Genomic DNA, 57,456 nt, shown 5'->3' with positions numbered 1-57,456 from the left:
AGTAGTAGTAGTAGTAGTAGTAGTAGTAGTAGTAGTAGTAGTAGTAGTAGTAGTAGTAGTAGTAGTAGTAGTAGTAGTAGTAGTAGTAGTAGTAGTAGTAGTATATTACAAGTGTTTTTTACACAATATTATTATAAAGTATGACCAAAATAATAATAAAAAGGTGTTTAAAATGCCATAGGAGAGCGCTGACAATAGTAAACTGTTCCAAAAGGGTAAATATTAAGTTTTTGTATGAACTATGCAATCCCGAAAACTTAAGAACATGGCTTTACGTTTTTTTGTTCTTAAAAATGCTAAACAATATAAAAACTCTTCTAACTTTTTTCGTGAATGCTTTTAGAACTTAAAGGAGAAATTTTTTAAATAGCATTCAAATACGATGAATTTCTAAATAAGATAAGCATATAAATATAGGCTATAAATATTTTTAAATAGCTTCTATCTTTTACTCATCGATAGACTATTCTAGTATTTATAAAGAAAATGATTCCTGAAACTTATATGAACTAGATTGTTTGTAAGTTCCTATCAATAGGTTATTTTCTAAAAAAACTTAAATACTCATAGAAAAAAGTAAAATAAGCGTAATCGGCTTTTTCATGTTGCTATATTTATTAGTAAGCCTTATTTAAGACTTTCTAAAATTATATTTTTTTGAAATTCTAAATCTTCTAATGAAAGTTTGTTTAGTTTTCTTTCTATATTTTCTACTGCACTAAGTTCAAAGAAATCTTCAATTACTCCAAACTCTGTATGTAAATCTCTAGAAGATGAATTTACCTCAAAATAAGGAATGTCTCCTCTTAACATTTGTGCTGTTTCGTGTTTAAGGATAAAACGCAAATTAGAGTCTATAGGAACGTTTTTGAAAGCAATTGAAAAATAGTCTTCTATTTTCTGTTTATGTAATTCTTTATCTTCTAAATTTTGTGGCAAGCTCATCAATCTTAAAATACGTCCATAGGAGTTGGTAGGTCGCCAGATATGTCTTACAGGAAGATTATGGAATTTTTGTATAGGAGAATCTTTAGATAATAAAAACGGCCTTTGCTTTAATAAAAGGGTATAACATTCCTCAAACCCCATAAGAAATTCTTGTAAATATTTCTCAACAAAAACTTTCTCCCCATTTAAAGTAGGAATATTTTTTTTAATATAATCCTCTTTCATTTCTTTATTTACCATCTTCCAATCTTTAGTGTATTGATTAATCCCAGCTTTTTTAAAATAAAAGCCATAGGTTTTTTTTGAATATCCTAAACCACACATCACACAAGAAGAAGAATTTTCATCATTGCTGGGTAACAAACCTGAGGTAAGCAACGAATCTCCAAATTGATCTAAATTATTATATTTATCTAAATCAGATTCACCAAAATTTTTTTTTACTCTATCATTAATCTTTGGTTGTATTATAGTTTCATGATCGATAAATACAACTGAATCACCGTTAGCAATAAGATTTTCCGCATGAAAATCAGTGGAGTTTAATAAATATAAAACACAGCATAAATATCCAGCTTTCTGATAATATTTTTTAATTTCTTCTTCTGTATTACAAGGTTTTTCTATTACAAATTCCTGCCAGTGGTATTGGTTTTTATTTAGTATGTGATACTTATAATGACCCAAAGAAAAAGAATCATTAAACCAATCTAATAGTTGAAAAAAAGGAAAAGAAATGGCTCCATTTGTAGGTTTATAAACTAAGTGATTTTTTCTAAAATCAACGATAGCTGTTGATGCACCATTATGAAAATCACCTTCCCCTATTTTAATGTCTTGGATTTCCCCCTCCTTTTGTTTAATCAAACCATTATTAAACAAATCAACGGAATCATTTTTATATGAACGGAGTATTTTTTCATACAATTGCTGAATATTGTTTTTTTGCAATGGTAAAACCTCGCCTAAAACAGGAAATAGTTGCCCCAGATTTTTCCAGTCATTATTTTTTAAATCCTCAAAAAAATCTTCAAAAATTAAATCTTTATTGTTTGCAATGCTAACAGATAATAACGCTATTATACTTTTTTCATATAAGGAGCAAATAGCATCATTAGTTTTTTCGTGAACCTGGAAAGACATATCTTTTAAATTCACATTTTCCATCTTATATTCCATCAAAATATTTATAGTTTATTATTAAATCACCTCTATATAAGGTTAACATAAAAGAGGCTGCATTGAATTTTCAAACAGCCTCTTTGTATTACCTGAAACAAGTTTTTATACTAACTCTTTATTTAGCAAGACAAAAATTGACAGCTTGAGGCAGCTAGCTCTTCTGCTTGTCCACCAGCTACTAAATTTAAATCTTCCTGACTTAATTCAATTGCATCTGAATCTCCGTCAAGCAAAACATATTGTACTGCAGATACATTCACATAAATTGTATCTTTATCTGTTTGATCAAAAACAACTATTTTTCTTGTTTCTCTTTGTATAAGATCAGGGTATAACTCAGCTATTGCAGCTCTAGGATTATTTACCAATCTTTCTTTAAAAGAAGCATCGTTAAGGGATTTAAGAATAACTTCTCTAACTTTTACTTTTGAGTCCTCTGTTAATTCAATTTTACTCATGATTTTAATTTTTTACGTTTATATTTATTTTTAATGTATATATTTGTGTATAGTCTTGGGATTATCAATTTTAAAAATTGCGTTCAGCACAATCTCTAAAAAATTGATTCTTTAAAACCAAATACAATTTTCAGTGTAGGAAATAAAGAGTCCGTCAGCCTCTTTGTATTACCTGAAACAAGTTTTTATACTAACTCTTTATTTAGCAAGACAAAAATTGACAACTTTTTGCAATAGCCTCTGCTTGTCCACCAGCTACTAAATTTAAATCTTCCTGACTTAATTCAATTGCATCTGAGTCTCCGTCAAGCAAAACATATTGTGTTGCAGATACATTAACATAAATTGTATCTTTATCAGTTTGATCAAAAACAACTATTTTTCTTGTTTCTCTTTGTATAAGATCAGGGTACAACTCAGCTATTGCAGCTCTAGGATTATTTACCAATCTTTCTTTAAAAGAAGCATCATTAAGGGATTTAAGAATAACTTCTCTAACTTTTACTTTTGAGTCCTCTGTTAATTCAATTTTACTCATGATTTTAAATTTTAAGGTTTATATTTAATTTTAATGTATATTTTTTTACATTGTTTTGGGTTATCCTAAGTCCTTATTTAACAAGATAAAAATGAACAACTTTTCGCAACAGCCTCTGCTAGTCCGCCAGCTACTAAATTTAAATCTTCCTGACTTAATTCAATTGCATCTGAATCTCCATCAAGCAAAACATATTGTGTTGCAGATACATTAACATAAATTGTATCTTTATCAGTTTGATCAAAAACAACTATTTTTCTTGTCTCTCTTTGTATAAGATCAGGGTATAACTCAGCTATTGCAGCTTTAGGATTATTTACCAATCTTTCTTTAAAAGAAGCATCATTAAGGGATTTAAGAATAACTTCTCTAACTTTTACTTTTGAGTCCTCTGTTAATTCAATTTTACTCATGATTTTAAATTTTAAGGTTTATATTTATACTTACTGTTGTATTCTTTTGGGTTTATCAATTTTAAAAAATTGCATTCAACACAATCTTTTAAAAAATTGATTCTTTACAACCTAATACAATTTTTGAGTGTAGAAAATAAAGAATCCGTTAAATTCTTCCACATCATTTGCTCACCTCCCGCAATTGCTTCTAGCTGGTCTTCTGTAAGTTCCAGAGTATCTATTTCTGGCTCTGCAGGCAGATTTACATATACTTTAGATTTATCGGTTTGGTCAACAACAACCAACTCTTTTCCTTCCGGCAAAACTATCTTAACACCTGTTAGTTTTTCTATTGCTTCTACAGGGTTCACTAATAGTTCTTTTCTAAATTTGATATCTTCCCACGCTTTAGAAATGACCTTTTGTATAACTTGTTGCTTTTTGTCTTCCATAACATTTCGTTTTCTATACTGTAAAAATAAGACTACTTTTTTCTATAAATTTGCCAAATTATACTTCAAAACTGACGAAGTTGTTTTAATCTCTTAAATATTTTTAGAAAAAACTTTTCTCTGATAAAAACCTGGTTCGACTATAGAGAGATTGGTTCGTAATCCAAGTATTATATAGGCTTTTGCTAGAGATTACTTTATCATTTAAAAAATTATTTATTTTTTCCGTAATCAATTCCTTATTTTCAAGATCTAGTTTAATTGTAAGTTTAGTGAAATCTATCAACAAAGATATTTTTAGAATATCATAACGTTTATTACAGGATTGCTGAAAAAAGGAAGTTAATGAATCAAAGTATTCCTCATAATTGCCATTTTTTAAGTGCTTATTTACAGAAATCCAATTGCTTATTATTTGTCTGTCAGGATTGTCTATTTCAAAATTCAAATCTATATTCCATTCATTTGGCAAAAAATCCAAATGATTATTCAAATTAGACTTAACGATATTTTCTACAATACTTATAAAGGCTTCATAAGTAAAATACTCTCTTACATCAGGATTTTTACTCCAATAGAAATTGTTTTTAAAAAAACTTCCAAACAAGCCTTCGTTGTATTCTCCGTTAAACAAGTAACACATTAAACTATTTGCAGTTTTATTTCCTAATTCCATTTGCTTACTTGTAAAATATACCTTTGCTATATTTTTATTTTGTTCAAAGCATCTTGTACTTAAAGTGTACACACCCTGTTTTATTAAATACTCAATTAGAGCAACAGCTTCTAATGTAAAAATAAATGATTTGTTAAAATTTTTAGTTTTATAATAATACAGTGCCTTAACAGACAATGTTCGCTGTTTTACATATATATATTGATTCCCTAAAAAGGAATTTTCAATTTCTTGCTCTATTGCTAAATATTTTTTAAAAGAAGCATCTAAATCCGTATTTTTAGTCAACATTTCCTTTACAATCTCAGTCAATTCTTTACGAAGATTCTCAATCCTTATACTATCTTCTTTATTCATTCCACATATTTCTTTTAATTCCTTTTCGTGGAGAGACTCAAACAATTTCATTTTTTCTTCTTCTTCAAAGAAAGATTTCTCTATAGATTTTGGGAAAGAAGGAATTAAAGACAAAAATTCCTCTATTTTTTCATACTCTAAAGTTGTTGTTCTCATATTTGAATGTTTTTTGTTAAATTGAAAAGTGTTTCTAAACTAGTTTTCTTAATCATAAAGATAAAGTTCAGTTTTTCTATAAATTTGCCAAATAGACTGACAAAAAGGAAATTAAAAATTGATATCCTTTTCTACAAAATACATTTTGAGTTCTCCCTTTCCCTTTGCTTGGATACTTCCTCGATATTCAAAACGAAAGCATTCTTCATTTTTTATGAGATTATAAAGCGATTCACTGATGTTAACTTTACCTACAATTCCGTTGCTTTCAATCCTGCTAGCGGTATTTACAGTATCACCCCATACATCATATTGAAATTTCTTTATTCCTACAATACCCGCTACAATGGGCCCTGCATGAATACCTAATCGCATCTCAAAAGCAGCAATATTATTAGCGTCGTTGTTAATTTTTCTTTTGGACATAAAATCCTGCATTTCTAATCCTGCCAATACAATATTTGTTAAAGATTGTTTATCTGGTTTTGGGATACCTCCAGCTGCCATATAAGAGTCTCCTATTGTTTTAATTTTTTCAATATTGTATTTCTCCGTTATCAAATCAAAAGCTTTGAAACAGGTGTTTATTTCTTCTACTAAATTTTGAGGAGACATTTTTTCAGCGGTTTGAGTAAAGGATTTAAAATCTGAAAAAAGTATAGAAACTAAAGTAAAATCTCGGGCATTAACAAAACCCTTTTGTTTTAGTTCTTGTGCTATTTCTTCTGGCAATATATTTAGTAATAGTTCATCGGAGAGGTCTTTTTCTATTTTTAAAGCTATTTTAGATTTTCGCGTGTAGTTTAATCTATTCCATAATCCTAAAGCAATAAGAACAATAAAACACAAAGAGATAATAATAATATTTCTTTGCGTTTCCTTTTTTTGAACTTCTTCTTTATGTTTGATTTCAACAGCGTGTTCTTTCTTTACATGAGATATGCTATCTAGTAATTGTTGACGTTGAAACTCCATATTCATCATTTTATTAGAAGTTTCTTCAGATTTTAAGCTGTCTCTGAAATTAATTGATTTTTCATAAAAATGAAGAGCCAATTTATCGTTTTTAGTAAACTTATATGCATTATAAAGACAATCACAAGCATCTTTTTTAACAGATATAGCGCCTATTTTTTCAGCAGTATTATATCCTTTAAGGCATTTTGTAATTGCTTGTTTGTTTTTATTTAATTTATTTAATATTTTTCCAAGAGCAACTTCTGTGATACTTATATATTGCAAACTATTAATTTCGGTAGAGTATTTTAGAGAAAGATTATAGTAATATAATGCTCGCTCAAAATTTGATTGTTTAAAAAACAATTCTCCTAAACTAGGTAATACTTCAATTTTTAATTGTTTATCATTTAGTTTATCTGCAATAACTAGTGCTTGGTAAAGATTCTTCTGAGCTTTTAGGTAATTAGCCAATTTTATATAGACTATCCCAGAAGCATTTAAGTTTTGAGAGATGGCTTTTACATCAGTACTATTTTTATAAATTAAATACGATTTATCATAGTATTTCAATGCATTTGGGTAATCTTCCACTTGCGAATATATTCCGCCAATGTTTTGTGAAGTTGCTGCAGTCATTTTAGTATCGTTTAGTTCTTCTTGAACAACAATAGCCTGTTTGTAATAATTTAAAGCATTTAGATAATTTCCTAAATAATAATAAACCCCTCCGATATTATTTAATATCGAAGAAATTCCTTTTTTATATTTTGTTTTTTTATATTCTTCGTTACTTTTCTTAAAAAAGAATAAAGCATTTGAATAATCTCCTTGATAATAATATGTTACTGCTTTATAACTATAACAATCACCTACTTTTCGACTTTTACCTAAAGAATTATAAATCCTTAAACTTTTATCGAAGTACAATAATGATTGTGAATAGTTCCCTGCATCTTGACTTTTCATACCTAAACTAAGAATGGAATCTGCCATCTTAATGTTTTTGTTTGTGACAATCACTTTTTGTCCAGTATTTGATTGTCCAAAAAAAGGCATTCCATTAAATAATAGAAAAATAGAGAAAATAATATTTATGACTCTTCTCATGAATATGTATGTTTTAATAAACATTAAAACGTACATATTCAAATATAGAATAGGTACGTTTTTAATTTTAAAAATTGCCAATAAGTAAATTTTTATTAAAAAATATTACCAGAAAAATTGTTCGGCTTAATAATTATAGGCGGGGTTGTATCTCCACCTGCAACTATATCAAGTTGTTCTTCATTCAATTCTACATCGTCCATATTGAGTTCAGCAGGAATATTGATAAAAATTGTTGAAGAATCTGTTTGATCAACAAATGCAATATTTTTACCTTCGGGTAGATGAATTGGGTGTCCTAAAAAACTTTCTATTGTTGCGACGGGTCGAGTTATTAAATTGCTTTTAAAAGCAGAGTCCTCCCATGCTTTTTTAACAATTGCATCTAGAATTTTTTGATCATTAGTTAATTCCATTTTTATTATATTTTAGTTAATTCCATTTTTACAATCGTGAAATTAGCTTCTTTTTTATGTATAGAATTGCCAAAAATGCTGACAAAAAACTTACTTAGCTACTTTATTATTAGTGCTTATACTATAATTTAGGACTTAATTTTTAGATAGTTTTATTAAGCTGATTCAAAGACATGGAATAGCCAAGTATGCAATAGGTAAGTTTAACAATATTGCTAAAAATGATATTGATATTATATTTAATACAAGAGACAATGAAAAAAGTTAACGTAATATTAAGAAAGAAAGTGGTGGCAAATAGGAAAATATCACTTTATCTGGATTTTTATCCACCAATATTAAATCCGAAAACAAATCAGCATTTATATTAATAACTCAATTAGTTAATCCTGATTAATAAAATATAGTTGTTGCGGATCATTTGCAATTGCCACTAATGCATTGTAAATATATTGAGATACCAAAGCACCTCCCTTGATATTTATTAAATCAATATCATCTTCAGGTGTATGATATTGCGGGTGGCCTCCTGTATGAAATCCCACTGCAGCTATAGAAGACTTATAAAATGAAACATGATCAGATCCACCAACTTCACCAGCGTGTATAACTGGATTAAGGGTACTGCTTTCGCTTAATTTCTTCATCAATTGCACTCCATTTGGAAAAGTTCCTGCGCCTCCCATATAAATTTGCTTCTCTTCATTTAGCCTTCCAACCATATCCATATTCAACATTACTTTTACAGCATTCTTTTCAATCGGCAAATGAGAAACGAAATATTTAGAGCCTAACAACCCTTCCTCTTCACCACTAAAAGAAATAAAAATGATGCTTCTTTTGGGTTTGACAGTAGCTTTTGATAATTGCTGCAGTATACACAGCAAGGCCGAAACTCCAGAAGCATTGTCATCTGCTCCGTTATGAATTGCCATTACTTCCTTTTTTTTACTATTCGAACCTTCTCCTCCCCATCCCCAATGATCATAATGGGCTCCTATTACTATAAATTCATTTTTAAGTTTTTCATCAGATCCTTCAATATATCCCACAACATTTTGAGTTGTAACGGTATCTGAGTTCACTTTATTGATGCCCTCTTTTACAAATAGCTTAAAAAATTGATAGTAACTTTTGTTGAATTCCTTCAGACCATATTTTTTAAAATGTTTTTTAATGTAAGATGCTGCCGCATTATTCCCTTTTGTACCAGGAAAACGGCCTTCCATCTTATCAGAAGAAAGATATTTATCGTGTTTGTAAAATGTTTTGGCATTAATACTATTTTGAGCACTACTGATGATAGTAAAAAATAGTGTGCTTATGAAAAAAAATTTAATTTTTGAAACTTGAAAACATTTCATGACTTATACTTTTTGTTTTGAATAACTTGTTTGCTAAAATAGAAATTATCCAAATTTATTTCTTCAATTCAAATACTACATGCTTAATATACTTTCTGTTATACGTATAAAGCACATGAATTTTATTGTCTGAAGTTTGAATAATTGCCGGATAACTGAATTCCCCTTCTGTCTGGTTTTCTAGATCAAACAACTTTTGCCATTTTACCCCATCTTTTGAATATTCTACATCTAGTACATTTCGACCATTGAACCAATCTTTTCCTTGTGGCAATGGGTTATTTACTAATAAAAATGAATTTTTAGCTAAAGTAACGGCATCAATTCCTGAATTAGAATTTACAACATGGATACTGTCTGTTCTTTCCCAAGTGTTTCCATTGTCCTCAGACCAGCTTGAAATTATTTTATTGTGTTTGCTTCTGGACAGCATCTGAATCTCCTTCGGAGAATGAACAAGAAACGCAGGCTGGATAATATCAAATTCTTTTTTATTTTCAACAGTGATCTTTTCCCAAGCATCAGTGGTCTCAGTATACCTTTCTAAGTGAACTCTCCATTTGTTGTCTCCAATGCTTTCTGTACTGCTTCCGCATAAGATAATGCCTGGAGTTATTTCAATAGGTTTGTTTTTGATTGGCCCGAGAATACCATTAGGAAAATATTTGGGAGTACTCCATGTACTTCCATTATCTTTTGAAATGATCATGGCACCAAACCATTCCCTAGGATTTTTGCCGACTTTATAAAATAAATATAAATTTTCACTTTTACTTTTGAACAATACCGGATTCCAGCATGGTAATGTATCTCCTTTTATTATTGGAGGTTTAATTAGGTTTTGGGGTGCTGACCATTTTTTTTCTTTATAAACTGAAAAATAAATCCCTACATCTTTGGCTCCTTCGTGTTTTCCGCCAAACCAAGCAGCCATCAGCTGATTTGGCTTAAGCTCTACTAATGTTGCAGCGTGGCTGTTATTAGTTATCGGCTGATTCGTTATAAAGGTATTAGTTATGTTGCTTACTTTTAATTTCTTTGTTGAAGTGCAGGAAACACCCACAAAAACTAATAATAGCATTAAAAAATTAAATTTTAAAATCATTTTTTATTGTCAATTTAAAGCTTTTTAATTTTTTTTCACACTGCTTTAACAATATTATGACATAATATAAAGTACCGGTTTACAGAAATTAAATTGCTAACTCAATAAAGTTTTTATGATTCTCTTTCAAACACATCATAACAACAGTATTTTTTTTATTTAACAATTAATTTTTCAATTGGCCAACCAGAACTCCTGAAACATTCCAATGGTTTGTGCTGGGTCCTTCATTTGGACCTTGTTCTATAACTACCTCTATCACATGATTTCCTTTTAGTAGATTAGTTAACGGAATAATATATGGCGGGGTTAATGTTCCCGGACACCAATTTGACCGGCTTAAATCACTAGAAGATAAACCATCAGAGAAATTCCCTGAAGCCGGATTAGATAATCGATAAGTTGCACAATCAGTTCGCCAAGGAATAATTTTAAAAACTTCTTTACCATCAACAAACAATTTATTCATTCTTGGTACAAACTCATCTCCATTTTCCCAGCCGCCATGACCTGTTGTGGTATACAAAAGCTGCAAGTTTTGTACTTCTTCCTTAATTTCAAAATTTACTTTCAAAGTATCATTAGCAAAAAGGCCTCCATAATTTTGACCTGACATTTCCATAGTATTAACTGTTGAAAATAAAGGTGCTATGTACTTTTTTTTATTTGGTTTGCCTTCGTTATTGTTCATTACTGGATAAGCATCGAGTTCGAGACTTATTGTATGGCCTCCAGCATCATAATTGCCAATAAAAACGCCAATCCAAATTTCATCTTCATCAGTAGGAATAAGAGAACTGACGTCTTCTTTATAAACTACTTCTTTTGCCCAGTTATAATTATTTATTTTTCGTTTATCATTAAAATAATTAACTCCAAATGATGTGAAAAAACTAAGAATTTCGATTGGAGGAGTATATCCATTTTCCTTAACAATACCTTGATATTTATTTTTTTTATTATCTGTATAAATTGGCAATCTATCCAATCCATGTAAATAAGCATCTAATAATGTAATCATGCCTGCATCATTTTTTGCCGGAATAATGAATACTGAACCAGTTCTATCATACGCATCCCCATTAGACTTACTGGTTAGTTTTGCAAAAATGGCATTACTGTTTTTTAATTCCGGAGTAATTTTTATTTTTTTCAGAACTACGCTCCCATTAGAAAAATGATAAACCTTGTCTGCAATAAGGTCATTTTCTTTTGGAATTATTGACTTAGGATCGAAGTTTATATTTTCATTCTCAAAAATATGCAATTTATCATATCTGGAGTTAATAAGAATTTCTTCAAATTCTGACTTATCAACTAGTACTGTCTTGTCATCATAATTAATAAATGGCTCATAATTTTTAACTTTAGTTATAGTATTAGCTGTCAAAGTCTGATTTCCATTATAAACCATTTCCAGCACAAGTGCATTTTTACTTGGCAGATAATTACTATTGGGAGTTCCTTTTACAGCAGTCTTTTCAGTATACCAAACATCAATTCTATTTGAAAAATAAGAAAAAGAAGCATGTTGACAATCATAGCCCAGTATGATACGGGTATCCTTTTCTTTTTTAGGAATAGGCAAGCTGTCAAAAGGGATTATTTTTTTGAAAACAATATTTCCATCTTTAATGGTACTAACGTTATAATTGTTTTTTAAATCGATGTATTGTTGTATTTTATCAGTTGGTTTTGATAAAAAAACCATTTGATTATATACATAGATTACGGTATTCTCGCCTGTTTTTTTTCCGTTTTCGAATTTATCATACTTAATTTTATACACCTCTACCTCTGATTTGGTTTGAGCAGCGAGCACTAAAGAAAAAAACAACAATATGGCATTAAAAAATTTTATCATGTATTTACAAATAGTTTATTATTTATTTTTTGACAAAAAATTAAACTGGAATAGACCTTTAAAAAACAGAGGTAAGAATAACATCTTACCTCTGTTTAAACCTATTAGTGCATTAATTGCACTTTATTACTGGAATTTTACTTTATATCCCAGAATATTTTGGTGCTTAAATTATCATTTGCTTTAACAGCATTATAATTAGCCGTATTATAAACACTCTCTGAAGTTGGATATGTCCAACGTGTTGGCGGTGTTTTTCTCACACTGCTTGTTTCATCATCACGGAATGGTAAAGCGGGAAGTTTCAATCTTCTTTGTTCAGCCCAAGATTCATCAACTTGCATCATATTGTAGTGAATATACTTTTGGAAAGCAATCAACTTCAATTGATCTGCGGGCGTTGTAGCTCCAGCAAAGTTTATAGTAGCAATATAAGCATCAATTTCAGCTGTTGTAGGCTCTGTAGTTGGTTTCCAAGTAGTGTCATCAGCTTTATCACCTAATCTTACATAATATTCAACTGATTGCCTGATAGCTTTCTCAAAATACGTTTTTGCTGAACCAGTATTACCTGTTCTTGAATAGTACTCCGCAAGAATCAGGTTTACCTCAGCAGCATTAATCAATGTTCCAGGCAACCAATCATTATTACTAATTACAGAACTGTTGTAAATAGCTATTTTACCATCATTTATTAATTGATCCTGAGCACCAGATGTCAAACTCGGATCAAGTCCTTCATAAGTAGGAGCCACTACCAGTACACCACCTACTACACGCGATCCCTTTTGAAACAACCAAGGTCTACGAGGGTCATTATTAGTATTCATATGATCAATCATAGGTTTTGGTGCAAGGCTATTATTTCCTTCCTCCATAGCACTATGAAAACCCGAAGTATCTAAATCGGTGTCTTGAGTATAAACTCTAAAAGCAATGTTTTCARCATTTTCATCTACAATAATTCCACTAGCAATAATTGCAGCCATTTCTGTATTTGCTCTTGCCGTGAAAGCAGGAACTGCAGAAACTCTGTTCAATATTTTCAAACGCAAAGAATTACAATAGTTTTTCCAGCTCATTAAGCTTCCTTTATTGATCAAGTCTTGATTTTTGAATTCCAATTCCACACTAGGAGACAAAACAATTGAATTCAATTCGGCAGAGAAAGCTTTTAATTGATCCAATATCATAGTATATAGCTCAGTTTGGTTATCATACTTTGCTAATGCAGCATCATAATTACCTCCTGTTGAACTAATTTTACCAGCTTGAGAGAAAGGAATATCTCCAAAATTATCGATCATTTTTTGAGTATGATCGTATAAGTAAATAGTTGAAGTAATCATATAGATTCTATTTTCTGTCTGCGTAGCAGCAGGCAAAGAAGCCATCACTTTTTCCAACTCTCTATATTGAGTTAAAAAATTGTAAAATCTATCCCATCTATAAACTGTTGCTGCTCCCGAAACATAGCGACCAGATGTATTTGTAAATCCATGTCCTTGAGTGTAAGTTAACGAAGTAGATCTTAGAACTGGGAAATAATTCCAATAAGATGGAATTACATCCTCAAAGTTGCTTTTCATGAATCCGGCATACTGCTTAGGTACAGTAGTTGTTTCAACCGTAGATGGATTTGTATAGGCATCTGCAAAATCATCTTTCGAACAAGAGCTTAAAAAAACAGCTGCAGTTGTCAGCGATATATATAATAATTTTTTCATGTTATTTTTTTTTAAAATTATAATTTATCAAATTAAAAAGATGCTCTCAACATACATCCAATACTTCTGGTAGCTGGATTCGTTCCCGCATTGCTTATGTTTTGAGACCATTTTGAACCGGCAGTAGTTGCCTCAGGATCCATATCCTTAATTGATCTGTAGATAAAGAACAAATTACGTCCATAAGCAGAAAAAGTAAATTTAGAAGCGCCAATTTTACTAGCCCAGGCAGTTGGTAAATTATAACTTAAGGATATTTCTCTCATTTTTATATAGTTATTTTCCTGAATATACAATTCATAACGGGAACTGCTGTATTGAGGTCCTCCCCAGTTATACGTCATATTATAGTAACCTGCCTGAGAGATTACATTAGTATTTGCAGCACCATCCGTAGTAACTCCATTCATCAGCATACCATCACGGTATAAAGTTTGTCCTCCTGGTCCAGCAGTAGCACTATTAGCCACTTGAACCCCTTTACCATTGGCATCCATATAATAAGTTAAACCTCCACGCTCATTAGTACTGTAGTTCAAAGATTCTTCTGTCAATCCCCTTGAAGTCATCCAGTTTACTCCTGTCGGCATCAAATAACCACCATAAGAATAATCAATATTAACATCTAACGTTAAATTCTTATAAGTAAATGTATTCAACAAACCTCCCACACCTTGAGGTATAGCTGAACCGTATTTTTCCCATTTATCACCATCAATCATATAGAAACCATCAGAATCTACCATCTGATTACCATTAGCATCTGTCTTAACAGGATGTGCATAAATCCCTCCCATTGGGTCACCTACTACTGATTTCAATTGAGCAGCAGACCCATCAAAGTCAGCATGTAATAATTCATTTGCACCGTTAGCCAATTTTACCACTTTATTTACATTTTTAGCCCAGTTCAAAGTAAGATCCCAAGAGAAAGATGCAGTTTTTATAGGAGTTGCTGTCAAAGCAATTTCAACTCCCTGATTATTTAATTCTCCAACATTCGCAATTATTGACTTAGCTCCCGTTGTAGGTGCCAATGTCAAATCTAAAATTTGATCATAAATCTTTGCATTATAGTAGGAAAGGTCTAATCCTAGTCTATTTTTAAAGAATTTAGTTTCAAAACCAATCTCATATTCATTTTTCATCTCAGGTTTTAAACTTTCATTACCATAATTGCTCACTGAATTAGTAATCAATACCGGAGTCTTTGTCCCTTGATCACCCAATGTAGTTTGGTTGAAAGCCACGTTACCCTTATAAATCTCTGCATAATTACCCACTATTCCCCAAGAAGCGCGTAATTTTGCATAACTAATTACCTCAGGTAATTCAAATGCATCTGATACTATAAACGATGAATTTACAGAAGGATAAGTAAAAGCATTATTATTAGGATTCATAGTAGAAGTTCTATCCTTTCTTATTGTACCCTCAAGGAATAAGTAGTTTTTGTAATTACCACTAATAGTCCCAAATACAGCGTCTTTTACGACTTCATATTTTTTATCAGAACTTTTAGCAATATTTACAGAAGCATTCATATCATACCAGTTTCTAACACTCAAACCACCATCAGTGAATCTTGACAAACTAAATCCAGTTTCTTTTGTTGCTGTGTAACCCGCTGTAGCACCAATATCAAAAGACTGACTAATTTTTTTATTGTAAGTCAACATCACATCACCATAAAGAATGTTGTAGTCATTAGCATCCATTTGATAAGCACCACTTGCTGCATAAACTAAAGGCCTTTCATTTGGATTTTTAGTTTCCGTATTTACTGAAGTTAAATCAGTAGAAACGCGTCCACGTAATTTCAAATCTTTATAAATTGAATAGGTTTCAGTAACACTGGCAATCAAACGGTTTGTAATTTCATCTTGTTGATTTGCATTTGTATTCCAAAAATAATCACCAACATCTGCCTTGAAGCCATTTCGGATGATATTTTCACTTGGAGTCAAACTATTACCTGAACCTGTCACATATTTATAACCTAAACTTGTTTGATAGTTAGCTTTGTACCAATCCCCATTATCAAACGGGCTAATCATACCAGTAAAGTTATTTATCAATCTATCTGTACCAATAGTACGGTTATGAACATTTTGATTCATATAACTCACGATCACATCAGTTTTCAAATTTTCACCAGTTTTGAATGATGTATTCAAGTTAAGTGTATTTTTTTTATTCATGTTACCCATACTCAAACCTTGTGATTCATTGTGTGTGTAAGAAAAACGAATATTGCTATTATCAGTATTGTTAGAAAGCGCAATGTTTGTTACTCCATCCCATGCATCTTGGAACATATTTTTGTATCCGTCTTTTTGAGGCGAATAAGGACGAATTACACCATCCCATGACATAACCGGCTGACCATCGAACCAAGGTCCATAGTTATTACTGCTATTTGAAACCCCTCTGGTATCAGCAACACCATCTCCATTTGTATCATAATGAGCGAAGCCATCGGGTGCTAAGAATCCTGAAGAATAATTTGCATTTGTCCAGCCTGGACCTCTTTCATATTGAAATCTTGGTAAGTATGCAATTTGATTCTTTGCATAACTGGTACTGAAATCTACACCAAACCCTTTTTTCCCTTTACCAGATTTAGATGTAATCAATACAACCCCGTTTACGGCCTCAGAACCATACAATGCAGCGGCCGAAGCTCCTTTAAGAATGGAGATATTCTCAATGTCTTCAGGATTTATATCCGCTAGACCATTGCTTCTAATACGCTGATCATTCCAATAATCATTATTTGTAGCCGCTCCATCACGAATTGGAACACCATCTAAAACAATAAGGGGCTGGTTTTTACCTGTAATAGAGTTAATCCCACGAATCTGAATATTGATATTTCCAGCTCCACCTGGAGTCGATGTAATACGAACCCCTGGTGCTTTACCATACATAGAGTTAGCAATGTTAGGTGAACCTGTCTTAACGATTGCTTCAGACTTAATCACACTGGTAGCGTATCCTAAAGATTTTTTCGCTTTAGCTTGTCCTAGTGCGGTTACAACAACTTCATTAAGATTTTGAGAAGATGATACCAATGTTATATTAAGAGTAGGAGAACCTTTAAGCGTAACTTCCTTTGTCACATATCCTACATAAGAAACTACTAATACCGCAGACAAACTTGGCACCTTAAGACTATAGGCGCCATCAAAATCTGCAGAAGCGCCAGTTGGCGATCCTTTAACAACAATAGTGGCTCCTGGCAAAGACATACCAGCTGCATCTGTAATTTTACCTGTAACTGTGTCGTTTTGTGATTTAGCATGTTGAAAACTAAATAAGCAAAACACAAGCAGTAGTTTTAATACTTTTTGAATCATAATTAGGTTTTTTGTGTTAATATTTTCTTCAAATTAATTAACCGTAGGTTAATAGTTTGTTAAATTTAAAACTATAATTTGTTATCGTTATATAATTTCGACCAATGACAAATTTGAAAAGGTGTTAGTCTGTTTTTACTGTTTTTTAAAACAAAAAAGCTTTATTTAACAACTTATTACTAATGAAAAACACAACATGATAATTATTCTATAACAATTTGGCATATCCCTAAATAAAAAACATTAACCTTAAAATATAGGTTAATGTTTTTTGTTGTTTGCTTAAAAAAATGTTGATAACATTTTATATCTGCCTTTGCATACCTTACTATAAATTACTGATTTTAAAGACTCAATAAGTTTTATATTTCTCATAATACAAAATACAACTATAAAATAGTTTCTTTTATTTTCCTCCCTCAACCCTCTCCAAAAGAGAGGAATAAAATATTTGGATTGTTTTATATTTGTGTTTGGCATTGATTTCAATTGGCATTTAATAAGACCATAAATAATTCTTAGTGATTGGAATTAAAAAGATTAATTATTTACAACCTTAAAATTTAATTTTAACAAATCAGTAGAATTCCCTCCCACCATAACTTCAAAATCACCAGGCTCAACAACTCTTTTCATTTCTCTGTTCCAAATAGATAACTCATCAGCCGTCAATGTAAATTCAACCTTTTTTGTTTCGCCTTTTTCGATGAATAACCTTTTAAAACCTTTTAATGTTTTTCTTGGAGTAGTTACACTGCTGTAAACATCGTTGATATATAATTGTACAACTTCATCACCATCATAATTTCCTGTGTTTTTAACATCGACACTAACTTTTAGTTCTCCGTCAGATTTAATTTCTTTGGCACTTAAAGCAAGATTAGTATATTCAAATGTGGTATAACTCAAGCCATATCCAAAAGTATATAATGGATTTTCACTTTCAGATACATATCTGTGAATGGCTGAAGGTTTTTGGTTATAATATATAGGTAACTGTCCCACGGATTTAGGAAATGTAACAGGAAGTCTTCCTCCCGGGTTGTAATCTCCAAATAAAACATCAGCAACTGCTTTTCCTCCGGCTTCACCAGGAAACCATCCTTCCACAATAGCAGGAATGTTTTCGCTGATCCAGTTTACCGAAAGCGGACGGCCATTTAGCAATACACAAACGACCGGAGTTCCTGTTTTTTGAATCGCTTCAATAAGTTCCTGCTGCATGCCATGTAAATCTAAAGATGCAACATCTCTGTTTTCTTCAACCAATTCGTTAGATTCTCCTAAAACAACAATCGCAACATCAGCTTTTTTAGCAGCGTCTATTGCTGGTTGTAAATTCACTTTTTCTAAATTCCAACGTAAGTGAGCTCTTGCTCCCCAGCCGCCTTCCCACATTTCGATGCGGACTTTATATTTCTTTCCTGCTTCAATATTTTTTGGCGTAGTTACCATATTAGTAGCACCTTTTGTCCAGTTGTCAATCACTAACTGATCGTCAATCCACATTCTGATTCCGTCATCAGAACTTAAACCCAACCAGCCGTCAAATGCTTTTTCTGATTTTATAAAACCCGTCCATCGAATAGAAAAATCATCGTCTGCAACACCATCTCCGGGAGACCATGGCCAATCGAATTCTAATTGACTGTCAATACGGGTCAGGGCAGGAGTTCCTTCTAAATTCCTATTGTTGAAATATTCTCCTTTTAGCCCGTTTTGAGATTCATCAGGAGTAAATAAATAAGCTTTTGGAATTACCTGTCCCATTACGATCAATGGCACACCTTCTTCATAAAGTACATTTGTTTTTGCACCAACTACCTGCTTTATACCTTCCAGAACAGTAGTGCCTATTTTATTTTTTACTGAATATCCCCCCAATCTTGAAGCATTGGCATTAGGACCGATAACAGCGACTGTTTTGATATCCTTTTTTAAAGGCAAAATATTGTTTTCATTTTTTAATAAAACAATAGATTTATGACCCGCTTCTAAAGCGATATCCTGATTTTCTTTCGTATGGAAACGCTCTTTAATCAGGTTTTTATCAGTATATGGATTTTCGAATAAGCCCAGTAAAAATTTAAGTCTTAAAACTCCACCTGCAGCACGGTCTATTTGCTCCATCGTCAATTTTTTTTCATTTACCAAATCAATAATCGTTTGCTGCCAGAACTCATTTGTAAAATCATAAAATTGCATATCAACCCCTGCAGCAATTGCAGTTCTGATGCTTTCTTTTGGAGAATCCGTTACATAATGTGTCGTCTGAAGGTATTTGATAGCTCCTAAATCTGAAACCACAATTCCTTTGAAACCCCATTCTTTTCTCAAAACATCAGTCAATAACCAATGATTTGCCGCACAAGGAATACCGTCTAATTCTGAATAGGCACACATGGTTCCCAGAGCGCCTCCTTTTTTAAAAGCTTTTTCAAATGATGGTAAAAAATCCTGACGTGCAGAACGTTCTCCAACCAAAACCGGAGATGCATTTCCTCCGGCCTGTGGGATACCGTGAACTGCAAAATGTTTTGGTTCTGCAATAATAGAACGGTCTGATCTTAAGTCTTCACCCTGCATTCCTTTTATCATCGCAAGGCCAATTTCGCTGTTCAGATAAACATCTTCACCAAATGTCTCGGCAACTCTTCCCCAGCGCGGCTCAAGGCCAACATCTAAATTTGGGCCTAAACCAAAATGAACTCCATGAGCTCTGGCTTCAGTCCCGATTACCTTTCCAACTCTGTCCATCAGGTTAGTATCCCAGGTAGAACCTAGACCAATACTCATTGGGAAAGCAGTACTTCCGTCATCTAAATAACCATGAAGCATTTCACACATAATAAGTGCCGGAATTCCCCATTTATTCTTTTTAATAACTTCACTCTGAAGGTCATTGATTATCTTTGCCGAACGCGGATAAATATCATGAATGGCCCCAATTCCGAGATTTCCGATTTTAGCATCAGATTTGGTCTTAGAAAAATCTTCTTTGTCTTTAAAATACTCGCCTTTGTACATATCCATCTGGCGTACTTTTTCCTCCAGGCTCATTCGGCTTAGCAAATCTTTTACTCTGTCTTCAACAGGCATCTTAGCATCCTGATATGGATACTTTTTCTGTGCTGAGCCTTGGTTAAAAAAACCTAAAGCCATTACGAAAATAATGGCTGTCTTTTTCATTCTTAATTGTAACATAATCGTGTTTTTTAATTTTGAATCACTTTCAGTATCTTTCCATTCACAAAATCTTCATGAGAGATAAAAAAACTATTAATCGTTTTTCCGTCTAATTCAATTTTATTGATTTTGCCATCATTATTTTTTTCCCGTTCAATTACAATACTTTTATTTTTATAATATTTTGAGTCTAATTGAATCGTTATCTTATCAAACATTGGTGTAGTAATCGTGTAAATCGGATCTCCGGGAGATATTGGATAAATTCCCATCATTGAATACACTAACCAGGCAGACATAGTTCCGGTATCGTCATTTCCCGGTAACCCTTTTGGTTTGTTCTGAAAATAGGCGGAAACCAGTTTTTTTACCATTTCCTGGCTTTTCCATTCGTCACCTTTTATGTAATTAAACAAATAAGGATAAGCAATATCAGGTTCGTTTGCCATATCAAATTGTTTGCTATCGAATACTTTTTGCAATTGATTTGAAAAGCCTTTATCACCGCCCATTAATTTTATAAGCCCTTTAATATCATGTGGAACCATAAAAGCATATTGCCATGCATTGCCTTCTATAAAACCAATATTTTCTTCAAAATTAGCTCCGGATACCGGATCAAACGGTTCGTACCATTTTCCGTCAGCTGTTCTTGGGCGAAGTAATTTTAAATTTTTATCGAATAATTTTCTGTATGATAACGAACGATTTTTAAAACGTTCATAGTCTTCTTTTTTACCTAGTGCTTTCGCTAAAAGTGAAATCGAATAATCAGAAGCATTATATTCCTGTGTTGTAGAAACGGGCCCGCGGTCATTGGTTGTTAAAAATCCTTTTTCGATATAATCTTTAAGTCCCGGACGTAATGGATTATTTTCGATTTGATCTGCGTCTTTCAGCATCGCTTTATACGCTTTTTGAACATCAAAATCACGAATTCCTTTGAGGTAAGTATCAGCAATAACAATACTCGCGGGATCTCCAACCATGGTAAATGTTTCTGTTGAATTTAACTCCCATTTCGGTAACCAGCCATTTTCATCATACATTTCCAGCATACTTTTAACCATATTTGATTGTTGCTGCGGATACACTAAAGACATTAATTGATGTAAATTTCGATACGTATCCCATAAAGAAAATACGGTATAGCGTGTACCTTCTGTTTTACCAATTTTGCCTCTTTTTATTTCAGGATATTCTCCGTTAATATCATTTAGCGTATTTGGATGAATCAACGTGTGATATAAAGCCGTATAAAAAATAGTTTTCTCTTCTTTTGAACCACCTTCAACCAAAATCTTCGAAAGTGCTGTGTTCCATTCGTTATAGGTTTCTTTATAAACATCATCGAATGATTTGTTTCCGGTTTCTTTTTCTAAGTTCTCACGTGCATTTGCGATGCTTACGTACGAAACTCCAATTTTAACTTCAACGGTTTCTGCTTTATCAAACTGATAGGAAAAATAAGTTCCGATGCTGTCACCAACAACCGTTTTGATTGTATTTTCCATCATTCTGGTTTTTCCGTTATAAGTCATCCATTGTGCTTCTGTACCTTCGTATTTTGATGGTTTTTTCCAAACTCCAAACTTGTTGGCAGGTTTAGAAAATTTTGCTACAAAATATACCGGATATGCATCTTCGGGGCTATTGTAACAAAACGAACCAACGCTTCTCATTCCTTCAATTTCTGTTGGCGAAACCACTTTTACCATGGCACCTTCTTCATTTGTCAAACCTAAACCAAGATTTAATAAAATATTAGATTCTCCTTTTGGAAAAGTAAATTTGCTTACACCGACTCTTTTAGATGCTGTAAATTCTGCTTTAATATTATACTTGTTAATGTCTACGCTATAATAAGCTGTTTTGGCTACTTCGTTTGAATAAGCTGAACCATATTTTAAATGATTGGTTTCTACAGCTCCGGTAGTTGGCATCAATAAAATAACACCCAATTCAGGACAGCCAACGCCACTTAAATTTACCTGACTGAAACCTGTTAAAAATGTATTTTCGTTTACATACGGATTTGATAACCAGCGGCTGTCTTTTTCTAAGGGCAAATTTTGAGGTCCCGCAACGTTAAACGGACTGATACTCGCCATTCCTCTTGGCGCAATCGGCCCGGGGAATGTAGCTCCGTAATTTGAAGTTCCAATAAACGGATTCACATAATCAGCCGGCTGTTGTGCAAAAATAGTTACGCTAAAAAACAGCATGCAAAATAAGCATGCTGTTTGTATGGTTATCCTTTTATCTAAAAACATATTATTTTGTCTATCTGTTAACAGCTTCAATCTTTAATGTCCAGGCTTCTTTTGCCGGTAAATTATGTCGCAAGCTTTCCGGAATTACAACTTTAAATCCTTCTGCTTCTGTTGTCCATTTTAATGATGTTTTAGAACCTAACATCGTGATTTTTGTTCCTTTTTTAGGGTTGATAGATTTTACTGTAACTTCAGCAGGAATTTTATTTTCTCCTTCTTTAGCCAAATAAAACAAGAAAACATTTCCTTCTTTATTTTGAGTCATACAAATGTTGTTCTCTTTAAAAGGAGCAATTGGTTTTGTATTATAAATCGCTGTACTGTTTACTTTCATCCAGTCTCCGTAGGCTGTCAATAAATCATAAGCGCCTTGCTGCCATTCACCTTCCGGGCTTGGAGCTACATTCAATAATAAATTTCCACCTTTGGCCACAACATCAATAAGCATATGAATACCTTCTCTGCCGGTTAAATATTTAGCATCCGGAGTATATGACCAGCCTCCGCCGGAAGTAATACAAGATTCCCAAGGATAAGGTAATGTTTTTTCAGGAACTCTGTTTTCCGGAGTTAAGTAGTTTTGGTTTTTACCATGAACTGCTCTGTCAACTACAATTAAACCAGGTTGTTTCTGGCGTGCTTCTGCAACCAATTCATCCATTTTAACGTCTTGTTCAACCACTCTGTGTTTGATAAATCCGTTTTTGGATTCGTTTTCTGTAAATTTCTCCTCGTAGTTTTCTTTTATGTTTTGTTGGTCTCTTTTTCTTACCCATCCGCCATCTAACCATAAAATATCAATTTTACCGTAATCTGTCAATAATTCTAAAATTTGGTTGTGTGTAAAATCAACATATTTTTTCCATTTCTCAGGATATAACGTCGGATCATAATTTACGTTTCTGTCGAAAGGAGGGAAGTAGGGATCCCAGTAATTTTCGTTATGCCAGTCAGGTTTAGAGAAATAAGCACCGGTTGAAATATTTTCTTTTCTGAAAGCATCAAAAACTTCTTTCGCAATGTTTGCTTTTGGATTTGTACTAAAAGCACATGCCGCATCTGTTACTTTATAATCTGAATATTTGGTGTCAAACATATTAAAACCGTCATGGTGTTTCGTGGTAAAAACCATGTATTTCATTCCTGCGTATTTCGCTGCTTTTGCCCATTTTGCAGGGTCAAATTTTACAGGATTAAATGTTTTTTTCAAGCCTTCATAATCTTTTACATAATCATTATAATTGCCCGGATTGCTTCCTTTTTTACGCTCACACCATCCATAATCTTCAGGGCATATAGACCATGATTCTACAATTCCCCATTGACTGTAAGTTCCCCAATGCATTAACAAACCAAATTTTTTGCCCTGCCATTCATCTAAATTTTTCAATACCAACGGATCTGTTTCCGGAACATATCTTTCATCTTCATAAATGGCTTGAGAAAACATTTGAACTGAAAATAAAATGGCGATTATGAATATTCCTCTTTTCATTTTTACTCTATTTATTATGTTTATTATTTTTGTTTTTGTTTTGTCTTTTTTTTAACACATAGAGATATAGTCTTCATAGCTTAAAAAAGGCGTTTCACTTGTATCAACACACATAGCTGTGTGTGAGAAACGAGTTTCTTTTAATATTCTTTTTTATTAATAACCTGAGTTCGATTGTTAAGTAATTGATTCACAAATAATAACTTTATAACTAAATCTGTGAATTGCCTCCTGCTTCAGCTGGAGGTAAATTAAGCAAAGACAATTGGCTTTAGCCGAAAACCGCAAAAGTTTCATTTGGCTAAAGCCCTTCAATGTATTTAATTATCATCCTCCAGCTGAAGCAGGAGGCAACTCAAAACCTTCTTTTTTTATAATTGAACTCAGGTTAATATAAATCTATCTTTCTATGTGTTAAAAATAATTACACCCAACGGGTTTTAATTCACTAAAATTTCATCTACAAATAACCATGAATCTTCACCTTTTGGACTTTTCTTTAAGTTGGATGCAATTACTTTTACAAACCTGGCATTTCGTTTCTCAAAATTGATTTTAAAATCTTTTAATTCTGAATTTGAATTGACAGCGAATGGGCGCGATATTTTTCGGACTTCTTTATAAGTGATGCCATCACTAGAAACCAAAACTTTTATTTGTGTCGGAAAATAAACTCCGGAGCCCTGATTTTCTAAAGTACCAACGATTACTTGTTCTACAGTTTGTTCTTTTTCAAGATCAACAACAAGTTCCATGTCATTAATTAGCCAGGCCTGCCATTGGCCATCGTGGAAATTTTTAGAACCTCTGATAGTATTCACCATTCCAAAAGGACCATCTCCTTTGTAACTTTGATTGTAAGGCGTTAAATACATTACTTTGTGTGCAAATGCCTTATGGAAAATAATAGTATCCGTAAAAATTTTGCCCACTAGTCTTTCATTTTGATACAAAGAAGCTTTTAAAATAGTAGTCTCTTTAAATTGAATCGGATTTGTATATTTTACAGCATTTCCTGCCAGAGTTTTATCACCCAAAACATAACGAATATCCGGATTTGGAAATTCATTTTTTAAAGTAATATTGATTTGCTTTTGAGTTATATCAGCCGTTGAAGAAGCGGTAACCAAATAAGCACTTTTTGAATAATTGATACCTAAATAATCATAACGCTGTAACAAAGGAGTCAATCTGCCTGAAAAATCATTCCAATTGCGGCTTTCTTTAGGACTCCATAATGCTTCAGATAATGCGGCTAATCTCGGAAAAATCATATACTCGGAATCTTTTGGTCCGGGAAGATACTCTGCCCATAAATTGGCCTGTCCGCCTAAAACATGTTTAGCGTCTGTAGGAGATATTGCTAATACAATTGGATCAAATTCGTACACTTTGCTTAAAGGCGTATATCCGTCAAAAGCCAAAGGTTCTTCGTTTTGAGGACCCTGATAAAAATTAAAATAACAATGTGATTCCGGTGTCATAATTACATCATGCCCTTTTTGTACCGCTTCAGCTCCAATTTTATCTCCTCTCCAACTCATAACGGTTGCCGTAGGATCGATTCCTCCATCCAGTATTTCATCCCAGCCAATTAATTTTCGTCCTTTTGAATTGATGTATTTCTCCATTCTTTTAACAAAATAGCTTTGCAATTCATGAACGTTTTTTAAGCCATTATCTTTCATTCTTTTTTGACAATAAGGACATTTTTCCCAATTGGTTTTGGTTGCCTCATCACCACCAATATGAATGTATTTTGAAGGAAAAACAGCTATTACCTCATCGATTACATTCTGCAGAAACTCAAACGTCGTTTCTTTTCCTGCACAATAAATATCGGTAATAGGCCATAATCCGCCGGACGGCACTCCAATACGCTGATTAAAACAAGCTAATTCAGGATAAGATGCGATGGCACAGCTCACATGAGCGGGCATCTCAATTTCCGGAATGATTTCGATGTTTTTGGTTGCTGCGTATTTTACAATTTCTTTTAATTCATCTTGCGTCAAAAAACCTCCGTAAGTTCCTTTTTCATCCGGATTTACAGTAAGTCTGGCATTCCAGATTACGTTTTCCTGATCTACCCTCCAGGCACCGACTTCAGTTAATTTTGGATATTTTTTAATTTCCATTCTCCAGCCCTGATCGTCTACCAAATGCAGATGCAGTACATTCATTTTAAGCATTGCCAAACGGTCAATAGTCTCCAGTATGTAATTTTTATCAAAAAAATGACGTGATAAATCCAACATCAGACCTCTCCATTGAAAACGAGGCTCATCAGTAATGATAACATTCGGAATTTCCCACTTTATATTCGATACGATATTTTTACTTTCAATAGCACTCGGAAGCAACTGTCGGATACTTTCTAATCCGTAAATAAAACCTGCATTTCCTTTAGCGGTAATCGTAATATTTTTAGCATTTACTTCTAATTTATAAGCTTCTTTATTTAGGGTTTGATCTACTTTAAACTGAATGTAATTACTTTGTGGAACCACATTTGAAATTTCAGGGCGCCATCCGGCAGCCTTTTCAAATTTGGTTATTAAAGTGGTTGCAATTTCTTTTTGAAAATCATTGTTTACCACAAACTTCGTGTTATTGGAAAATTGGAATATTCCTCCCTGAATTACTAAATTCATTGGCTTCGGAATAATCTGAATATCCTTTTCCGTAAATGTTTTTTGACTGTAACCAGAATTTAAAACAGTTAGGAAGATTACGACAAGGAATGGTTTTAATACCCTCATAATAAATTATTTTATAGATGGTGTAATTGTAAATTGATATTGATAGGCTTTGTCTCTCAGCAAATATTTTTCCATTGGCCATGCCTGCCAGCTGTCAATACCGCCAACGCCCATTTGTTTATAATCAATTTTTAAACTTGTTAAATCTCTTTCTTTAAGTTCAGCAGCATGTCTTTGATCTTTTTTCAGACCGTCATCCAAATCTTCATTTAAAAAATGTAATGCTGTAATCGCCAACAAATCATCAGACTTAACTGTTATTTTTAGATTATTATTTGATAACTGATACCATCTGATATCTGTTTTATTTCCGGTTTCCTGCGGACGGATATAAGGATAATATTGCTCCGAAACTGTTTGATTATAAATACCAACCTGAGCACTGTAATTTCTGTCGATATAATTCTCATGAGGCCCTCTTCCGTAATAACTGATATTGCTAAATTTTTTTGGCAGGATAATTTCCATACCAAATCTTGGCAGTACCGGCTGTTCTTTAGTTTTGTCAATATTCAGCTGTTCTTTTATGCCTAATTCTCCGTTGCTGTTTATCTCATAATTTAGTTCTAAAGTCGAAGAAACGGGAGATAAATTATACGTTGCTTTTACCAAAATTTTATTGTCTTTTGTAGCAGAATATGTCCAGCTAACCAATGTTGGATTATCTGTAGCTTCTTTCCATGCTCTTAAGTTTATCTGAAGATTCGCTCCAAAATCATTATCGTTTGGTGCTCTCCAAAAGTTTGGACGCAGTTGATATCCTTCTTTTAAAATTGGTTGATTATTGAATGAATATGCATTTATAAATCCTGTTTTTTTATCAAAAATTATTTCAGCTTTATCACTTTTAAATACAGTACTGTTTTCTTTTTTCTCTACAATTATTTTTGCTGTGCCTTCAATTTTTATATCATTTTTCCAAGTTCCTTTATACGCTAATTGTTCTGTAGCAATTTCGAAACCTTTTGGTAAAAACGGCTCGTCTTGTTTAATATGATAGGTTACATCAATAAACGCTTCTTTAAATTGTTTTCCTTCTAAATTAATTGGAAGCGTGTACGATTTAGATTCGTTTGGATTGATTTCTAAATTATCGATAACTCCGCTAACATCGTCTTTTCCGTCCAAAACCAATTTCCAGTGTAAACTCACATGGCGCAAATCTTTAAACGAAAATTCGTTGTAAACTTTAATAGTCGCTGTTGCCTGATTTTCCCAGGAAGTCAAAATATTTTGATACACATTTCGCACTTCAAAAGCATGCGGATTTGGTTTTCTTTCCGGACTAAAAACACCATTGTCTAAAAAGTTATTATCGCTTGGTACATCTTTAGGTCCAAAATCACCTCCATAAGCCAAAATACGGGTTCCGTCAGGCAGCGTTTTATAAACGGATTGATCGATCATATCCCAAATAAAACCTCCCTGAAAATTAGGATGAGCCCTGATAACGTCCCAATAATCTTTGAAATTTCCCATAGAATTTCCCATAGCATGTGCATATTCACATAGAATGTAAGGACGTGTCGGATTTGGATTTGCCTCAATGTATTCTTGCATTTTATTTGGAGCACTGTACATCGGGTCAATAATATCAGAATCCCATTCATATTTCAAATCTTTTCCGTCCCAGGCTCCGGCTGTTGCTCTTTCGTATTGAATTGGTCTGGATTTATCACGATTTTTTATCCAAAGATATCCTCTATAAAAATTATAACCATTTCCTGCTTCATTCCCCATACTCCAAATAATAATGGATGTATGATTTTTATCCCTTTCAACCATACGCTGCATACGTTGCAGGTGCGCCAATTCCCAATCAGGTTTATTTCCTAAAGTTTTGGTAATATCATAACCCATACCATGAGATTCTATATTGGCTTCATCGACAACATAAATTCCGTATTTATCGCATAATTCATAAAAATATTCATCGTTGGGATAATGCGACATTCTAACCGCATTTATGTTAAACTCTTTCATCAGTTTAATATCTTCTTCCATGCGTTCTCTTGAGACAGTTTGCCCCGTAACAGGATCTGTTTCATGGCGGTTTACACCTTTTATATAAATTGCTTTCCCGTTTACTAAAAGCTGTCCGCCTTTGATTTCTACTTTTCTAAAGCCAACATTCTGATTGATTACTTCAATAATATTTCCTTTTTTATCTTTTAAAAGAAAACTAATTTGATACAAATTCGGAATTTCTGCACTCCATTTTTTAGGATTATTTACTGCAAAATCGAAGGTTTGTTTCTCGTTCAGTGCCGGAATAACTTTTGAAGCAACAACTGTTGAACCGTCTTTAAGCTGAACTTCTAAAGTATAATTGTCTTTTTTATTTAAATCTGAAAATACAGTTGAAATTTTTAAACTTCCGTTTATATACGATGCATCTAAATCCGGGATGATTTCATAATCTTTTAAATGCGCTTTATTTCTGGCAACCAAATAAGAATCCCGTGTAATTCCGCTCATTCTCCACATATCCTGACATTCTAAATACGAACCGTCATTCCATTTCATTACTTTCAGAACAATACTGTTTTTACCGGTTTTTACATATTTATTTAAGTTGAATTCAGAAGGCAGTTTTCCATCTTCGCCATAACCTACATAAACTCCGTTTACCCAAACCGTTAGATTTGATTTTGCCGTACCAATATGAAGAAAAATATCTTTTCCTTCCCAGGATTTATCAATTGTTACTTCTCTTCTGTAAACTCCTGTCGGATTATATTTTGTGGGAACAAATGGCGGATTTGGTGCCATTATATGATCAAAATCATAAGTTGTATTCGTATAAATAGGATATCCGTAACCATTTACATCCCAACTGGCCGGAATTTTAAAATTATCCCAGGCTGAGTCGTCAAAAGTACTTTTTTCGAATTCATTTGGTAAATCATTCGGACTGTTAACATATTTAAATTTCCATGCTCCGTTTATATCCAGATAGTTTTTAGATTGTCTCCAGTCGTTTTTGGCTGCCAATGCTTCGTTTTCAAAAACATAATAAGCAGCGTGCATAGGCTCTCTGTTATCTTCATTGATTTTTTCGTTTTGCCAGAAAGGAACTTTTTCCTGTGCATTAATAGTTAAAATTGAGGTGAATAGTAATGATAATATGGATATTTTTTTTTTCATTATTTGTTTTTTTTATTCTCTGCAACTTGCAAGCATTGTCAAAGTTTGTCATTTCGACGAAGGAGAAATCACACAAGAAACTCCTCAAAGAAAATCGTCAATCTTTGTCGATTAACTAGTGTGATTTCTCCTTCGTCGAAATGACAATTTTGCGTGAATATTAGGGGCGAAGAACTTTGGCAAAGCCTACCGCAATAATTATTTTTCCCAGGCCATTTTAAATTTGGAATCTTCCATTCGGTGTCCTTTTTCATCATCAGAAACAGCATAATTAAATCCTGATCTTAAACTGTAACCAGCATGTTCACCATTTTTATTCAATGCAATAAATCCGACTTGCAGATATTCCATGTCTTTATGGTTTTTATGCTTGTTGTAAATACGTTCTGTAATTTCTTTGCAGGCATCAAAAGGTGATTTCCCCTGACGCATTAATTCAACTACCATTGCACTTCCGGCAGTTCGTATAACCGCTTCGCCTAAACCGGTTGCAGCAGCAGCCCCAACTTCATTATCCAAAAAAAGACCCGCACCGATGATTGGGGAGTCACCAACGCGGCCATGCATTTTCCAGGCTGCGCCGCTTGTTGTACAGCCGCCGGCAAGATTTCCGTCCTGATCCAGCATCAGCATACTAATTGTATCGTGATTTTCTATATTTATTACAGGTTTGTATTTTGAATCTTCCAGCCACTTTTTCCAGTCTTTTTCAGATTCAGGTGTCAATAAATTTTCTTCTTTAAAACCTTCAGACAATGCAAATTGAAGTGCTCCCTGTCCCGCCAACATAACGTGAGGCGTATTTTGTAACACTCTTTTCGCTACCGAAATAGGGTGCATAATGCCTTCCAGAAAACAAACCGAACCACAATTGCTATTATGATCCATAATGCAGGCATCTAAAGTTACTTTACCATCGCGATCCGGATATCCACCATAACCAACACTTCGGACATTCGGATCCGCTTCGGGAATTTTCATTCCGGCTTCGATAGCATCTAAGGCTGGTTTTCCTGCTTTTAATTGTTTCCAGGTTTCTTCATTGGCGGGAAGACCATGATTCCATGTCGAAATAATAATTGGCTTTTTTTGCTTTTTTTCTAAGTCTTCGATTTCATGAATTTTTTCATCTTTCGTATTATTAGCAAATCCGCTGTAGCCTAAAACTGAACTTACGGCAAGTGTACCCAAAGTTGTTTTTTTTATAAAATCTCTTCTATTTGACATATGCTTATTTTTAATGAAACATTTCCGAAGATAATGCCATGTTATTTTTATCTTTTTTTGGGAATTTACCCATTGTAAAAACTAATGTTCCTCCTTGTGTAATTTCTTTATGCGTGATGTAATCTCTGTCTATTTTTTCTCCATTCAGTGTAATAGACTGGATATATATATTCTCATTACTGTTGTTTTTTGCTTTAATAACAAATATTTTATTGTTTTCTAAGTTAATTGTGGCTTCGTCAAATAGTGGTGACCCAAAACTATAAATTCCCTGGGCAGGATTTACAGGATAAAAACCTAATGAACTAAATATATACCAGGACGACATTTGTCCACAATCTTCATTTCCGCAATGCCCATTGGGAGTATTTTTATACTGACTTTCTAAAATCTCTCTGACTAATTTTTCCGTTTTCCAAGGTTCATTAACATAGTTGTACAAGTAAGCCACATGATGGCCCGGTTCATTACCATGTGCATATTGCCCAATCATGCCTGTGCTAAATATAGGTAATTTGTCTTCAGGGAGCGGTTTTAAGGTAAACATTGAATCTAATTTTTTTTCAAAAGCCAAATTTCCGCCAACCACTTTTATTAAGCCTTCAATATTTTGCGGTACTGACCAAAAATATTGCCATGCGTTGCTTTCGCAGAAATAAGGGGTATATTCTTTTGGAATAAATTCTTTTATAAATTCTCCGTTTTTCAATTTTGGACGCATAAAGGTACTTTTCGAATCGTACAGATTTTTCCAATTCTCAGAACGTTTTAAGAAGTATTCATAATCATTTGATTTATGTAATGCTTTTGCAAACTGCGCCAAACACCAATCATCATAGGCATACTCCAGCGTTTTTGAAACCGACCAGTTTTCATTATCATCTTCATCAACAGGAACATAGCCTAATATTTTATAACTGTCTAATTGTCTTGAATCAACCATGGAGCTTTCTACACACGCTTTGTATGCTAATGCTGCATCAAAATGTTCAATTCCTTTAAAATAGGCATCGACAATAACGGGTATTGCGTGGTTGCCTATCATCATATTGGTTTCATTTCCCTGCAGAGACCAAACGGGCAATAAACCTGTTTCTTTATAATGTGCCAATAAAGAATTAATCATACTGGAAACACGTTTTGGATGCAAAATAGTATACAGTGGGTGTGCCGCTCTGTAGGTATCCCATAACGAAAATGTATCGTATCTGTCAAATCCTTTTGCATTTTCAATAGTACCATTGGCACCTTTATAATCTCCGTTACAATCACTTAACAATGTAGGAGCCAACATCGACTGATACATCATGGTGTAAAAGATTTTCTTTTTGGTATCGTCTGGTGTTACGATATTAATTTTCTGTAATTCTTGTTCCCAAAGAGCAGAAGCTTTAGCTTTATAATTTTCAAAATTAAAATCGGGAGCTTCTTCTTCTAAGGATTTATAAGCTCCTTTAAGAGAAGCTGTGGAAAGCCCTGTTTTTAAAATTATTTCATCTTTATCAACGGTATTATAATTTAAAACGATTTTAGTCTTAATTGCTTTTGATGGATTAGTTGTAAGCGAATCATTTTTAAAAATCTGATATGACTTAAAAGGTTTTGAAAGTTTTATAACAAAATACACCCGTTGTTCTTTGGCCCAGCCTGATGATTTTCTATACCCTTCAATAGTGGTCTGATCCACAATATTGATATAGGTTTCTATAGGTGTATCCCAATTTAAGGCATAGCCCAAATCGATATTAATCTGCGATGCATCATCTTTAGGAAAAGTATATTTATGAATACCTGTCCGTGCGGTTGCAGTGAGTTCTGCTTTAATTCCAAAATCTAATAAATTTACGGCATAATAACCCGGAACTGCTGTTTCTTTATCATGCGAAAATCTCGAAAAAGGTATAAAATTATTGTCCTTAATCCGTTTTGTAAACCTGCTGTTTGTCGGCATTACTAAAATGTCATATAAATCGCCTGCTCCGGTACCTGATAAATGCATGTGGGAAAATCCGGAAATAATAGAATCTTTATAGTAATATCCTGAAATTCTATCCCAGCCGGGTATTCCAATATCAGGGCTTAGCTGTACCATCCCAAAAGGAACTGTTGCCCCTGGATATGTATTCCCGGGACCAGCTGTACCAACGAACGGGTTTACATAATCAGTCAATTGAATTTCTCCTTTTTTATGTAGCCCACAATTAGATAACAACAATACAAATAGTACATATATCAGATACTGTTTCTTCATTATTTATTTTAAACTTGCTTTTGTGTCTTTTGTATTATTTCCACTTTCATACAGCTTGTTTAATAACTCCTGGTTATTGTCTAAACTATATTCCCAAAACATAGCACCACCTAATTTTTTTTGCTTAATAAATGCGGCCTTTAAAGCAATTTCTTTTGGAGTTTCATAAGAAATAAAAATATTATCCTGAGCATTCCATAAATAAGATGCTTTTGCCGAATCATCATATAATTCCTGAAATTTTCCGGATTTTAATTCTGCTGCAATTTCCCAGGATGCCACAATAGAACTTCCCGTTAGAGCTGATTGGTATAAGCCATTATTTGTTGCTGTTACTTTTTCCCACTTTCTTCCATAAAAAGGAATTCCTAAAATAAGTTTGTTAGCAGGAACGCCTTCTTTTAAGAATTTATCTACTGACTCACTAATACTATTTCCTCCAAATTTTTCTTCTTTTGAAGGATATAAATTAGCATGATGTCCAGTTTGATAAAACCAACCGTTATAAAAATCGTAACACATTAAATTAATAAAATCAAGATATTGATGTGCCTTTTTTAAATCAGTATGATTGATATATTCCTGATCTGCTCCTGCTGCAATAGTGAGTAAATAATGCTTATTATCCACTTTAGTTTCAATTTCTAATTGTTTACGCAATTCGCCTAATAATAAGGTAAAATTTTCTTTGTCTGAAGGTCTGAAAGCATTGTCCTCTGCACGTTGTCCTGGAAATTCCCAATCGATATCAATCCCGTCAAAACCATAAACTTTCAGTAGTTTAACAGCACTTTTAGCAAATTTTTCTCTTGATTCAGCATAAGCGGCTATATTTGAAAATTGATCTGACCAAACCCAGCCGCCAATAGAATACAATACTTTTAAATCAGGATTTTGCTTTTTAAGAGCCATTATACTTTCTATTTTAGCCTTATCTGCAGCCAGCTCAAACTGAACATTACCATCAACAATATTAGCAAAGGCATAATTAACGTGAGTTAACTTGGCCGCATCAATTTTTTCCGGATCAAAATTCTCATAACCAGCAACATACCCAATTGTTTTAAATTCTTCTTTCGATTGATTTTGTTTTCTTTCCAAGGAAGAACAAGCAAAAAACATACTGATAATCAGGATTGAGAAAACTGATTTTATTGTCGTATTATGTGGTTTAAAATGAATCATTAGTGATAATTTGTCTAATTGTTTTTTTACTTTAAAAACTGCCCGTCTTCTTTTACGATTAGTGTTTTATTTGAAAAAGGACTCTTCACTGAAATAGTATAACCGGTCCGGTGATTTTCTAAAACAGGCTTTATCATTTTACCGTCAACAATAATAGGGGACTTGCTTAATAATTCTAATGATTTTGCCCAGATTTTATATTTTTGATAATATTCTTTTTGTGCTCGGTATAAACTGTACAATTCCCATTTTACTTTTTCATCTTGTGGAATTGTAAAACTGTCTTTTCCTTCTTTCGAAGAGAAATAAACATAACCCCATTTTTCGGGTTCATGCATATTGATAACGCCCATTGGCGACCAGACCCAATTATATTCGGGTAAAAATTTTCCATCAGTGCCTTTCTTGCGTTCATAACCTTTATCGGTTACGGTATGCTGCCAATTTACCCTCGAAAAATTGACTCTCCAGAATTTATCTGCAGGTACATTTTTGTCGTTATAGGAAGTTTTATAAGATGCCCAGGGAATCGCCATTTCTAATACCCAGCCTTCATCTCTGTCGTTTGGATTATTTAGCGTTCCTTTGATTTTAACCGCCGATTTCAGGCCCGGAATATTCCAGTCATTTAAAACAACATTATCATTTTCTCTATAAGGTTTTGACAGAAACAGATCCCAAGCCGTATTCAAAGCATTAATTTCTAATTCATAATAGTTAAAAGTATCGCTGTCGGGATCAATAAAAACTTCAAAATCATTGTTGTAAAAGATAATGGTATCACGTTGTTTTAAATTTGCCCAGACATCAGGCTCATCAAGTTTCGCTAGAATATAAAAATTGGTTTCATCCCAGAGCATTTTTACTTTTGTTCCATATTTAGGTTTTTCGTTATTGGCTATATCCTCAAAAAGAGCTGTCCAGTCTGCTTTACTCCACGAAGCATCAGAATCATCTCCATCAATTACAATTGGACTTGTGGTTTTGGTTGCCACATAAGTTTTAGGTATAACTGTATTTTTCGATTGTGAATAACCCACTATCGAAATAAACCCTAAAACGGCAGTTAACCATTGAATTTTTAAACGCATGCCTTTTTTATAAACTGTTATCTTTTGTAAATTGTATTACTTCGCTTAATTTTCCGAATGCCATTGCCACAACAGTATCTGCTGCACCATAATATACGGCTAATTTATCTTCTTCCGTATTGTGTAACGCAGCGCATGGGAAAACTACGTTTGGTACGTCTCCAACCATTTCATAAAGTTCAGCAGGCCCCAATAAATAAGGCTGTGTCCTGTATTTTACATTTTCCGGTGCATCAACTTCTAAAAGTGCTGCTCCCATTGCATAACGAAAACCGTTACAGGTATTAATAACGCCGTGATAAATCATTAACCAGCCTTCTTTGGTAAGAATTGGGATTGGCCCTGCTCCTACTTTAGTACACTGCCAGGCACTGTCTTCAAAAGGAGTTGGTTTCATCACGAGTCTGTGTTCTCCCCAATATTTCATATCCGGGCTGTAACTGATCCAAATATCTCCAAAAGGCGTATGCCCGTTATCACTTGGTCGGCTTAACATTGCATATTTTCCGTTTATTTTCTGTGGAAACAAAACTCCGTTTCTGTTGAAGGGTAAAAAGGCATTTTCGCATTGAAAAAACTCCTTAAAGTCGTAAGTATATCCAATACCAATTGTTGGCCCGTTGTAGCCGTTGCACCAAGTAATCCAGTAACGGTCTTCGATAAAAACAACACGAGGATCATATTTGTATGCTGATTCGATCATTTCCGTATTACCTGCCCCCATTACAATTGGTTCATGGTTAATGTCCCAATCGATACCATTTTTACTGAAACCGGCAAAAATATTCATTTGTACCGCTTTGTTATCACATCTGAAAACACCTGCAAATCCATCACCAAATGGAACAACTGCACTGTTAAAAATACTATTTGACGAAGGTATGGCATATCTCTCAATAATGGGATTATTAGAATATCTCCACATTACGTCGTTACTGTTTTCGGGTCTGTCTTGCCAGGGAATTGTACTCATTGTCTCTTTCGTTTTTGTTTTATTTGTTTTATTTTTTTAAACACATAGAAACATAGATTTTGAAACCGCATAAAAGGCGTTTCACTTGCATTAATACACATAGCTATGCGTGAGAAACTAGTTTCTTTTTGTATTCTTTTTTACTCATTTAAACCTATGTTTCTATGTGTTAAAATTTTCGTTTTTAAGGACTTTATCAAAGTTTTAAACTTTGGCAAAGCTGGTATGTCGTTACCTCCCTTTTTTTCTTAATCAGCTATTTTTCTAACTTTATCTAACCAGGTGAATTTTAATATCGTGGTCGTTACTAAAAACACGATCAAAGCCAAAATTGCTTTTGGATAATCTCTGATTACAAAGAATATCGGAAGCAAAATCATACTTGACTGCCATACAATTCCGATAACACAATTCAGCATATCTTTCCAGAAATCATTATTTTTTTCGAAAGTCTGATCTTCTGCTTTTAATAATTTACAAACTGGTTTCCACCATCCCCAAGGTCTTACGTTTGCATAAAAAGATTTTAAAACTTCCATATCTGTTGGTTTACTTAAAAAAGTTCCTAAAAGACAACCCAAAATGGAGAAGCCAAATATTGCTGGAAACAGATAAATTGCCTGCACTTGCGATAACTCACATAAAAATGACCCATCGGTTAAATTACTTTTATTCTGTCCTAAGATAAATTGTAATGAAGCTACAATTAATCCAGCAAACATTCCCCAGAAATACCCCCAGCCGTTAAAACGCCACCAAATCCATTTTAGAAAATTGGCTGCCACATAACCTCCGTACAAAGCACTGGTAATCCATAAGGTTAGAGAATTAATTGATTCTGCAAAAAATCCCATAAAAACACCTAAACCAACAACAAGAAAAGATGAAATCTGACTCACTTTTATATAATGTGCATTTGTTGCAACCGGTTTGAAGTATTTTTTATAAATATCATTTACAATATAAGCTGGTCCTGCATTTACAAAAGCGGAGAATCCAGACATAAATGCTGCCAATAAACCTGCAAGTAAAAGTCCTTTTATCCCAACAGGAAGATATAAATTAACCACTTTTGGCATTAATAATTCTAAATCGGCTCCTGTCAAACCTGTATTCGCATTCAGCCCCGGCGCTAAATTTACCAAAGCAATTACGACAATTCCCGTAATTAATAAATATCTTGGAATGAATAAAATCAAGTTGGTAAAACCACTCATATAGGCAGCTTCTTTTACTGATTTCGTAGAAAGGATTCTTTGCAAATCATAACTTGGTGTCGGACCTGCAACACTGGCGAAAAAGCCTTTGAATAATGTCATTCCGATAAAAGCGCCAAACATTTTGTAACCTTCGGAATCAATTAAATTATTGAATGTCTGAAACTTTTCGCTCCATTGGGTTTCAAACTGCCATCCGAAGAAAACATTTTTCCATTCCTCCGTAATTACAGAATTAATCTGAATATCGGTATAATTTAAAAACGCATAACCAGCAATCAAGACACTCGCAATAATCATGATCAGATATTGCACAACTTCTGTCGCAACCACAGAAAACATACCTCCTTTAACTGTATAAATTGTTGTTAAAAATATGATTATTAAAGCGTAAGACCGCTCAGAGGTTAACAAAATTAAATCTCCATAATGAAGCGTTAAATCCCAAGGAAGTATGATGGTTATAAATTTTCCAATTCCTTCAAAAAAATAAGCAATAAAACCAATTGTAGAAATAATAGCAAAAATTGCTACAATAATATGTGATGCTTTTCCAGCTTTGTCATTTCCAAAACGGGTTAAAATCCATTCAGAACCAGTCATTACTTTCGACCTTCTAATCCAGACAGATAAGAACATCATTACAAAAATCTGATTCCATATCGGCCAAAGCCACATAAACATAAAACTTTTTACTCCATATAAAAACAGTACGCCAATCATCCAGGAAGTTCCTGAAACATCAAACATTCCTGATCCGTTACTTAAACCTAAAAAATACCATTTGATTGTTTTTCCGCCAAGGAAATAATCATCTAATCCTTTTGATGCTTTTCTTGAAATCCAAATTCCTATACCTACTGAGAGCAAAATATAAGCTAAAATGATTGATACGTCAATGATGTTCATTAATTCTTATTTATTAATTAGTTACGTGGTTTGCTATTTTTTTAATCCCCAACTTTTATTAGGTTCGGCTCCCATTACAAAATGTAAAATCCCGCCTTGCAATATTTGTTGATGCGAGATTGCGGTTTTATTAAATGGAGCACCATTAAGTGTTGCTGACTGTATGTAAAAATTTTTATCAGAAACATTTTCTGCTTCAATAGCAAACGATTTTCCGCCTTCAAGATTGATTTTCGTCTTTTCGAAAATAGGACTTCCTATTTCATATTCGCCCGAAGCCGGATTCATAGGATATAGTCCCATCGAACTGAAAACGTACCAGGCCGACATTTGTCCGCAATCTTCATTACCGCTCAATCCGTTTGGTGTTGTATTGTATTGCGTATCTAAAATATGACGTACCCAATATTGTGTTCTCCATGGCTGATTAGCATGATTAAACATATAAGCGATATGATGGCTTGGTTCGTTTCCGTGTGCGTATTGACCTATCAATCCTGAAATATCCGCAGAGACATTGTTTCCTGTAATTTCTGAGCTTTCGGTAAATAACTGCTCTAAACGTTTGGCAAATAATTCGTTGCTTCCGTGCAGCGAAATAAAATCTTCAACATTTTGTGGTACAAACCAGCTGTGCTGCCAAGCGTTTCCTTCGGTATAATCAGTATGCTCTCTATGGTTAGAATGTTTAGCATCAAAAGGCTCGTTCCATGATTTTCCGTCTTCCGATTTTCCTCTCATAAACCCAGTTTTCGGATCAAATAAATATCGATAAGCCTGAGAACGTTTTAGAAAAAATTGATAATCATCGTTTTTGCCCAAAGCTTTGGCCATTTGCGCCACACACCAATCGTCATAAGCATATTCCAAAGTAATTGTTACTGATTCATCAAGTAAATTATAAGGAATGTAGCCGTATTTTTTGTAGAAATTCAAGCCGCGTTCATCCTGCATCATTGTAGCTTTCATAGCTTCGTATGCCTTTTCGGCATTAAACCCTTTGATACCTTTTTGGTACGCATCAACAATTACAGGAATCGAATGATAACCTGTCATTGTATTGGTTTCGTTAGCATATAAAGTCCAAACTGGCAACATTTTTTTGGTATCGTAATACGCCAACATTGAGTTTACAATATCTGAAACCTTGTCAGGAGCCAATAAGGTAAGCAAAGGATTTTCAGCCCTAAAAGTATCCCATAGTGATAAGGTAGAATAGGCGGTATAACCTTTTGCAGCATCAATTTGGTCATCCTCTTTTCTAAACTGCCCGTTTTTATCACTATAGGTTACAGGTGCTAATTGTGCATGATACATCGCAGTATAAAACATCGTTTTTAATGAATCAACAGGTGATTCTACTGTAATTTTACTCAAAGCAGCATTCCATATTGTGGATGCCTGAGATTTTGTTTTTTCGAAAGTTGATTTTCCTCCATCTAAATTATCTTTGGCATTGGCTATGCTAACGGATGACAAAGCTACCTTTACCTGTAATTCATCAGAATTCTTAACGTCAAAAAATAACTGTGCTGCTGTATTTTCTCCTTCAGCTTTATTTCCTGCTGTTATTTGTTTATTGGCAATTAACACAGATTCTGAAATTGGTTTTGAAAATTTTGCCACGAAAAATACTTTCTGATTTTTTGCCCACCCCATACTATAGCGATATCCACTTATAGTATATTGATCTTCAATTGTAATTCCGGTTTTTAACACTTTATCCCAATTGATTGCAAAACCAAGATCGATTACTACTGATTGTTTATCATTTTTTGCAAATGTATATTTATGGAAGGCTGTTCTTTGTGATGAAGTTAATTCTATATTGATTTTAGGGTCTTCAAGAAAAACCTGATAAAAGCCCGGCGCTGCTTTTTCGTTAACATGACTGTATTTTGATTTATAAGGTAATTGATCACGTGAAGCTATTTTGGCTGTTAGATCTAATTTTTTATTTGTAGGCATAAATAAAATATCTGCCAAATCTCCAATTCCTGTTCCGCTTAGATGCAGATGACTGAAACCAACTACTATGGAATCAGAATGATGATAACCCGAACACCAATCCCAGCTTGAAATACCATTATCAGGACTCACCTGCAGCATCCCGAATGGGACAGTAGCCCCGGGATATGTATGTCCATGACCGCCTGTACCAATAAAAGGATCAACATAGTCAACAAAAAGTGTTTTGTGATTTTGATTTTTGTTTACATTTATTTTGCAACTTGCAACTAAAATAACAAACAAAACCAGCAGGGTAAAATTCCTCATATATAACGATCTTTAATTTAACTTTAAAATTAAACAAATTCAACTTTTATTTAAAAGTAATTTAGACGGACAACATATAAACTAAGATAAACATCAAAAAAATCACAAAAGCATATCATTATTATGAATTTAAATTCCAGCAAATTATATCGATTGCCATTGCATTATCACATCTTTTTTTGGCTTACTTACTTTTTATTTAACACATTTCGTTGGGGAAGCTATTTTAATGATTATTTGTATTCATTAAAGACAAACTTATTAGGCTTTCCAATTCACATGACATTATGTTATCTGAATATTTTAATATTTATGCCCTATCTGGTTTATCGAAAAAAATATCTTCTATATGTACTTGCAATTTTATCCTCCATATTTATAATGGTAATTATAAAATTCAACCTCACATACTTATTAATAACGCATAACGTCTGGCCAGAAGGACCTGAAACTATCGATAAATTAACACTCAATTATACTATTGACATGATGATGGGAGAACTCTATGTAATCACATTTGTGACAGCAATTAAGATTACATTTGATTTTTTGAATGAACAAAGAAGAGTAACTGATCTTGAAAAATCTCAATTAGAAACAGAATTGCTTTTCCTTAAATCTCAAATTTCCCCACATTTTTTCTTCAATACGCTTAACAATATTTATTCTTTATCGGTAGAAAAATCAAATAAAACTCCAAAAATTGTTCTCAAACTTTCTGAATTAATGCGTTACATGCTGTACGAAACAAAAAGCAAGAAACAAACTTTAGAAAACGAAATACTTTGCATACAAAATTACCTGGACTTAGAAAGAATTAGAAATGATGACCGATTAGAAGTCAATATGTATATTTCTGGAGACATTCATGATAAAGAAATTAGTCCTATCATACTTCTCACTTTTATTGAAAATGCTTTTAAACATGGTGTTAACAAGAACACCGGATCTGTTATAATCAACATTAATTTTAAGATTAAAGGTGATTTTTTGCATTTCACAATTACTAATCCAATGCCCGAAATTACTGAACATAAGGATAATTTTAACAAGTCTAGCGGTATAGGTTTAGAAAATGTTAAAAAAAGGCTTGAATTAGGTTATAATAAAAGCGACTATAGGCTTTCATTTAAAAATAAAAAGGATATTTTTGTTGCAAAGCTTGTAATTAAAGTATCCTAAAAACAATTTTCTTTCTTTTTTACAACTACCAAATTTATTTCTTTCAAAAAAAACATATAGTAATGAAAATAAATTGTTTAATCATAGATGATGAGCCATTGGCAATTAATGTTATTAAAAATTATCTGGAGCCTGTTGAAAATTTTGAGGTAATAAATACTTTTAGCAATCCAATTGAAGGCTTAAATTTTTTAAAGAACAATAAAGTTGATGTAATTTTTCTTGATATTAATATGCCGGTTCTAGACGGTATAAATTTCATAAAAAGTCTAGAAAACCCTCCAATACTTATTATTACAAGTGCGTATAGTCAATTTGCTATAGAAACTTATGAATTAGATGTTCTAGACTATCTGGTAAAGCCAATCGAATTTCCGAGGTTAATGAAAACCCTAAACAAGATTAGCAAAAGACTTAACAATAACAGTAATGCTCCGCTTGAAAATAATCCTGAAAGCCCTTTTATTTTTGTTAAGATCGACAAGAAGAGAATGAAAAAAATATTTTTTAATGAAATTTTAGTGATTGAAAGCTTAAAAGATTATCTAAAAATCAATACTTTAAGTGGTAAATACATAATACACAGCACATTATCTGACTTTACTGATTTATTACCCGAAAGAAATTTTTTGAGAATACACCGATCATATACTATAGCTATTGATAAGATTGATGCCGTTGAAGGAAACAGTATAGAAATTGAAGGACTGAGATACGTAATTGGAAGATCTTATATTGATCATGTAAAACAAAGAATTTTAAATTCTTCCATTTAATACCTGAGCGTAGTCGAAGGGAACATGTAATGCAAAAGATCATAAACTTTGCGATCGCTATTTTGAATTTTCCTTATCCATTATATCCGTTTTAGATGTAATTTAAACTAGGTGTCAGGCTGAGCGGAGTCGCAAAACACTTTCGAAGTAAAAGCACTTTACTCAAAGTTATCATTTGTACCAAAATAAGAACTTTAATTATATAAAAAAATGCAACCATTACGGGTTGCATTTCAACATACAGGTAACTAACCAAAAATAAATTACATGAAATAACTTATTCTATTCGATATAAAAACAAACTAAAAATGATATCGTTTAAATGCTTCAATAGCGGAATAATCAGCTAATCCTAAAGCATTATATTTTTCTGCTGTTAATCTATTTCTATCTTCAACTCTTACCCAAAATTCTCTACTGTCATCTCCCTGAAACATTACTCCATCTTTTTGAGATTGGTGATAGAAAATTGCATGACGTTTTTTAAGAACCTGATCAGGACTCATTGGAACCGCCATTTCAATTTGGAATGATTCCCACTCATGCCACGCTCCTCTATATAACCAGACCCAGCAATCATCCATAAATTTTTTATTCTTTAATCTTTTTAAAGCCTCAAACAAACTATCTAAACACACCTTATGAGTTCCATGCGGGTCAGCTAAATCTCCTGCTGCATAAATTTGATGCGGTTTTATTCTTTCAATAATATCGCACATAATTTGTATATCAGCCTCCCCCAGATTATTTTTTTTAACTGTGCCTGTTTCATAAAAAGGCAAATCCAGAAAGTTAACATTTGAATCCAGTAAACCTAAATATCTCGTAGCAGCCAAAGACTCGCTTCTTCTAATTAATCCTTTTAATTTTCTAACTTCTAATGAATCAATATCATTAGCTTTTTTATTCTTTAAAAAATTGATGATGTCTTCAGATTCGCTGGAATTTTTATTTAATGCCATCGAAATTTCAGCAAATTTTAAAGCCTCTTCATTAGAAACAGCAATATTTCCAGATGTCTGGTATGCAACATGCACATCATGTCCTTGTTCTACCAATCTGTCAAAAGTTCCTCCCATCGAAATAACATCATCATCCGGGTGCGGACTGAAAATGATAATTCTCTTTCTTTCTGGAGTAGCTCGTTCCGGTCTGTAAGTATCATCTGCATTTGGTTTTCCTCCTGGCCAGCCAGTAATAGTCTGCTGCATTTTGTTAAACATTTTGATGTTTAAATCATACGCAGTTCCTTCTTCTGTTAACAAACTAGACATACCGTGTTCATTGTAATCTTTATCTGTAAGTTTAAGAAAAGGCTTTTTAGTCAATTCACTTAGCCAGGCAACAGCCTTAAGCTTTAATTCCTCTGTCCAGATAATTGATTTTACTAACCAAGGTGTTTTTACTCTCGTTAATTCTGATGAAGCCTCGGTATCTAAAACAAATGTTGCGTTGCTGTGCCGTTGTAAATATGTTGCCGGCACTCGTGAAGAAATTTCTCCTTCTATAGTTTTTTTTATGATTTCAGCTTTACTGATTCCCCATCCCAGAAGTACGATTCTTTTGGCCGTTTTTACAGTACCAATTCCCATTGTAATGGCTTTTCGGGGTACATTATCAATTCCTAAAAATGAAGATGCTGCATCGATACGCGTCAAATGATCCAGCGTAATACTTCTTGTTCCCGAATTAATGTGAGATCCCGGCTCATTAAACCCAATATGGCCTGTTCTTCCAATTCCTAGAAGCTGAAAATCTAAACCGCCATATGATTTAATTTTCATTTCATAATCGATACAATATTGCTGTAAATCTTCATTACTGATATTTCCGTCAGGAATATTAATATTTTCTGGAAGAATATCAACATGATCAAAAAGATGCTCATGCATGAAATACCAGTAACTCTGAATATTATTTTTATCCATTGGATAATATTCATCTAAATTGAATGTTACTACATTGGAAAAACTTAAACCTTCTTCTTTATGCAGTCTTACAAGCTCTTCGTAAACTTTTACCGGCGAAGACCCTGTTGCTAATCCTAAAACGCAAGGTTCATTTAATTCTTCTTTTCTCTGAATTATGTTTGCTATTTCTTGTGCAACCAATAAGGAAGCTTCCTTAGATGATCCGAAAATCACGTTATGAATCTTCTCAAAACGTGTTTCTTCAAATTTTCCAGCTTCTTTAAAATTTATGCCTTCTTTAGTCATTTGCCCGTTTCCTTTAATTATTATAGCATAAAATTAAGAATTAGTCCATCTGCAAAATTAAAAATTCGACTAATAACCTGTTAACTTCGGCAAAAGACACAAGCAGAAACTTTAAAAAAAATCGACACCAAGTTAAGATTCGTTTATATTTACTTTTCGACCGCATTTATTTCGCCAATGGAAAATGTCTGACCTTTTCCTTCAGATGATTTAGCAACAAAGCGCAGGTATCTTGCTTTAGGCTTAACTCTGCTAGAATATGAGCATGTCCGACATACAAAAACAAAGGAGGCAATTTCTTGCCTCCCTTAAAAAATAAACTAATTCAAAACACTTTATTTTCAATAAATTAATTATAACCTGGATTTTGCTTCAAATTACTGTTTTTATCCATTTCAGACTGTGGTATTGGTAATAGGCTTCTAAAAGCACCATTTGGTTTATGTGAAAACCAAGATTTTGTTGTAAAAACACCAAATCGTATTAAATCTTGTTTTCTATGGGCTTCCCCTACAAATTCCCAAGCCAATTCATCTAAGAAACCTCCATACTGAATGTCAGCACCGCCTTCAAGATTCGTAATTACTCCAGCCTCATAAGTACCATATTTATAAACGCTTCCTCCTGAAAGTTTTGCTCCAGTAACTGTTGCTTTACTAGGATTTGTGTTTTTAAAATCTCTTTGTCTGATTTGTGACACAATTACAGCGGCTCCATTAGCATCACCTGTTCTTAACAAACATTCAGCTTTAATCATCAATGCATCTGTATATCTGTAAAATGGAACATCATTACTGGTTTGCCCTATATCACCGGAACCAATTTCATATTTAACCATTCTAAATCCTTCGTTAGGCTCACAGCCATTTACATTAGTCAAATAATTAATATATTCAAATTGTTTACCGTCTACCATTAATGGCTCACCTTTACTTGTATATTGTTTGCCTCCTAGCCAAGAATCTTTTAATCTTTGATCATCTGGATCATAGGTGTCTATAAATTGCGGAATTCCACCAGAACCATTCCAAGGACCACCGCTCAAATCATAAGTCGCTTGGCTTGGAGCAGCCAACGTTTTAAATGGCCAATAGCTCCCCCCTGTTTTAACTTGATCAAATGGAATAGATAATATTTCTTCTGGAGAACCTTCATTCTTAATCTTAAAATTATCCAAATAGTTACTTGTCAAGCTAAATTTTCCGCTGTCAATAATATCATTAACCTGTGCCAAAGCATCATTCCATTTTGGTGTCCCTAAATATACTCCAGCATTCAAATATAATTTTGCCAAAGTCATTTTGACAGCCCACTTCGTAACTTTTCCATAAGAAGCTGTATTGTTTTCATCACTTAAATAAGGCAACGCTGTTTTTAATTCGCTTTCAACAAAATCATATACTTCTTTCCCTGTATTCTGAACAGGCAAATATCCTGGAGGATTGATATAAGAAGTTACTATTGGAACATTTCTGAAATTATCCAAAAGCAAATAATAATATATCGCTCTTAATGCTCTTAGTTCCTGAATTACTTTGTCTTTATTTTCAATACCCTGTATTTGCTCAATTTGATAAATTGCTCTGTTTACGCTATTTACCCCAGTATACAAATAATACCAATTTCCCTCTGCATGAGGCAGGGTTGATCCCCATGTATGCTGATGCATCGTTATATAATAATCTCCCCAGCCGATACCGTTTCTTTGAGGCGTTACAATTAAATCCGATGATTCTTCATATAAGCAAAAAGCTGCGTCCCAACCCCAATAAACATCTCTGAACGAAGTATAAGCTGGCGCAATAATACTCGTTAAATCTTCAGCTGTCAATTCTGTACTCTCGGCAGTTATTTTATCATAAACTGTCTCATCCAAATTTGTACATCCTGTTCCTAAAAGAAGTAAGCCGGAAACAAGGATTTTATATACTATATTATGATTTTTCATCTTTATTTTTTTTTAAAAAGTTACATTTAATCCTAAAGTAAGAGATGTAGTAGTTGGATATTTATCTCTATTATCCATTCCTTGAGACAAAGGATCTCCTCTTTGTATCTCTGGATCTAAGCCTTTGTATTTTGTAAATGTGGCCAAATTATTTCCAGATACATATAATCGCATAGCGTTTATAACCTTAAATGGCTTAACATCAAAATTATAAGATAAAGTTATGTTATCAACCTTTACATAATCTCCTTTTTCAAGATAATAACTAACATAAGTCTGGTTATAGTTCAATACCGCTTTATCATATACTTTGTCGAATGCAGAAGCCAGCATATTATAATTAATCGTAGGATTTTCATAAAACATGCGCTGAGAATTAAGTATTTGAAAATCAAAAGCACCTGTCAATACCATACCCAAATCAAATTTTTTGTAAGTAAAAGTATTAGTCCAACCCGCATAATATTTTGGGATTCCATTTCCTAAATATTGTTTATTGTCATCATTATATAAATCTGGAGTAAGCGTTTTTCTTGTACCGTCTGCTGTTTCAATAATCCATTTCCCATCATTAGTAATATCAACCGATTTTAATCCCCAGTAATTTCCTATTGATTGCCCAACTTCCAATCGGTGTGTAGAAAATGAAATTGGATCTCCCGTATTTCCAGTATTAATAAAGTTCTTATCTATTGCATATAAATCATTAGAAAGACTTGTTAGCTTGTTCTCATTATGTGAAAAAGTCATTGACGAATTCCAAACAAAATTTTCGCTTTTAACAGGAATTACATTGAGAAGAATTTCAAATCCTTTATTCTCCATTTTTCCAACATTGGCAGTAATGCTAGAATATAAATATGGAGGAGTCGGCACATTATAATCCCAAAGCATATCGCTTGTTTTTTTACTATAAACATCAAAACTTCCGCTGATTCTATTCTCTAAAAATCCAAAATCAAGACCAATATTTATCTCTGCTGTTTTCTCCCAACGCAAATCAGGATTAGGATTACTAGCTGGAACTAATCCTTTCACCCATTTTCCCTCATTAAAAAAATAGCCATCATAATTATACAATGTTTGAGACATATAAGAATCATTAGGAATTACTCCGGTTATACCATAGCCCGCTCTTAATTTAAAATTATTGACATAGGAAACATCTTTAAGAAAGGATTCTTTATGCATACTCCATCCTGCAGAAACTGCCGGGAAATTACCCCATTTATGATTCTCTCCAAACTTCGAAGAACCTTCTCTTCTAATACTAAACAATAAATCATATTTACTGTCAAAATTATAGTTTACTCTCCCAAAGAATCCTATTAGCTTATCATCATTTTTATAACTGCCCATCGAAGCTTTTCCATCAGACAAGGCATTTCCGGCCCCCAAGTTGTTATAAGAAAAAGCATCAGTAGGAAAATCAAAATTATAAGCCGAAAAACCCTCATTAACAGTATACTGATAACTATAACCTCCTAATGCCGTAAATTCATGCTTATCAAATTTTTTATTGTACTTGGATGTTAATTCTAGAAAATCTCTGTCTGTAGCTCCAGTGTTTCTGGAAGCAACACCATTTCGCCCATTTATTGTATTTGAATAGTGTTTTTTGGTTTCAGAGTAACCGTTTAAACCTGTATTTTTATTCTTGGCAAGCATAACGCTTGCATCCCAGCCTGGCAATAAATCAAGAGTTAAATTAGCCGTAAATCTTTGCCATGTATTATTCCTGTCCTCTATTGTCTCGTTCATAATTGCAACAGGATTGTAATATTGAAACCTGCTTGTTTCAGCATAATCTCCATTTGCTTTATAAATAGGGGCTGTAGGGTTTCGAATCATAGCCTGTCTGTAAGCATATCCTGCAGTACCTTCGGAAAGCCCCATATTTTGTGTTCCATTAAGCAAGTTCAGATTGATTTTTAATTTATCATTGAACATTTTATGATTTACATCAAATGAAAAACGAAATTCTTTATTAGAAGTCCCATTAAATACGCCCGTTTGATCAACATAATTAAGGTTTACTACATAATTTGTTCTCCCTGTCCCTCCTTTTATATCCAAGTTATGATTTTGAGCAAATCCGCTTCCTGAGATTTCATCCAGCCAATTAGTTGTGGCACCTTCATCTGTAAAAGGTAATTTAGTTCCCTTAGAAAGTAAATTTCTTATTCCGCCAGCATCTAAAAAGTCTGCTTTCTTAGCAAAATTAGCTACCGTAGCAAAAGAGGAATAAGTCAGCGTTGGTGCCATTTCTTTATTAACCGTTTTTGTAGTAATGAGAATTACTCCGTTTGCTCCTCTAGTTCCATAAATTGCTGCCGCCGAAGCATCTTTCAATACATCTATAGAAGCAATTTCGCTTGGAGCAACAGTATCTATACCTCCCGGCACACCGTTAATTAAGACCAACGGAGCATTTGATCCTTTTAAAGAAGATATTCCGCGCAGTAAAATGGTAGGTGATGCAGAAGGATCTCCTGAACCATTAGTAATAGTTAAACCTGCTACTTTACCTCTAATAAGATCGGAAGCATCCCGAATCGCTCCCTTAGTAAAGTTTACTTCTTTTATACTTGCAATGGCACTGGTAACTCTTGATTTTTTTTGTGTACCATACCCTACTACCACAACTTCGGATAATTGTTCTGTATTTTCTTTAAGAATAACATCTATAGTATTCCTATCCGAAATTGTGGCTTCCTGAGTTAAAAATCCTAAGTAAGTAAAAACCAATTTAGAATCTGGATTTTTAACAGTTATCTCGTATTTTCCATCAAAATCAGATAACACTGCATTGGATGCATTTTTTTCTGTTATAGTCACTCCTGTAAGTGGTATTCCATTAATATCTTTAATAGAACCTTGGATCTTTTTTTGCGCAAAGGAGGTAAAAAAAGTTAAAAGTAAAAAAGTGGCAAATCCCATTTTTCTCTTCAAAAATTTACCTTCAAAAATTTGCATTACTGAAAGGTTGATTAAATTCATAGTTTTAGTTTTTGGTTTGGTTAAAAATTACTGTTAGTTAATACACAGATTAAATTGTGTGCTTTTAACACTTGTAAAATTAAATCATAATCAAAATAACGGCAGACAACAATTTATCCGAAACCAATAGTATATTATCCATTTATTGTATTTTTTCACACAAAACTGATTAAATTTAGCACTAACAAAAAAAATAATGTTAATTCTATAGAAATACAACATCATAATCAGCTTTTGAACTATAATAACACAGTTGCAGTTGAGAAAATCAATAGTTGGCAGCACATTACACACAATACCACCAACCCGAACTAAAACACTGAATTAAAACAGTTTAACGCAAAAAATAGGCTAACATAAAAAACATAAGCCAACACATCATATTAGAAAATAATCCGTGATGGCCTATGCCTTATTTTAATTTATTTTTTAGCTTAATGCTATTTGGAAGTTTAAAAAATCAATGCTTTTTTTCCTATTTTATGCCAAATTATTTATCCAGCCATGAATTCAGTGTTTTTTGCTGTTTTTCATTTATTGGTTCCAAAAGTTTGAATGAATATTTTTTGGCTTTAGATTTTGAATCCAATTCTGTATTCATCCTTAAACCAGCATAAGACAGATACATATTATAATCAATCTCTTTTGTGGTATAAACATATTCAAACACACTTGCCAATGAGATTCCCGCTATAGTTTCGCAGGCATTCTGAAATTCAGCATCGGTAAATCCGCGCTGTAATTTTTTGTAATACTCCCAATATAAAAACCGCATAACATCATCTAAGGATTTTTTATTTTGTGCTGCCTGACGAATGGCAAAGTCAAGAATAAGGCCTACTGCTGGTCCTTTATCATAATATGAAATAGATTTATTAGCATCCTCTCCTTGTTTTCCAAAAGGCCCATCGCTCCATGTTTCAAAACTTGACTGAACTAATGACTGATAAAATCTGCCAGGACTGTTTTCAAAAGCGTTGATACTGCTCTCAAAATTATTAAGCAAAGTCTGCTGACTCACAAGTCCCGCTCTTTTGACAATCAGGTATTCATAATATACAGACAACCCTTCACTTACCCACAGAAGGTTTGTTTTACTTCCTCTGTCATAATCAAATGGACCCAATTCGAAAGGCCTGATCCGTTTTACATTGTAATGATGAAAATATTCATGAGCCAAAAAACTCATCATCGAATTCATCCCATCGGGATTATCCAATCCAGTTCCATCAAAACTTACTGTTGTATTATTCAAGTGCTCAATACCTCCCTGCCCTGGACCAATACCTATAAATGTATATCGTTTGTAAGGAATATCACCAATAATCGCTACTGCAGATTCTACCACTTTCTTTAAATTATTCATGAATGCTATCTTATCGAAATTACCCATTTTATAACCGATAAAACGATGTTCGATTCCATTTACTTTAAAAGAAGGCAGCTCTTCTAAATCCCCGATTAGTATTGGACAATCATATAAAATATCAAAGTCGGAAGCTGTAAATTCATTGTTGTTCCCTGCAACGGATTCTAAACCCGTCGCGATTTTAAATCCAGCTTTAATTCCTGAAATTTTTACATTAACGGGAATATTTAAATGCCCATTTATATATAAAAATAAACTATTAGGAATGATATAAGCATGTGAAGCATCTAAATAGCTGTTGGCTACAAACTGCTCATCGGCTTTTACATTATAACTCAATGTGAGTGGTTTGTTTTTTACAGCTTTTACCTGCCAAGTATTTTCATTTACTTTTTTTACAGCTAGAATTTTGTTATTGCTTTTTGCTGCAAAATTTTCAACCATTTTACTGTAATTCATTATTTGGTAATAACCTGGCATCCAATTTGGCATTTTAAAATCAATAGTGTCATCTTTCCATCCTGAACAATTAAGTTCTACATGAAAATAATGACTATCAGAGTTTGGCATCGAAACAGTATATTGCAGTACAGAATTTACTGATTGTGCCTGCACAGAATTATTCTTTACAGCCATTATATTCAATAGAAAAACAAAAAGGAAAATACGACTGTACTTTTCACATAAGAGTGATAAATATCTCATAAAATTATTTCTCTTTATTTACAAAATAATAATAAAGCGGAATTCCCAATAGCACTATTGCTAACCCTGGTAAAGAAGAGCTGTATTTATATACTAAAAGCATGATGCAAATACAGGATGCCGCAACAATATAAATAAAAGGCAGTACTGGATAGCCTATCGCCTTGTAAGGTCTGTCTAAATCCGGTTTTGTTTTTCGAAGACGAAAAATACCAGCAATTGTTAAGATGTAAAAGATTAGAACAACAAATATTACATAATCTAGCAATTCATTATATTTTCCGCTTAAGCAAAGTACAGAAGCCCAAACACATTGTATCCATAAAGCTTTTCCTGGCACTCCATTTTTATTTAACTGTCCTAATTTCTTAAAAAAAAGCCCATCCGTTGCCATAGTATGATAGACGCGCGCTCCAGAAAGTATTAGCCCGTTATTACAGCCAAAAGTAGAAATCATTAATAATACAGCAATAATATAAGTTCCTGAATCACCAAAAATATGCTGTGAAGCAACAACACCAACACGGTCATTTTCAGCATTTGCAATTTCATTCAAAGAAAGTACTGACAAATACATCATATTGGCAGCAATATAGATAATCGTTACAATCAGTGTCCCAAGAAAAAGGCTCCTGCCAATATTTTTTGATGGATTTTTAATTTCACCCGCAATAAAAGTTACATTATTCCATGAGTCGCTGCTAAACAAACTGCCAACAAGACTGGCAGCTACAGCCCCCATTATGGCAAATCCCGAATAAGGGACAAGTGTATTCCCTTCTAATTTATTTATTGAAAAACCGGTACTCCAGTTGGCTTTCCAAATATCAGCCTTTGCAGCTAAAACAAAGCCAAAAATAATAAGACCAAACAATGCAATTAGTTTTACCAATGTAAAAACTGTCTGAATCGTTTTTCCTTCTTTGACTCCTCTTGTGTTTATATATGTCAGAGAAACAACAAGTACTATAGATGTCAATTGTGCAGCCGTTATTTGCAAAATCCCTAAATCTAAAATAATATTGTGTTCACTAAGCGCAGGAAAAACATACGCAGCAAATTTGCTGAAAGCTACACCTACAGCAGCAATAGAACCTGTTTGTATCACTGCAAAAAAACTCCAGCCGTATAAAAAACCAGTAAGCGAATTAAAAGATTCCTTTAAATAAACATACTGCCCGCCAGCTTTAGGGAACATACTGCTTAATTCTCCATAACTTAATGCCGCTGCAATTGTTAAAAACCCTGTAAGCACCCAAATAAGCAATAAAGCGCCAGCCGATCCAACATTACGAACAATATCTGCACTTACTATAAAGATTCCTGATCCAATCATTGACCCGGCTACTATCATAGTGGCATCTAATAAGCCAAGCGATCGCTTAAAATTATTTTTCTTTGTTAAAGATTTCATTCGTTGGTTGGTTAGTTTTAGTTAGTTAGTATTCTATTTTTTTAGTATTACTACCTCATGGGATAGACTGTTTTTTAAATCTAGACTTAAAGACCTCTAAATCCTTTACTTTGRAACAATAATGATGGTTAATAAATTAAATATTAATTTAAACCAGAAAGGAAATCAGTATGAAAGGAACCACCCTTTTTTAATTAAATCTTTCTACCTCAAATGCTTTAATATCAATACTGGTCGGTTCTCTATTAATTAATTGTGAAACTAATTTTCCCGTACCAGGACCAAGACTAAGCCCCATCATTGAATGCCCTGTAGCAACAACAACATTATTGTATTTTTTTATTTTACCAATGTAAGGCAGCCCATCTGCAGAACAGGGTCTGTAACCATACCAAATATTTTCTTCCAATGGTTTTTGAATGTCAAATTCCGGTAAAAAATCTTTCACTGCTCTCAGTACGCCTTCAATACGGTGATACTGAGGCTTAGCTGTTGTAGGAACAACTTCCATTGTACCTCCAAATCTAATTTTATTGCCATCCATAGGTGTAATTGCCACTCTGCCTTCGGCAAGAATCATAGGGTGATTTACTTTATAAATAGAATTTTCCAATGTTAAAGAATACCCTCTTCCCGGCATTAGTGATATTTTAGCATCTACCAATTCAGCCATTTCCTTACTCCATGCTCCAGCTGCAATAACAAGCTCGTCTGCTAAATACGATTGCTTATTCGTAATTACTTTTGTAACTGCTCCATTTTCTTTTTCAAAAGAAACAACCGTCTCTCCGTATTGAAAAGTAACGCCTTCAGCCAATAAATGTTCTTTCAAAACCTTCATCAGCTTATCAGGATAAACATGAGCGTCACATTTAAACTGTAAAGCGCCTATTGCATTGATTTTTGTTTGAGGCTCTAATAATTGTAAATCATCATAATTTAATAAACTCACATCCAGTCCTAATTCATTGGCTTTTTCAACTGTGTGATGAGCATGCTTGGCTACAGCTTCTGTCTGGAAAACTTCCAGCATTCCTTTATGTTCATATGCAAATTCAAAACCCGGAATTTTTGTCCATTTAACAAACTCATGCTGACTTAATAAGGAAATATCACGAAGAGGTATGGCGGACTTAATTACATTTTTTTTAGTAGCGCTTTTTGCAAAATTCAGCCCCCAATCTATCAAAGCCTTATTCAATGAAGGTTTTACATAAAATGGGCTTTTAGGATTAAACATCCATTTAAAACCCTGCCAAATAATTCCTGGTGCAGCCAATGGTATAAAATGGCTTGGACATACATATCCGGCATTACCATAAGAACAGTTGTTTTCGAAAAAATCTTTATCGATTACTGTGACTTTACAACCGCTTTGCTGCAAATAAAATGCAGAACTAAGCCCTATAATTCCTCCACCAATAACTACAACATGTTTCATAACTAATCTTATTTAGTTTATTAAATTTTATAAAATTTCCAATTGGTTTTAAAATCTCTCTGCAAAGGCTGATTGGTTAATAATGCTCTTAATAACTCAATAGGCATTGCATTTTCTCTTAAAATTGCATCATGATATTCCTTATAACTCATTTTTCCTTTTACAACTAATTCATTTTTTAATGCAGTAAATTGCAATCCTCCAATCATATAGGCAATTTGATATAAAGGGCTGTATCCACCCACAAATGAGCGGCGCACTTCTCCTTCAGCATTAGCTCGTTCGTGCCCTACTCTGTCTACCAAAAAATCAATACATTGCTGCGGAGTCCATTTCCCTAAATGATAATTTAAAGAAAAAATAATTCGGGCGCAACGATGCATGCGCCAAAACAACATTCCTATTTTGTCCTGAGGAGTTTGAGGAAACTTTAAATCCCACAACAGCATTTCCCAATACAATGAGTTTCCTTCTACCCAGAACGGGGTGTCAAAGTGGCGGTATGCCTTGTATCTGTCTCTCATAAACTGCTGCAGATGATGACCTGCAATTAACTCATGATGAATTGTTGCTCTTGAAAAATTAGGATTATTGCCTCTCATACTCATCATTTTCTCATCATACGACATACTATTGGTAGGATAAGATATAATAAGTGATTCACCTCCCAGAAAAAAAGGATTTACTTTTTGCGCCTCAGGAGACATCATGTACATTCTCCAAGTTTCTTCGGCAATTGGCGGAATCGTTAAAAGATTTTTCTTTTTTAAAAAAGCGACCGACTGATTGTATATTTCTAACATTGTTTGAGGCTGATCACCTGGAGCAACGAATGATTTTTTTACTTTCTCCTGAGCAGCCTTCCAGTTATCGCCAAACCCCATTTCGCGAGAAGCTTTTAGTAATTCAGCATCGCACCAAGCAAATTCTTTATTGGCGATCGCAACCAGCTCTTCGGGTGAGTAAGGAATAAATTCTGTCTGCAGCTGACGGATTATTTCTTCTCTCCCTATTGGATTTCCTATAATACCGCTGCCATCGTCTTTTTGGGTACTGGTTTCTTTTCTTTTTGATTTTAATAACGCTCCATATTCTTCTAATACAGCATCAACTTCAGTATAGGTTTTTGGTACCCACCAAGAAAACAAAGGATCGTAACCATTATAAAAATCATAGTAATTTTTTAAAATATTCTTTAAACCCATGGCATGTAAGCCTGCAAATTCTGAAGCTGCTTTATCAAGACCTTCAGCCTTATTTACAACTTTTATCTGTTCTGTAATTGCTTTACGCAAATCGTCCATTTCTTTGGCTACAGCCTCAGCATTCACTTTAATACCTCTGCGGCGCGGTTTTTCTAACGCATATATTCTTTCTTCAAATGGAAAAAAATTTTTTATTCTTTCATACGTTATTTGCTGTTGCTGCAACTCATATTCTTCATTTTTTAAATTTCGGTTGAATAAAATATAATCTACTTTGCCATTGTTGCTCATGGCATCAAAATTTAAACCTTCAAGTTCTTTTTTATAATCAAATATTAACTGCAAAAGACGTGTTCTTCGCTCTGGGGTATTATAATTATTTTCATCATTTTTTATTCCAAAAGTATACGCAGTACTATTCGTCGAATAAAAACGCATGATGCTTCCTTTATCAGCTTCATAATGCACCATCGCATTATTTACTTCACTGGTCTGCAAATATAAATCAGTATTGAAATTCTGTGCAAAAAGGGGCGCAGATGTCCATACAATTAGAAACAACATTGTAAAAAATAAAGCGGTTTTACTTCTAAATAATTTAATCATAAGTGATTTTTATATTTTAATGGAAAAGTTCCTATTCAAAATTCATTAATGCGATTATTGATTTAACTCATTACTGTTGCGTTGCGGAGGATCTACTCCTAATAAATGCTTTACAAAGAAATCCCGCTTTTTGAGCCTTCCATATGGTCCCCAATCACTATGCCCAACGCCTGGCAAAGGCAAAAATTCAAAAGTTTTTTCAGCTTTAATCAATGCATCAGCAACACGATAGGTTGATTCGGGTGGTACATTTTCATCGGCTTCACCCACTATCAACAATAAATTACCTGATAGTTTACCAGCATTGGTAACATTTGATTGCTCTTCATAATGTTTCTCCACTGGATACCCCATCCATTGTTCATTCCACCATTGTTTATCAACTCTATTATCATGACATCCACAAGCAGATACTGCTGCTTTATAAAACTCAGGATGAAACAACAATCCGCCCAAAGCATTTTGTCCGCCAGCCGAAGTACCATATAATCCAACTCTTGTGTCATCTACATAACTATATTTTTTTGCCAGCGCTTT

Annotated in this window: 36 protein-coding genes (1 of these 36 cut by a window edge); 3 read left to right on the top strand and 33 right to left on the bottom strand. The window is 33.4% G+C overall.

The genetic code is table 11. The features are described 5' to 3' along the window. The coding region (locus AC1DVP_RS15275; protein ID WP_477184354.1) for a hypothetical protein at positions 1-181 on the top strand (181 nt) is incomplete at its 5' end. 446 nt (positions 182-627) lie between these two features. Here AC1DVP_RS15275 and lanM read toward each other — a convergent pair. From lanM to AC1DVP_RS15150, 25 genes are all read right to left on the bottom strand, one after another. Continuing rightward, positions 628-2,127 carry a type 2 lanthipeptide synthetase LanM gene (lanM, locus tag AC1DVP_RS15270; protein WP_477184353.1) on the bottom strand — a complete coding sequence of 500 codons (1,500 nt, stop codon included), beginning with the start codon at positions 2,125-2,127 and terminating at the stop codon, positions 628-630. 122 nt (positions 2,128-2,249) lie between these two features. Then, the gene (locus AC1DVP_RS15265; RefSeq protein ID WP_477184352.1) at positions 2,250-2,588 is read right to left on the bottom strand and encodes a hypothetical protein; all 339 of its coding nucleotides are present in this window, start codon (positions 2,586-2,588) and stop codon (positions 2,250-2,252) included. Positions 2,589-2,790: 202 nt separating this feature from the next. Beyond that, on the bottom strand, positions 2,791-3,126 hold the full coding sequence (locus AC1DVP_RS15260) for a hypothetical protein (protein WP_477184351.1): 336 nt from the start codon (positions 3,124-3,126) through the stop codon (positions 2,791-2,793). Between the two features lie 77 nt (positions 3,127-3,203). Next, positions 3,204-3,539, bottom strand: coding sequence for a hypothetical protein (locus AC1DVP_RS15255; protein WP_477184350.1), 336 nt, complete (start codon positions 3,537-3,539; stop codon positions 3,204-3,206). Positions 3,540-3,643: 104 nt separating this feature from the next. Beyond that, positions 3,644-3,973, bottom strand: coding sequence for an NHLP leader peptide family RiPP precursor (locus AC1DVP_RS15250; RefSeq protein ID WP_477184349.1), 330 nt, complete (start codon positions 3,971-3,973; stop codon positions 3,644-3,646). 103 nt (positions 3,974-4,076) lie between these two features. Beyond that, positions 4,077-5,162 (bottom strand): hypothetical protein, encoded by a 1,086-nt coding sequence (locus tag AC1DVP_RS15245; RefSeq protein WP_477184348.1) that lies wholly within the window; start codon positions 5,160-5,162, stop codon positions 4,077-4,079. 111 nt (positions 5,163-5,273) lie between these two features. Further along, positions 5,274-7,229 carry an adenylate/guanylate cyclase domain-containing protein gene (locus AC1DVP_RS15240; RefSeq protein ID WP_477184347.1) on the bottom strand — a complete coding sequence of 652 codons (1,956 nt, stop codon included), beginning with the start codon at positions 7,227-7,229 and terminating at the stop codon, positions 5,274-5,276. A 95-nt stretch (positions 7,230-7,324) separates the two neighbouring features. Beyond that, positions 7,325-7,645, bottom strand: a complete 321-nt coding sequence (locus AC1DVP_RS15235; RefSeq protein WP_477184346.1) for an NHLP leader peptide family RiPP precursor — start codon at positions 7,643-7,645, stop codon at positions 7,325-7,327. A gap of 383 nt (positions 7,646-8,028) precedes the next feature. After that, the gene (locus AC1DVP_RS15230) at positions 8,029-9,009 is read right to left on the bottom strand and encodes a M20/M25/M40 family metallo-hydrolase (protein WP_477184345.1); all 981 of its coding nucleotides are present in this window, start codon (positions 9,007-9,009) and stop codon (positions 8,029-8,031) included. 55 nt (positions 9,010-9,064) lie between these two features. Continuing rightward, positions 9,065-10,090, bottom strand: coding sequence for a sialidase family protein (locus AC1DVP_RS15225; RefSeq protein ID WP_477184344.1), 1,026 nt, complete (start codon positions 10,088-10,090; stop codon positions 9,065-9,067). A 190-nt stretch (positions 10,091-10,280) separates the two neighbouring features. Further along, positions 10,281-11,978, bottom strand: coding sequence for a PNGase F N-terminal domain-containing protein (locus AC1DVP_RS15220; protein WP_477184343.1), 1,698 nt, complete (start codon positions 11,976-11,978; stop codon positions 10,281-10,283). Between the two features lie 137 nt (positions 11,979-12,115). Next, positions 12,116-13,705: a SusD/RagB family nutrient-binding outer membrane lipoprotein gene (locus AC1DVP_RS15215; RefSeq protein WP_477184342.1), complete on the bottom strand. Its 1,590-nt coding sequence runs from the start codon at positions 13,703-13,705 to the stop codon at positions 12,116-12,118. Between the two features lie 32 nt (positions 13,706-13,737). Then, positions 13,738-17,064: a SusC/RagA family TonB-linked outer membrane protein gene (locus AC1DVP_RS15210; protein WP_477184341.1), complete on the bottom strand. Its 3,327-nt coding sequence runs from the start codon at positions 17,062-17,064 to the stop codon at positions 13,738-13,740. A 540-nt stretch (positions 17,065-17,604) separates the two neighbouring features. Continuing rightward, positions 17,605-20,268, bottom strand: a complete 2,664-nt coding sequence (locus AC1DVP_RS15205) for a glycoside hydrolase family 3 C-terminal domain-containing protein (protein ID WP_477184340.1) — start codon at positions 20,266-20,268, stop codon at positions 17,605-17,607. Positions 20,269-20,279: 11 nt separating this feature from the next. Continuing rightward, positions 20,280-22,523: a GH92 family glycosyl hydrolase gene (locus tag AC1DVP_RS15200; protein ID WP_477184339.1), complete on the bottom strand. Its 2,244-nt coding sequence runs from the start codon at positions 22,521-22,523 to the stop codon at positions 20,280-20,282. A 10-nt stretch (positions 22,524-22,533) separates the two neighbouring features. After that, positions 22,534-24,018, bottom strand: coding sequence for an alpha-L-fucosidase (locus tag AC1DVP_RS15195; protein ID WP_477184338.1), 1,485 nt, complete (start codon positions 24,016-24,018; stop codon positions 22,534-22,536). A gap of 440 nt (positions 24,019-24,458) precedes the next feature. Continuing rightward, positions 24,459-26,780 (bottom strand): beta-N-acetylhexosaminidase, encoded by a 2,322-nt coding sequence (locus AC1DVP_RS15190; protein WP_477184337.1) that lies wholly within the window; start codon positions 26,778-26,780, stop codon positions 24,459-24,461. Positions 26,781-26,786: 6 nt separating this feature from the next. After that, positions 26,787-29,927 (bottom strand): beta-galactosidase, LacZ type, encoded by a 3,141-nt coding sequence (gene lacZ / locus AC1DVP_RS15185; protein ID WP_477184336.1) that lies wholly within the window; start codon positions 29,925-29,927, stop codon positions 26,787-26,789. Between the two features lie 198 nt (positions 29,928-30,125). After that, a complete protein-coding gene (locus AC1DVP_RS15180; protein ID WP_477184335.1) occupies positions 30,126-31,154 on the bottom strand; it encodes an isoaspartyl peptidase/L-asparaginase family protein in 1,029 nt (342 codons plus the stop codon). 10 nt (positions 31,155-31,164) lie between these two features. Continuing rightward, positions 31,165-33,405: a GH92 family glycosyl hydrolase gene (locus AC1DVP_RS15175; protein WP_477184334.1), complete on the bottom strand. Its 2,241-nt coding sequence runs from the start codon at positions 33,403-33,405 to the stop codon at positions 31,165-31,167. A 3-nt stretch (positions 33,406-33,408) separates the two neighbouring features. Beyond that, positions 33,409-34,590, bottom strand: a complete 1,182-nt coding sequence (locus AC1DVP_RS15170; RefSeq protein ID WP_477184333.1) for a glycoside hydrolase family 18 protein — start codon at positions 34,588-34,590, stop codon at positions 33,409-33,411. 26 nt (positions 34,591-34,616) lie between these two features. Then, positions 34,617-35,681, bottom strand: coding sequence for a carbohydrate-binding family 9-like protein (locus tag AC1DVP_RS15165; RefSeq protein WP_477184332.1), 1,065 nt, complete (start codon positions 35,679-35,681; stop codon positions 34,617-34,619). Positions 35,682-35,688: 7 nt separating this feature from the next. Continuing rightward, the gene (locus AC1DVP_RS15160) at positions 35,689-36,654 is read right to left on the bottom strand and encodes a glycoside hydrolase family 130 protein (protein ID WP_477184331.1); all 966 of its coding nucleotides are present in this window, start codon (positions 36,652-36,654) and stop codon (positions 35,689-35,691) included. A 248-nt stretch (positions 36,655-36,902) separates the two neighbouring features. After that, entirely contained in the window at positions 36,903-38,780 is a 1,878-nt protein-coding gene (locus tag AC1DVP_RS15155; RefSeq protein WP_477184330.1) for a sodium:solute symporter family protein, read from the bottom strand. A 33-nt stretch (positions 38,781-38,813) separates the two neighbouring features. Next, entirely contained in the window at positions 38,814-41,057 is a 2,244-nt protein-coding gene (locus AC1DVP_RS15150; RefSeq protein ID WP_477184329.1) for a GH92 family glycosyl hydrolase, read from the bottom strand. 123 nt (positions 41,058-41,180) lie between these two features. On the opposite strand from AC1DVP_RS15150, the gene AC1DVP_RS15145 reads away from it, so the two are divergent. Both AC1DVP_RS15145 and AC1DVP_RS15140 read left to right on the top strand, forming a co-directional pair. Continuing rightward, positions 41,181-42,239 carry a sensor histidine kinase gene (locus AC1DVP_RS15145; protein ID WP_477184328.1) on the top strand — a complete coding sequence of 353 codons (1,059 nt, stop codon included), beginning with the start codon at positions 41,181-41,183 and terminating at the stop codon, positions 42,237-42,239. A 62-nt stretch (positions 42,240-42,301) separates the two neighbouring features. After that, entirely contained in the window at positions 42,302-43,015 is a 714-nt protein-coding gene (locus AC1DVP_RS15140; RefSeq protein ID WP_315156221.1) for a response regulator, read from the top strand. 302 nt (positions 43,016-43,317) lie between these two features. Here the strand turns inward: AC1DVP_RS15140 and nagB are convergent, their stop codons facing one another. The 8 genes from nagB to AC1DVP_RS15100 form a co-directional block, all read right to left on the bottom strand. Beyond that, complete coding sequence (nagB, locus tag AC1DVP_RS15135; protein WP_477184327.1) at positions 43,318-45,231, bottom strand: glucosamine-6-phosphate deaminase; 1,914 nt, start codon at positions 45,229-45,231, stop codon at positions 43,318-43,320. A 349-nt stretch (positions 45,232-45,580) separates the two neighbouring features. After that, entirely contained in the window at positions 45,581-47,179 is a 1,599-nt protein-coding gene (locus AC1DVP_RS15130; protein WP_477184326.1) for a RagB/SusD family nutrient uptake outer membrane protein, read from the bottom strand. A gap of 12 nt (positions 47,180-47,191) precedes the next feature. Further along, positions 47,192-50,179: a SusC/RagA family TonB-linked outer membrane protein gene (locus AC1DVP_RS15125; protein ID WP_477184325.1), complete on the bottom strand. Its 2,988-nt coding sequence runs from the start codon at positions 50,177-50,179 to the stop codon at positions 47,192-47,194. 490 nt (positions 50,180-50,669) lie between these two features. Continuing rightward, the gene (locus AC1DVP_RS15120) at positions 50,670-52,184 is read right to left on the bottom strand and encodes a M61 family metallopeptidase (protein WP_477184324.1); all 1,515 of its coding nucleotides are present in this window, start codon (positions 52,182-52,184) and stop codon (positions 50,670-50,672) included. A gap of 73 nt (positions 52,185-52,257) precedes the next feature. Next, positions 52,258-53,667, bottom strand: a complete 1,410-nt coding sequence (locus tag AC1DVP_RS15115; RefSeq protein WP_477184323.1) for an APC family permease — start codon at positions 53,665-53,667, stop codon at positions 52,258-52,260. A gap of 190 nt (positions 53,668-53,857) precedes the next feature. Beyond that, the gene (locus tag AC1DVP_RS15110) at positions 53,858-55,108 is read right to left on the bottom strand and encodes an NAD(P)/FAD-dependent oxidoreductase (RefSeq protein ID WP_477184322.1); all 1,251 of its coding nucleotides are present in this window, start codon (positions 55,106-55,108) and stop codon (positions 53,858-53,860) included. Positions 55,109-55,128: 20 nt separating this feature from the next. Next, positions 55,129-56,919 (bottom strand): DUF885 family protein, encoded by a 1,791-nt coding sequence (locus AC1DVP_RS15105; protein ID WP_477184321.1) that lies wholly within the window; start codon positions 56,917-56,919, stop codon positions 55,129-55,131. Positions 56,920-56,973: 54 nt separating this feature from the next. Beyond that, positions 56,974-57,456 carry the 3' end of a DPP IV N-terminal domain-containing protein gene (locus tag AC1DVP_RS15100; RefSeq protein ID WP_477184320.1) on the bottom strand. The gene runs 1,815 nt beyond the window's last position, so the window shows 483 of its 2,298 coding nt (coding positions 1,816-2,298); its start codon lies off the right edge, out of view; the stop codon is at positions 56,974-56,976.

This window comes from Flavobacterium sp. P3_A6 (genome assembly GCF_056403035.1).
Note: the sequence above shows the minus strand (reverse complement) of the source record. Positions and strands in the feature narration are given on the sequence as shown.

Excerpts from the sequence above, each read along its gene's own strand:
- AC1DVP_RS15175 (WP_477184334.1), bottom strand. The coding sequence starts at position 33,405 with ATGAAGAAACAGTATCTGATATATGTACTATTTGTATTGTTGTTATCT.
- AC1DVP_RS15125 (WP_477184325.1), bottom strand. The coding sequence starts at position 50,179 with ATGAATTTAATCAACCTTTCAGTAATGCAAATTTTTGAAGGTAAATTT.
- AC1DVP_RS15230 (WP_477184345.1), bottom strand. The coding sequence starts at position 9,009 with ATGAAATGTTTTCAAGTTTCAAAAATTAAATTTTTTTTCATAAGCACA.
- AC1DVP_RS15260 (WP_477184351.1), bottom strand. The coding sequence starts at position 3,126 with ATGAGTAAAATTGAATTAACAGAGGACTCAAAAGTAAAAGTTAGAGAA.
- AC1DVP_RS15195 (WP_477184338.1), bottom strand. The coding sequence starts at position 24,018 with ATGAAAAGAGGAATATTCATAATCGCCATTTTATTTTCAGTTCAAATG.
- AC1DVP_RS15240 (WP_477184347.1), bottom strand. The coding sequence starts at position 7,229 with ATGAGAAGAGTCATAAATATTATTTTCTCTATTTTTCTATTATTTAAT.
- AC1DVP_RS15155 (WP_477184330.1), bottom strand. The coding sequence starts at position 38,780 with ATGAACATCATTGACGTATCAATCATTTTAGCTTATATTTTGCTCTCA.
- lanM (WP_477184353.1), bottom strand. The coding sequence starts at position 2,127 with ATGGAATATAAGATGGAAAATGTGAATTTAAAAGATATGTCTTTCCAG.
- AC1DVP_RS15115 (WP_477184323.1), bottom strand. The coding sequence starts at position 53,667 with ATGAAATCTTTAACAAAGAAAAATAATTTTAAGCGATCGCTTGGCTTA.
- AC1DVP_RS15140 (WP_315156221.1), top strand. The coding sequence starts at position 42,302 with ATGAAAATAAATTGTTTAATCATAGATGATGAGCCATTGGCAATTAAT.
- AC1DVP_RS15205 (WP_477184340.1), bottom strand. The coding sequence starts at position 20,268 with ATGTTACAATTAAGAATGAAAAAGACAGCCATTATTTTCGTAATGGCT.
- AC1DVP_RS15145 (WP_477184328.1), top strand. The coding sequence starts at position 41,181 with ATGAATTTAAATTCCAGCAAATTATATCGATTGCCATTGCATTATCAC.
- AC1DVP_RS15210 (WP_477184341.1), bottom strand. The coding sequence starts at position 17,064 with ATGATTCAAAAAGTATTAAAACTACTGCTTGTGTTTTGCTTATTTAGT.
- AC1DVP_RS15255 (WP_477184350.1), bottom strand. The coding sequence starts at position 3,539 with ATGAGTAAAATTGAATTAACAGAGGACTCAAAAGTAAAAGTTAGAGAA.
- AC1DVP_RS15190 (WP_477184337.1), bottom strand. The coding sequence starts at position 26,780 with ATGAGGGTATTAAAACCATTCCTTGTCGTAATCTTCCTAACTGTTTTA.
- AC1DVP_RS15245 (WP_477184348.1), bottom strand. The coding sequence starts at position 5,162 with ATGAGAACAACAACTTTAGAGTATGAAAAAATAGAGGAATTTTTGTCT.
- AC1DVP_RS15105 (WP_477184321.1), bottom strand. The coding sequence starts at position 56,919 with ATGATTAAATTATTTAGAAGTAAAACCGCTTTATTTTTTACAATGTTG.
- AC1DVP_RS15165 (WP_477184332.1), bottom strand. The coding sequence starts at position 35,681 with ATGCGTTTAAAAATTCAATGGTTAACTGCCGTTTTAGGGTTTATTTCG.
- AC1DVP_RS15170 (WP_477184333.1), bottom strand. The coding sequence starts at position 34,590 with ATGATTCATTTTAAACCACATAATACGACAATAAAATCAGTTTTCTCA.
- AC1DVP_RS15130 (WP_477184326.1), bottom strand. The coding sequence starts at position 47,179 with ATGAAAAATCATAATATAGTATATAAAATCCTTGTTTCCGGCTTACTT.
- AC1DVP_RS15200 (WP_477184339.1), bottom strand. The coding sequence starts at position 22,523 with ATGTTTTTAGATAAAAGGATAACCATACAAACAGCATGCTTATTTTGC.
- AC1DVP_RS15235 (WP_477184346.1), bottom strand. The coding sequence starts at position 7,645 with ATGGAATTAACTAATGATCAAAAAATTCTAGATGCAATTGTTAAAAAA.
- AC1DVP_RS15265 (WP_477184352.1), bottom strand. The coding sequence starts at position 2,588 with ATGAGTAAAATTGAATTAACAGAGGACTCAAAAGTAAAAGTTAGAGAA.
- AC1DVP_RS15160 (WP_477184331.1), bottom strand. The coding sequence starts at position 36,654 with ATGAGTACAATTCCCTGGCAAGACAGACCCGAAAACAGTAACGACGTA.
- AC1DVP_RS15150 (WP_477184329.1), bottom strand. The coding sequence starts at position 41,057 with ATGAGGAATTTTACCCTGCTGGTTTTGTTTGTTATTTTAGTTGCAAGT.
- AC1DVP_RS15110 (WP_477184322.1), bottom strand. The coding sequence starts at position 55,108 with ATGAAACATGTTGTAGTTATTGGTGGAGGAATTATAGGGCTTAGTTCT.
- AC1DVP_RS15180 (WP_477184335.1), bottom strand. The coding sequence starts at position 31,154 with ATGTCAAATAGAAGAGATTTTATAAAAAAAACAACTTTGGGTACACTT.
- lacZ (WP_477184336.1), bottom strand. The coding sequence starts at position 29,927 with ATGAAAAAAAAAATATCCATATTATCATTACTATTCACCTCAATTTTA.
- AC1DVP_RS15225 (WP_477184344.1), bottom strand. The coding sequence starts at position 10,090 with ATGCTATTATTAGTTTTTGTGGGTGTTTCCTGCACTTCAACAAAGAAA.
- AC1DVP_RS15120 (WP_477184324.1), bottom strand. The coding sequence starts at position 52,184 with ATGGCTGTAAAGAATAATTCTGTGCAGGCACAATCAGTAAATTCTGTA.
- AC1DVP_RS15250 (WP_477184349.1), bottom strand. The coding sequence starts at position 3,973 with ATGGAAGACAAAAAGCAACAAGTTATACAAAAGGTCATTTCTAAAGCG.
- nagB (WP_477184327.1), bottom strand. The coding sequence starts at position 45,231 with ATGACTAAAGAAGGCATAAATTTTAAAGAAGCTGGAAAATTTGAAGAA.
- AC1DVP_RS15220 (WP_477184343.1), bottom strand. The coding sequence starts at position 11,978 with ATGATAAAATTTTTTAATGCCATATTGTTGTTTTTTTCTTTAGTGCTC.